Below are 52,493 nucleotides of genomic sequence, written 5' to 3' on the forward strand. Positions count from 1 at the left end.
ACGTTTGAAATTCAATATAATCACCATAACACGACTGGCCCAAGGAGGGCGACTAAAGTCGCTCGTGTCGTCTTTCATCCCCGCAATAAATTGACGTTGCTCTAAGACTCCCGCACTATTTTCGTAACTGTCCCTTATGCTGTTGGTGATTGTCCAAAATGATTCCTACTTGACGATTAAACACCTGCATATACCGTTGATCACTAGCATCAAACCCCGTTTTGAGATAGGGGGGGATATCATCGGTGATCTCCAAGTGATGAGCTTGGGGTCGAATTTTATTCACCAATTGTGTTACTCCCAATAGTTTGCCCTGGGGACTCCACACCGGTAAACAGAGGAGGCTAAAGGTGCGATAGCCGGTTTTGGCATCGATCATTTTGGCGGTGGCGGATTGGCCATGATCATAGAGATCGTAGGGGACATTAATGGGAACGGCGGTTGCTGCCACCTGGCCCGCATAGCCTTGACCCAGTTTTAACCGTAGGGGGCGACGTTGGCCGTTGAAATCTGCCATCTGTGTCCAGAGTTCGCCGCGATCGCGATCCACCAACCAGAGGGTACTGCGATCAGCCTGCATCAGATTTTTCGCCGCCTCCATCACCTGTTCCAACACCACATCTAAAGAACAAGAATGCTGATTCATTTGGTGCATCACTGCCATCAGGGCCGCCGCTACCCGTTGGCTTTGGGCGGTGCGGTGGTAGGCCCGGAAGCTATCGAGAATCATCCGGATCAAGGGGGCATTTTCCCCAAAGCGCTGTTCATCGGTGGCGGTGAACCCTTGGGGATCGATGCGTTCCGCGAGGGGGGCGCTGGGATGGGCGGAGGGTTTGAGCTTATTCAGGCATTGAACCACGGCAATCAGTTGGTCTTGATCATCCCGGAGGGGAAAGGCAATCAGGGTATAGGTGCGATAGTTGTTCTGATGGTCTTGGCTTTGGGCCACCGTCGAGCGGGGATCATCATAGACATCGTAGGGCAGGTTGATCACCTCACCCCTGCGGGCCGCTTCCCCCACAAAACCCTGATGGGCGGGAATCCGTAGCTCTAAGAGTTCCCCCGCTTCCCCTTGGGCAATCATCGACCAAAATTCTTGGCGCTCTTCATCAAGGAGAAAAATGGTGGTGCGATCGGCATGGAGCGATCGCCCGGTGCGCAGCGTAATGGAGCGCAGCGTTGTATCTAAAATTTCATCAAACCCCTGGCCATCCATGACCTGATTTAACACCCCCAGGGTTTGCGTCACCATATTGCCCGACTGGGCCGCCACCTGCTGCTTAAACGTCGCTAACTCCCGCGCATTGTGCAAAGCCATCCCCACCTGAGTATTGAAAATCTTCATGTATTGCTGACTATTGGCATCAAAGCTGGCATGGAAACAGGGGGGAGCGGTGGGCCAATCCGAGGGGTGATAGGTATCGGTTTGATGGGAGCGCCGCTTGTTCACTAACTGCGTCACCCCCAATAAATCCCCGTTGGGACTCCAGACCGGCATACACAACAGGCTACAGGTGCGGTAGCCGGTCTGTTGATCCGTTTGTTGGGCGGTGAGGGAATCGGGATGATTATAGATATCGTAGGGAATATTCAGGGGTTCCCCTGTGGCCGCCACTTGACCGGCAAACCCCTGACCGACGGCGATACGAATTTCCCCCATCGTGCCATCTTCAAAGGGGATCACCGTCCAGAGTTGATCATGGAGGTCATCGAGGAGCCAGAGGGTGCTGCGATCGGCGTTCATCAGTTGTTTGGCGGCGGTCATCACCCGGTTGATAATCGCCTTGGCATCGAGATCACTATGGGCGATCGCCCTGGTGGCCTCCGTCAATGCTTCGGAGGTTTGTAACCGTTGGGTGAGGTGGTAATAATCTTGGCAGCGGCTTAAGACCCGTTGGAGGGCGGGGGCATAGGCCGCCAAGGTACGGCGATCGCCCTCCGTAAAGCCGGCCAAGTCAATGCGCTCCACCAAGGGCAAGGCCGGGTTATCGGGGATTTTTAACTTATTCACCAGTTGCACAAAGGCCACCACCTCATCCTCCCCATTACAGAGGGGCAACGTTAGTTCATTGCGAAACGTCGTATCCTGGCCCTGGGCATCGGCGACAATGGCCGGCCAATCATGAACCGTCATCTTCGAGACATTCACCGCCTTTTTATAAATCGTGACCCGTTCTTCGGTTGTCCGCTGGGCAAAGATTTGAACTTTGGTGTGGTGGCTCGCGGTGGGGCAGGCGAGAATGGACCAGAGTTCTTGATTGGTGGGGTCGATGAAAAATAAATTAACGCGATCGGCGGCCAATAATTCCCCCAATTTGAGCGTTAATGTGCCGAGAATGGAGGAGAGTAAATCATCATAATCGCGGCGATCGACATTGCCCAACAGGGCTAAAAGTTTTTGCTCTTGGGCCGTGACCAATTCCCCAAAATCCGGCTGGACAGTGGCGATCGCCCGCTGCACCCACACACCATTAAACACCTCCTGATAAATGCGGTTATACACCTGCAACCGTTCGGGATGGGGGATCAAGCCGGTGAGATATAGCTCAGTTTGGGCGGGGTTATGATCAAGGGTAGTAAATTGCAGCGCACCCGTCGGCTTGAGCGCACCGATCACGCCCCCCTGAATTACCATTTGATAGAGTTTGAGCATTGCCAATCGGCTTGGGGCCCGGAGGCGATCGCCGATCAGCGTTAAATGGGCCGGTTGTTCCCGAACGTCCCAATGGTGTAAAATCCGCTGCCGGATCAAATTGCCCAACCACAACGCCTCATAACTGGGCAAGGGGCAATCCGGCTCCATCACCACCAATCGACAGACCTTTTGGGTTAAAAAAGGCTGTCCCCCCGTCCATTCCAGGATTAACCCCATCATCATGGTTGGATCCGGCACTTGGGTGATCAACCCCTGAATTAACGGCGGCGTTTCGGAGAGCGTAAAACCCGTCAACAGGATCGAACGACTCACCGCCACAGGGGGATGATCCCGATTGCGCAACAGTGCTTGCAGCGTGACAGTACCAAAGAGGGCAAAGGTGAGCAACTCCGGATCTAAACTGGCCCGCAACACCCCGAAAAAATCATCCACACCAAAGGGCAAGCGCAACAGCCGCTCTAATTCATCAATGAAAATGACCATCCGTGGGCCGAGGCGATCGCGCCGCATTTGCTCCAGGAGTTCGCTGAACTGCTGAACCGGGGATAAAAATTGGCGCTCCGCTAACCAAGCTGGTAAATGGATCTGCCATTGGGGTAAACCCATCACCAACCGCTGCATTAACCCCCCATACCACTGTTGCGGGGAAATATCTTGGCTGCCGATTTGGGCTAAATCAATGGCTACACAGGTATAGCCTTCCTTTTGCAATTGCTCCATTACCCGCACCCGCAGGCTCGTCTTGCCGGTTTGATGAGGGGCTAACACATGGCAAAATTCCCCAGATTTCAAGGCTGTATAGAGCGCATGATCCTCCGGGCGCACGACATAGGTTTGGGCATTGGGTCGGAGATGTTCCCCGACGGTATAGATGTGAGATGCAGCGGAGAAGAAAGCCATAACTTCGGGAATAAAGCCAAAGGGATCAAGACGACCAAAACTTTGATCTCCCCTGATTTTAGTCAATTCGTGGGCATCCTGAGGTTGAATGACCCGCAGGCGATGGTGCTGAACTGTAACAGTTTGCTCAATTTCTGTGATGGAGGATCACGAAGGCGAAACCACCGTCCTACAATAAATCAAGTTCCCTGCCCCCAAGATTAACCTTACCTCGGTTGCCACGGCCATGACTGTCTCCTCCTCCTCTCCCTATCCCTCCACCCCCGTAGGGGCGAAAAATCTTTCTCTCCAAACGCCCCCCCCATCGGATCCAGAACTCCGGCAAATGCGCCAACAGTTGACCCAAGTGCGGGCGGCCATTCGCGCCGCCATGGATAGCGATACCCTGCTGGCCATTGCCGTTGAGCAAATTCGCGTCCAAACCCAAGCATCACGGGCGATCGCCTATCGCTTCCTCAACAGCAATCAAGGGGAGGTGATGGCGGAAAGCATTGAACGGGGTTGGACTCCCACCCAAGGGGAAACCCTGCCCGCGACGTTTTTCGGGGTGGATACCCAAACGGAATACGATCAGCGGGAAGTGGTGACGATTGAATATGTGGCGAGCAACGATGTCACCCCCTATCAATTGCAACTGCTGGAAAAATATCAGGTGCGCTCCAGTTTGGCCGTCGTGGTGCGGTTGGGCCATCAGGTTTGGGGGCTGCTGGTGGTGCAGCAATGCAAGGAGGCCCGGCAATGGTCGCCCTGGGAAATGACGTTTATTGAGCAGGTGGGCCTGCTGATGGCGGTGCAGTTGGCCAGCGAGGAGGGCCATCAGGAATTGCAACAGCAACGGCAACGGGATGAGGCCTTAGAGCGGGTGGGCGATCGCCTCCGTCGCGCCGCCGATCTCCACACCATCGCCCAAACCGCCACCCAAGAACTCCGTCAACTCCTCAAGGCGGATCGGGTGGCACTCTATCAATTTAATCCTGATTGGTCGGGGCAGTTTATCGCCGAATCCGTGGGGGCGGGTTGGGTTTCCCTCCTGCAAAATCCCCCAGATCCGGAATTGTTGCGGGATAACAGTGCCAATTGCAATCTCAATCGCATGGCCGGCGGTCGGGGGGGATCCGTGGGGGAGGTGGTGGATACTTACCTGGAGCGTACCCAAGGGGGACTGTATAACCGGGGGGAAAAACTGCGGGTAGTGGCGGATGTCTATCGCCAGGATTTCCCCGGTTGTTATTTGGAATTGCTGGAACGGATGCAGGCAAAGGCCTATGTGACGGTTGGCGTGTACCAAGGCGGGCAACTGTGGGGCCTGTTGGCCAGCTATCAATGTGTGGGGGCGCGGCAATGGCAGGATTGGGAGGTGCGTCTAGCGACTCAGGTGGCGGAGCAGTTGGGGGCATCCCTGGAACGTGCTTTAACCCACCGTCAACAGACGGCGACGACGACGGAGTTAAAGCAGGCCATTGGGCGGGAAAAGGCGATCGCCCGTGTTGCCGAAAAGATCCAACAATCCCAGGATGCGGCGAGTATTTTCCGCACGGCGGTTGAGGAGGCGCGGCAGTTGTTGAAGAGCGATCGCGTTGGCATTTATCGCTTTAATGCCGATTGGAGTGGTGAATTCATTGCCGAATCTGTCGATCCCCAATGGAAATCCCTCCTCAATGCCCAAGTCACTGATGAGCGGGTGTTAGCGGGGACGGATCGCAATATCAATACTGCCGGTTGCACGATTAAAGATATGAAGGTGCGGGAACTGGCCAGTTTAGATACTTATTTGAAAGATACCCAAGGGGGGGCCTATCGCAAGGGGGTGCAGTTCCGGGTCAGTAATGACATTTATAATTCCGGTTTCCCGGATTGTTATCTCCAACTGCTAGAAACGTTTCAGGCCAAAGCCTATATCAACGTGCCGATTTTCCTCAAAGATAAGCTCTGGGGGTTGATGCCCTGTTACCAATGCTCTGGGCCGCGACTCTGGACCGATGCAGAAATTACGCTGATGGTGAGTTTAAGTAATCAGTTGGGGATTGCACTGCAACGGGCCGCCGATCTCGAAGCTGTGAAGGCCCAGGCGGAGAAGTTGACGGCGGCGGTCAAGCGGGAGCGAACCTTAGCATTGGTGAGCGATCGCATTAAGCAAACCCAAGACACCGCTGCGATTTTTAAAATTGCCACCAGTGAGGTACGGGAGTTACTCCAAGCGGATCGGGTGGGGGTTTATCGCTTTAACCCGGATTGGAGCGGCGAATTCGTTGCCGAGGCAGTGGTGGGGCAATGGAAATCGTTGTTACGGGAGCAGATTGCCGATGATAGTTTGCTGGAGGCCACGAAGATCAACATCGATAGCGATGGTTGCACGATCAAGCAAATGACGACGCAGGATTTGGTGAGCAAGGATACTTATCTAGAACGCACCCAGGGGGGAAGCTATGCCCAAGGGGATCCGGTGCGGGTTTGCCATGATGTCTATCAGGCGGGGTTTCCCCGTTGTTATGTGGAGTTGTTGGAGCGGTTCCAGGCCCGGGCCTATGTCACCGTGCCAATTTTCCTCGGTCGGAAACTGTGGGGCTTGATGGCCAGCTATCAATGCGCCCAGCCCCGGACTTGGACGAAGGAGGAAATTAGCCTTGTGGTGCAGTTGGGTTCTCAGTTGGGGATTGCACTGCAACGGGCTTCGGATTTGGATGCGGTGAAACAGCAGGCGGCGAAGTTGGAGAAGGCCGTTGAACGGGAGCGGGCGATCGCCTCCATCAGCGATAAAATCCGTCAATCCCAAAACGTCACGAGTATTTTCCAAAGTACGACGCGGGAGGCGCGGCAACTTTTCGAGAGCGATCGCGTTGGCATTTATCGCTTTAACCCCGATTGGAGCGGGGAGTTTGTGGCGGAATCCGTGGGGAGTAACTGGCTCAGTCTATTGAATTACCAAGTGGAAGATCCCAACCTTTTGGAGCAAACCAAGGTCAACATCGACACGGAAGGCTGCACGATTAAACAAATGCAGGTGCGCCAGATGGCCAGCAAAGATACTTATCTGCAAAGCACTGAAGGGGGAACCTATCGCAAGGGCAACCCGGCCCGGGTGTGCCATGATATCTACGCCGCCGGGTTTCCCCCCTGCTATATCGAATTACTGGAAGCCTTCCAAGCGCGGGCCTATATTACCGTACCGATCTTTTTAGGCGATCGCCTCTGGGGTTTAATGGCCAATTATCAATGCTCTGGCCCCCGCCAATGGCAAAACGAGGATGTGCAATTGATGGTGCAGTTGGGTTCACAGTTGGGGATTGCCCTACAACGGGCGGCGGATTTGGAAAAACTGCGGCAACAGGCTCAGGAGTTGGAATCAGCGGCAATTCGCGAAAAGGCGGAACGCCAAGAGTTGCAACGGCGGGCCTTGGATCTACTCACCGCAGTACGCCCCGCCCTAGAGGGGGATCTAACGGTACGCGCCCCCCTCTCGGAGGATGAATTGGGAACGATCGCCGATGTCTACAACAACACGCTGCAAAGCTTGCGGGGCATTGTGATTCAGGTGCAGGATGTGACGGCGCGGGTGGCAGAAACCTCCAAGGGGAGTGATCTGCAAATTCGCAAGTTGGCGGATCAAGCCCAACAGCAGGCCCTAGAGTTGAACCAAGCCCTCATGGAAGTGCAGGCCATGGTCAGTTCTACCCAAGCGGTGGGGGCCAATGCCGTCGCCATTGAGCAGGCGGTACAGAATGCGAACCAGACGGTGACATCTGGGGATGCGGCGATGAATCGGACGGTGGAGGGGATTTTAGCGATTCGCGATACCGTGTCGGCGGCGAGTCAGAAGATCCGGGAATTGAGCGAATCTTCCCAAAAGATTGACCGGGTGGTGAATCTGATTAGTGATTTTGCGACCCAAACCCAACTGCTTTCCCTCAATGCGGCCATTGAAGCCACTCGTGCCGGGGAATATGGTAAGGGGTTTGCGGTGGTTGCCGATGAGGTGCGATCGCTCGCCCGTCAGTCCGCCAGTGCCACATTGGAGATTTCTAATCTGGTGGCAGAAATTCGCCAACAAACCAGCGAGGTGATCAAAGTAACCGAGGCAGCGATTACGCAGGTGAGCGCGGGGACGAGTTTGGTGGAGGAAACAAAGGGGAATTTGAATGCGATCGCCGCTGCCACGGCGCAAATCTCGGAACTGGTGGCCAGCATCAGCACAGCAACGACAGCACAGTTGGAGCAATCCAAATCTGTGACGCAAACCATGCGCGAAGTAGCGGAAATTTCCAACAGTACCTCCGCAGAATCGGCGCAACTTTCCAACACTTTCCAAGATACGTTAGACACGGCTCAACGTTTGCAGGAGGTGGTGAAGCAGTTTAAGGTGAATTAGGGAATGGGGAACGGGGAATGGGAAGGGAGGGCGAAAGATTTTTCGCCCCTACATGGTAAAGGTTCGTAGTGCGGACTTTAGTCCGCTCCGGCTTGGTTTCAATGATTGCCTTAACCCCCTTGGCCACCGCAATAAAAGTGGTAGTTTTGATCAAAACGGTAAACTATTGAAGAGCGCAACCAGACCGAGGGCAACCATGATCGTCCCTGCAATGCGATTAACCCATTGTGAATATTTACCCTGAAAACGCTCACCCCATAAACCGACAACCGTCACCAATAATCCCCACCACAACATTGAACCTAGGAAAACCCCCAACACTAACAGGGCGGCTGTTCCATAATTGCCGCCGGTTTGGGCTAAACCTAAGCCCGCAAAAATGGCGGTAAAGGCAAGAATTGTGATCGGGTTGGTGAGGGTTAATAAAAATGTGGAAAGATAGGCATTGATCAAATTTGCTTCAGGGTTAACCGTTTTTTGTGCAGTGGGTTTTTCTGTAAATGTTTTAATGCCTAAATAACAAATAAATAAGCTACCTATCAAGCCGAAGATGATTTTCTGATTCACTAAAAAATCCGCAATCAACGTCAACCCAAACCCCGCAATACAACCATAAACCCCATCAGCGGTAGCAGCCCCTAAACCGGAGATCAATCCAGAGATTTTTCCTTCGTTTAAAGTGCGTCGAATACAAAGAATTCCAATCGGCCCAATGGGGGCGGCAATGGAAAACCCGAACAGAAGACCTCGATAAAAGAGCAGTTCATGCTGCATTTTAGATAGAAAAAAAATAATTTAGGATAACCCTTGGTTGAGGGAGCGGACTGAAAGTTCGCACTCCGAACAATTATCCATAGGGGTTTTTAGTCTTTGGATTGGGAGCGACGACCTAATTCAAAGATGCCACAGCCGATCGCTCCTAAAATGCCGGTGCTGATCCCCCAACTGCGCCCTAGGCTCCATTCCACCCCCCAATAACAACAAACCCCCGCAATTAAAAAGGGAACGATCGCCACAATCACCGCATAGAAACTATTGAGGGATTCCCGGGCTGGCCGGGATTTTTCAAATTCTTTGGGGGAAATATAGAGGGAGCGATCGGCAAAGTTTAACCAACGGAAGAGTTGGGTTTCAATCCAATCGCGCAGGGAGGCGAGGCTGAGATAGAGGGCTAATGCCCATAGGGATGCACCGGCCAGGAATGTAGTATCAATGGAAATGGGAAATGGTAAAAGATCGCGCAACATGGGCAAGGACTGAGGATAATGGCAGAGATTTTAACAAAGGACAGCGCAGAACGGGAGGCGGAGGGATGGCGGGGGGAATTGACGCTTCACTATGGGCGACAGGGGGAAAAGACGATTTTAACCCGTGCTTACCACCGCGCCCCCCTGAAGGTACAGCGGCCCTTTTATCCGGAAGGGCCAGGATGCTGCCATACGGTTTTGCTCCATACGGCGGGGGGGATTGTGGGGGGCGATCGCCTTTCCACCACTATCACCCTTGACCCCCACAGCCATGCCCTGCTCACCACCGCCGCCGCCACCAAAATCTACCGCAGCAATGGCCCCGAATCCCTTCAGGAGATCACGATCCGCCTTGGGGCGGGGGCCTGTTTGGAATGGCTGCCCCAAGGGGCGATCGCCTTTCAGGGGGCGCAGTATCGTCAGCAGATGCGGGTGGAATTGGAGCCGGAAGCCTGTTTTATTGGGTGGGAGGTGACGCGCTTTGGGCGAACAGCACGGGGGGAGCAGTTTTTAACGGGGCAATGGCGATCGCATTTAACGGTATACCAAGGGGGAAAATTATTATGGGGCGATCGCGCCGGCCTCAGGGGTTGCCGGGAAACCGTAGACCATCCCCATAGTTTAGGGGGACAGCCCATCCTCGCCAGTTTCATCGCCATCGGTCGGCTTGGCTCATCGGATCGACTGCCAACCTTACGGGCGATCCCTTCAGCAGGAGCAAGCGGCTTAACCCTCACCCCAGGGGAGGGCATCCTCGGCCGCTACCGAGGCCCCACCCGTGCCGGAGCGCAGGCCTGGTTGATGGCATTATGGAACCAATTGCGTTCCCATTCTGGCGATCGCCCCCCTCTCAAAATGCGCATTTGGGCGTAAACAAATCCCCCCATATTGCATCAGCGATCAGTAAGAAGGTGCAATTATTGGTCTAGCGGTAGCCAAGGGGGTTTTCATCGCGAGATGCATCCTTGAAAACAAGTTAAAGATTAAAAGATGCGATCGCCTCTCCCCCTTTTGCCAAAACCAAGGCTACCCTAGCAAACAACTCTCTTGAGGCTTCCCGAGGCAATATGGCAACAGTTGTGGAACGGACAGATAGCTACGCCGATGCAGAGCGATGCATCATTCCTGTGGTCAAGGGGCCCCAAGATTATCAAGCCTATCGCATCAGTCCTCAGGATACCAATCGGCTGGCGATCGTCTTCGATCCCGAAATTGCCTCCACCTCCCTCACCTTTTGCGTCGAAATCTTCGATCCCGGCGGCAAAACTCCCCCCAATCGCCACAGTATCGCCCTCGAAATGTTTTTCGTCCTCAAAGGGGAAGGTATTGCCATTTGTGATGGTAAATCTGTACCAATTCGTGCGGGGGATAGCCTCCTGGTTCCTCCCACTGGCATCCATGAAGTCCACAACACTGGCCCGGGTCGCCTCTATGCCCTCTGTTTCATGGTTCCCAATGAAGATTTTGCCGAATTGATCCGCAGCGGTTTGCCGGTGGACTTGGATGCGGAGGATCTAGATGTGCTACGCCGCTTTGATGTCTAATCCCCAAGGGTAGGCTGCGGTGCGAGGTGGAGGTTTCCACAAGGAGTTTTTGATGAAAATCGCATCGGTTCAGCTTAAGATTTGGAAAGTGCGGGCTTTGCCTGCGCCCACCCCTCTTTTTCCTCAAACCTTGCCACAATGGACAATCAACAAAACCTTTGGAAAATGGTGCTCTCCCTGGGAATGGTGGTTGCCTTGCCGGTGGGGATGGTGGTGACAGCCCTGATGGGTGTGATCGCGGTGGGGGATCCCACCAGTGCGGCTCTGCTGTTTGTGATGTCGGTGGTTTGTACGTTGGGCGTGAGCTTGGTGATTTGGTTGCCCCTCTGTTGGTTGGTGGGGATTTTAACCCTCTTGCTGTTGGTGGGGATTTATGGGGTGGGGAAAAAAGCGATCGGTTGGCATTGGCCCGCCTTGGAAAGACGGTTACAACAACAGCCTCAGGATACTGCTGGCCAGTCCCCCACAACTCAAGCCCTCCATCGCTACATCAGCCAAGCTGCTGCGAAAGGTTACAGTGAGGATCAAATCCAACGCCGCCTACTGAAACAGGGTTGGACGGCGGCGGAGATCGCGGCGGCCCAAACCCTGACTCAGTGCGATGGATAACAGGTTGAAGACATCGAATCCATGAGCGCAGCATTACAGGTGAAACGGTGGTGGATCTACCAAAAAGAGCGGTTTCCATTGGTGGCCAATGGTTTACTGATTGGGGTGTTTAGTCTGGCGATGGTGGGCTATCCGGTGGTGTTGGCGGATATGGGTGGGCAGGGCAGAGCGTCCCTGGTTGCGTTTCTGAGCTTTTTCTGCACGTTTCTCCAGTTGCGGATTGCTGATGAGTTTAAAGATTATGACGAAGATTGCCGCTATCGCCCGGAGCGGCCCGTTCCCCGTGGCTTGGTGCAATTGCAGGAGTTGAAAGTTCTCGATGGGGTGAGCCGGGGGCTACAGGTGATTTTGGCATTGTTGATTAGCCCCTATCTGTTGGTGGCGCTGGCGTTGCTTTGGGGCTATCAGGGGTTGATGGGGGCGGAGTTTTTTTGCCCCCAATGGTTGAAACAGCAGACGGTTTTATACTTGCTGAGTCATAATCTGATTTTGCCGATTCTGGGGGGCTATGGTTTGGCGATCGCCGCCCTCACCCTCAATCAACCCATCCCCCTCGCGGCTATCTGGCTCCTCCCTTTAAGCAGTTGCCATGGGTTCGTGATTGAAATTGGCCGCAAAATTCTTCCCCCGAAATTGGAGCGGCGGGGGGTGGCTACCTATAGCCGGGATTGGGGGCGGCGCAATGCTCTGGTGGTGTGGTTGCTCTGCCTCACGGCAGGCGGAGTCTGTACGGCGATCGCCGCCCAACCCCTCGGTTTAACCCTGGGGATCACCACGGTGCTCTTTGGCTTGGGGGCGGTGGTCTGTGGTTTGGCCTATCTCTTTCTCAACTATCCTTCGCGACGGGGGGCGCAGTTGATCTATGGAATGTCGGCCCTCTGGGTTGTGGTCAGTTATGGTTGTTTGGGCGGGTTGCCCCTGGTGTTGGTGCGATGAAATATATTGTTTACCTGCGGGATAAGTATCGTGAATCCCATCCCGGGATGATCACCCCCATCGGCCGGAAAGCACGGGCGATCGCCGATCTTTTCCATCGCGGTTGGCTGGTTCCCCCCGGTTTTGTGATCACGCCGGCCGCTTTTTGGGATAGCCTCACCCAAAGTGAGGCCGCCGCCCTCCAACTGTTGATGCAAACCCCCCGCCCTCCCCTTAACGCTGCCCATATCCTTTTAGAAGACCTCACCCCCAGTGAGGCAGTTCAGGGGGAATTACTCGCAGCTTTGGCGGATCTCTTTCCCTATGGGGGACAGTTTGCGGTGCGGTCTTCGGCGTTGGATGAGGATGGCGTAGAGCGATCGCTCGCGGGCCAATTAACCACCGTTTTAAGTGTTGCCCCTCCGGATTTAGGGGCGAAAATTGCGGCAGTGTGGCGATCGGCCTATCAAGAAAGCCTCTTGCTCTATCGCCAACGCCACGGCCAGCCCGGCCTCCCCCAACCGCCAGCGGTGCTGATTCAGCAGATGGTGCAGCCGGTAGCAGCGGGGGTAGCCTTTGGGGCGGATCCGGTGACGGGGCGACGGAATTTGATCGTGATTAATGCCCTCTATGGTTTGGGGACGCGATTGGTCTCTGGGGAAAGTGAGGCAGATACGTTTTACCTTAACCGTCACGGGGAAATTTTACAGCGGCAAATTGCCCGCAAGGCCGTTGCCGACCGTCCCAACCCCATGGGCAAATCCGGCATTTTTCCCACCCCGGTTCCCGATGCTTTGATGTTGACTCCGGCCATTAATGATCAGCAGGCCAAGGCGATCGCCCAACTGGTAAGGCGAGCCGGGCAACATTTCGGCATTCCCCAAGATATTGAATGGGCCATTACCGAAACCGGCCAAATCTACCTGTTGCAATCCCGCCCGATCACCGCCCTCCCCACCCCCCAATCCCCCACCGGCCGCTATCAACTCTGGGATAACAGCAACATTGCCGAAAGTTATAGCGGCGTAACCACGCCCCTAACGTTCTCCTTTGCCCGCCAAGCCTACCGGGAAGTGTACCGCCAATTTTGCCGCCTGATGGGGGTGAGCCAAGGCCGGATCCTGCGCCATGAAACGACGTTTGCAGCCATGATTGGCCTGATCCAGGGGCGAATCTATTACAACCTGCTCAACTGGTATCGCGTCCTAACGCTTTTGCCCGGCTTCCAACTGAATCGTCAGTTTATGGAGCAGATGATGGGGGTGAAGGAAACGCTCCCGGCGGCGCTGCTAGAGCAACTCACCGCCGAGGATGCCCCCAATGGCCTTACAAAGGTACAGGATGGTTTAGAACTCCTGCGCACGGTGATGGGTTTAGGCGTGAATGGGCTGTTTTTACCTTGGCGAATCCGCCGGTTTTATCGGCGGGTGGATTGGGCCTTGGGCAATGCCCAACCTAGCCACCTCGATCGCCTCTTGGGGATCACACCGCCACCGCCCCCAGTGCTAGAGCAACTCCCCGCTGATGAATTGGTGGCCCATTATCAAGACCTGGCCAGCCAACTCCTGCCCCGCTGGGATGCCCCGATTATTAATGATTTTTTGGCGATGATTTTCTATGGCCTGTTGGGGCGGTTAACGCAAGCCTGGTGTGGGGATCAGGAGGGAACGCTGCAAAATAGTCTCCTTACCCAGGGGGCGAGTCCGGGGATGATCAGCACCGAACCGGCGCGACAATTGCAGTGGATGGGGGCATTGGCGGCAAATAATCAGGATTTAGTCGATCTCCTCTGTCGGGGGGAGCGGGAGAGAATTTTAGCTGCTCTGCCGGAGTTTACCGATCTTTACACTGCTTATCAAAACTATTTAGTGCAATTTAGCGATCGCTGTCTGGATGAACTAAAACTAGAAAGCCCCACGCTTGCAGATGATCCCCTTCCCCTCCTACGGGCGATTGGGGCCATGGCCCATCAACCCCAAACCCCTCCAGGGGCGCGAGGAAAAATCGGCGAAAAAGCCCATTCACCCCTCACCCCTCCAAAGGCTGACAGTCACCAGCGGGAGCTATTGCCCCTCCGCCGTTACCTACGCCGCAACCCCCTCAAGGCTTGGATTTTAACGTTTGTGCTCCATCAAGCACGGGCGCGATTGTGCGATCGCGAAAATCTCCGCTTTGAGCGGACGCGGGTGTTTGGCCGGGCGCGGCGAATTTTTCTCGAACTGGGGAAACGGTTCTTTATCCTTGATGTGATCAACCATCCCGAAGATATTTTTTATCTCACCGTTGAAGAAATTCTCGGCTTTGTCCAGGGAACAGCCGTCACCCATCGCCTTAAAGGGTTGGTAGCGTTGCGGCGCAGTGAGTTTGAGGACGATCGCGACAGTCCTCCCCCACCGGATCGCTTTGCTACCTATGGCATGGTGGGGAATAGAAGTGAGGGGAGAGCAGAGCGGCGTGATCCCATCAAATCCTCACCAATCACGACTGATGATGAGGCCCGCCAAGGTCGGGGCTGTTCCCCTGGCATTGTCCGGGGGGTGGTGCGGGTGGTGCGGGATCCCCATCGGGAACCGCCCTTAGCACCGGGGACGATCCTAGTGGCGGAACGTACCGATCCGGGGTGGATTTTGCTGTTTCCAGCGGCGGCGGGGTTATTGGTGGAGCGGGGCAGTTTGCTGTCCCATGCGGCGATTGTGACGCGGGAGTTAGGGATTCCTGCCATTGTCTCGATTCCGGGGTTAACTCAATGGTTGCAGGATGGCGATCGCATTGAATTTGATGGCAGTACCGGCTGGATTCAACGCTTATCGGATCATCCTTAAGTTTTGTGAATAAAGATTCCAAAATAAGGATATTAATTTAAGTCAAGCTCAGGAAAAAAATCCAGTTTTCTGTACCCATTCCGCCTAGGATCAACACAGAGGGAAAAGTTCAAACTCGCCATTGCTCATTTAAGTAAAAATACTGTAGTTTGGCTCCTCTTTAACCATTGCCATTATTTATCTGGAGGTTTGCGTCATGGATGCAGCCGCTTTACTCAAACGCTATGCCCAAGGCGATCGCGATTTTCGCGGTTCTAACTTACCCTTTGCCAATTTAATTGGGGCCCAACTCACCCACGCCAATCTTTCCGGCTCAATGTTGCAAGAAGCGACCCTCGCCCGGGCTTTTTTAGAGCGGTGTTTTTTGCAAAGTAGCAATCTCAATGGTGCATTCCTCTACAGCACCAATCTCAGTTTTGCAAAACTCGCCAGTTGCCAACTCTGTGAAGCAGATTTAACCAAAGCCGATCTCAAAGGGGCGCATTTGGCCAAGGCTGATCTGCAAGGGGCCAAACTCAGCGGCGCGGTGTTGAAATGGGTGACACTCTTTCGGGCTAATCTGTCGGGGGTGAATCTCTGCGGGGCAAATTTGAATGGGATTAATTTGCGATCGGCTAACCTGAGCGGTGCAAATTTAAACTGGACAAACCTAAGTGGGGCGCGGCTCAGTGGGGCCAACTTGCAAGGGGCGCAATTAAATGGCGTGAAACTCGAAGGGGCCTGGATGAATGGCTTAAAACTGACGGGGGTCAATTTCAGTGGTTTGGAATTGGGCAGTGTCAAGTTAAGCGGTGGCCAGTTGGTGGATGTCAACCTCACGGGGGCCAATTTAAGTGAAAGCCAAATGCGGCGGATTTCTCTAGAGGATACAACCCTGAAGCAGGCGGATCTCCACAATAGTGATCTGCGGGGCGGTCAACTCTGTGAAGCGGATTTTATGAAGGCGAATCTCCAAGAGGCGATTTTGACCCAAGCGAATCTACAAAGGACAAATTTAAATCTGGTCAATTTGCGCGGTGCTGATTTATCGGGGGCCAATTTGCAGGGGGCCTATCTCTGGGGTGCAAATTTGGATGGGACTTGTTTGCGGGGTGCGGATCTGCGCGGAGCCAGTTTGCGGGATGCAAAACTGAAAGGTGCAGATCTCCAAGATGCGCTACTCACCGGAGCGATGATGCCCGATGGTTCAATCCACGGATAACGCCGTTGGGGTTGGCCGGGGAGCGATGGTAGCCCCCGGTTCACCCTCACCCTTGTAAAGAGGGGGGGACTTCGAGACGGTTGGCGGTGAGGAGGGATTGATCGCCGAGAATTTGGGCCGTGGGGCCGTCGGCGAGGATGCGATGGTGGTTCAAGAGGAGGGTGCGATCGCACACTTCCGCAATCATCTCTAAATCATGGGAGGAAATCAACAAGGTTTCCGGCGCACGGTGAAAAAATTCAATCAGGCTGCGACGGCCCGCGAGATCTAAATGGGCGGTGGGTTCATCGTAGAGCATTAACCGGGGTTGGAGAACGAGGACGGCGGCGATCGCCACCATACATTTTTCCCCCCCCGATAACTGATGGGGGGCGCGTTGAGCCAAGGATGCGATCCCCGTTGTGGCTAAGGCCGTCTCCACCCGTTCCCGCACCTCCAGCGGCGATAACCCCAAATTTTCCGCCCCAAAGGCCAACTCATCCCACACCGTCGGGCAAAACAGTTGGTCATCGGGGTTTTGAAACACTAAGCCCACATCGGGCAAAAATTGCCCCCGCCGCACCCGTTGGCCATAGATGCAAATTTCCCCCCCTTGGGGCGCTAATACGCCAGCAATGAGCAGAAATAGTGAAGTTTTTCCCGCCCCATTGGGGCCGATTAAACCCACCTTTTCCCCTGGTTGAATGTGGAGGGTGAGATCCTTGAGTAGGGGTTGCCCTGGGCCATAGTGGAACTGTAAATGGTCAAGGGTTAAAGCCGCCATTATTGGCCCTTTTCCTGAAGATAGTGATCGACGATCGCCAAAATTTGCGCCGCCGCTGTGCCATCCCCAAAGGGGTTGATGGCGTTGGCCATGGTGGCATAGGTGGCGCTGTTGGTGAGGAGTTCCGTGGTGGCTTGGGCGATCGCCCCCCCATCCGTACCAATTAGCCGCGCTGTCCCCGCCTGTAACGCTTCGGGGCGCTCCGTCGTTTCCCGCAACACCAGCACCGGCTTACCCAAGCTCGGAGCCTCCTCCTGTAACCCGCCGGAATCCGTCAATACCAAATGACATCGCTGAATTGCCCCCACCAACTCCCCATAATCCAGGGGTTCAGTGAGGAAAACGCGGGGATGGTTCCCCAGGGCCGCCTGAATGGGTTCGCGCACCGTGGGGTTCCGGTGCATGGGCAACAGGAAGGCAGTATCGGGGAATTGGTCGAGGAGCATTGTGATCCCGGCCAAAATATCCCGCAGGGGTGCGCCCCAATTTTCCCGGCGGTGAACGGTGGTGAGGATGACGCGGTATTGTTGCCAATCCAGGCCGGGAATATTGCAGGCCGGTTCAGTGGCCGCCACCCGCAAGAGGGCATCAATCACCGTGTTGCCGGTGTGGTGAACGGCCCCGGTTACGCCGGATTTCCGCAAATTCTCCACCGCAACGGTAGTGGGGGCAAAGTGGAGTTGAGCAATTTGGGAAATGAGGCGGCGGTTGGCTTCTTCAGGATAGGGGTTAAACAGTTCATCAGTTCGTAAACCTGCCTCCACATGGCCGATAGGAATTTGGCGATAGAAGGCAGCGAGGGCAGCGGCAAAGGCGGTAGTCGTATCCCCTTGGACTAACACACAATCGGGAGGATCTTGATCAAACCATTGGGATAACCCCTCTAGGGTGCGGCAGGTGATATCCGTGAGGCTTTGGCGGGGCTGCATGATGGCGAGATCCTGATCCGGGGCGATCGCAAATAACCCCATCACCTGATCCACCATTTCCCGATGTTGCCCTGTGAGGATCACCCGCGTCGTCAGGTGGGAGCAGGCGCGAAACTGTTGAATCACCGGAGCAAGTTTAATGGCTTCCGGTCGAGTGCCGAGGATGATATCAATACAGGGGGCCATGGCAGCAGGGAGGGGGCAAAAATGTTCCAAAGTCACTTTAACAGAGGAGAGGATGGGAATTGATCGCCGTAGGGGTGGAAAGATCAACGTGGGGCCGAAAAGATCGGCGTGGGGGCGAAAAATTTTTCGCCCCTACATTCCTATTCCCTATTCCCCGTTCCCCTAACTAATCTAATCGAGCCATCGGAGCGTGTTGCGGATCAATCACCTTCTTCCCAATGCCGGGGAACTGTACCCCTAAATGCACCTTTTTTTTCGTGCCGAAAACATGGGTGACTTCCCCCTCACCAAAATGATCGTGATGAATGCGATCGCCCACTGTCCAATTGTTGGGATTATTGTCAATTTTGGGGGGGGAATCATCAGGGGTGGGGGGTTTGCGGCGACGGTGGGAGCGGTCGGGTTGGGTGACTAGATCTTCGGGTAATTCTTGTAAAAATTGGGAAGGGATACAGGGTTCAGAATTCCCCCACAGGCGGCGCATTTGGGCATGGGTCATAAATAACTGCTCCTGAGCGCGGGTAATCCCCACATAACAGAGGCGGCGTTCCTCCTCAATGGCGGCGGGGTCATTGAGCGCCCGCGCACTGGGAAATAAACCCTGCTCCATGCCCACCATAAACACCACCGGAAACTCTAAACCCTTCGCCGCATGGAGCGTCATCAGCGTGACCGCTTCCTCCCCCGGTTCTAAGTTATCCAAATCCGAAGCCAGGGACGCATTGGCGAGGAAATCATCCAACCGCTCCGTTTCATTTTCTTCTTGAAATTGCGCCACAGCGTTGATCAATTCGCTTAAGTTTTCGAGGCGATTATCCGCTTCATCATTGCCCTGTTCTGCGAGATCGGCACGGTAGCCCGAATCTTCAATAATGCCCGTAACAATTGCCAAAGCTGGAATATCTGCCGCTAACTTATCCTGATAGGTTTGAATTAAACTGACGAATTCTCCCACCCGCTTTGCAGCCCGCCCGGATAGGGTTTGCATGGAGGTTTGATCACTTAACAATTCCCAGAGGGGAATGCCCAATTCTTGGGCAGCATTTTGAAGATTATCGAGGGTAGATTTACCAATACCTCGGCGGGGGGTGTTAATAATCCGGAGCAGGCTAACGGTATCAGCGGGGTTGGCGATCGCCCGCAAATAGGCCAAGGCATCTTTAATTTCCTTGCGATCGTAAAACTTCAACCCCCCCACCAATTGATAGGGAACTTTCCCCCGCAGCACATCCTCCAGGGGGCGAGACTGGATATTCGTGCGGTATAAAATCGCAAAACTGCCCCAATTCAATTCCGGGTTTTCCTCCATTAACCCCCGCATTTGATCCAACACAAACCGGGCTTCAGTTTGCTCATTATCGGTTTTGGCAATATAGATCGGCTCCCCTTCCCCACGGGTAGCCCGCAGCACCTTATCAATGCGTTGGGTGTTGTGGTCGATGAGATCATTGGCGGCATGGAGGATTGTCTCCCGTGAACGGTAGTTTTCCTCTAACTTCACCATCGTTGCCGTTTCCTCATCAGGTAAACCATCGCCAAAATCCGCTTGGAAACCCAAAAGAATGCGAAAATCTGCCATCCGGAAGGAATAGATCGATTGATCTGCATCCCCGACCACGAAAACAGAGCGATCGCCCCAATCCCAAACGACCCGATCCATTTCGCCATTGGTGGTGAGGAGGCGAATAAAATCGTACTGAATCCGGTTCGTATCCTGATATTCATCCACCAAAATATGATGAAACTGCCGATGCCAATAATCTAAAACCTGGGCATTTTGCTCAAATAACCGCACCGGAATCAAGAGTAAATCATCAAAATCTAAGCCATTATTCCCCGCCAACTCATCCTGATACCGTTCATAAACATCGGCAATCACCTGCCCTTGATAACTAGGGTTCTCTTGACTATATTCGGCGGGGGAGAGTCCTAAATTTTTGGCGTTACTAATTGCATAGCGAATTTTACGCGGATCAAACTTTTTACTATCTAAATTAAGTTGCTTCGTGGTGATATTTTTCACCACCCCATTCACATCGCTATCATCAAAAATTGTAAAATTCCGTTGCCAAGTCCGCCCCCGTTCATCCTGATATTTATTGACATCAAAGCGAAGAATCCGGGCCGCTAAACTATGAAACGTACCAATCCATAGCGGTTTAATCACCGTTTTATAAACTTGAGAACTCAGTTGGGTTTGCTGATGAGGTTCCAAGCTATCGAAGGGTTGGCCGTACTTTTCGAGGGCGAGGCGTTGGGCAAAGAGGCGATCGATACGCTCTTTCATTTCCCGGGCGGCTTTGTTGGTGAATGTCACCGCGAGGATATTTTCGGGATGAACCCCATGTTCCGTAATCAGGTTAAAGATGCGATAGGTGAGGGCGCGGGTTTTCCCTGAACCGGCTCCCGCCACCACCAACAGGGGGCCACAATGATGTTCAACGGCGCGGCGTTGAGCGGGGTTGAGATGGGCAAGGAAGTCGGTACTCATGGGCAAGGATGCGATCGCATAAACAGAAGGGCCAAGGTTAGCCCTGATGCCATTGTATCGATTCTCGACCCCCTCACCCCGATTGCCATCGGATCCTGTTGGGGATCTCGACGGTAGGACGGGCATTTTTTCCAGTTCCCAGAGCCGATCCTTAACCCGTCATCCCTTGGGCTTGGCTGAGGGATACCTCTACAATGGTCAAAATTTGCTCAAAATGGTACTCATGGATCAAAGCCTGGAGCTTTTGACGCAAAGGGGTGTGATCCGGGGGGATTTCCGCCAGGAGTTCTTTGCACATCGTATCGTTGCATTGGGACGCAAATTCATGAAGTTGTTGTTGCCAATCCGTAGACATCGGGGCAAAATCTGCCGCCGTTAAGGCTGCATCTGAGTAGGAATCCGCTGCCGGTTCTGGATCATCAGCGATCTGCTGATATTCAACCCCCAAATACTCGGCTAATACCATCAGCACCTCTTCCCGCTGAAACGGTTTACTGATAAAAGTATCACAGCCTGCATCTAAGCACTGTTGGCGATTTTCTGTAAAAGCACTGGCGGTAATGGCCACAATAATCGGACAGGGAAGATCAGACTCCTGCTGGTTTGCCGTTTTAATCTCGCGGGTGGCGGTGTAGCCATCCATAATGGGCATTTGCATATCCATAAAGATGAGATGGGGTTGCCAACTGCGCCAAAGATTTAGGGCGATCTGACCATTTTCTGCTTCCTGAACCATAAAGCCCAATTCTGTCAGTAGCGTCACGAGCAGGAGCCGATTCACGGGGCGATCTTCAACGATTAAAATGCGATATTTTGGTTGTCCTGGGGCAAGATGGGTGACATTGTGGAAATGTTCCATGGCCATTGGCCCCGCTGGGATGGCGGCGGGCTGATCCGCTACGGTAACGGCAACAGTAAACGTGAAACAACTGCCCTGATTGACAACACTTTTGACGGTGATATCTCCCCCCATTAATTGGGCAAACTTTTGGGAAATCCGTAACCCTAAGCCAGTGCCTTCTAAGGCTGCTTTGCCGACGGCGGTTTGTTGGAAGGCTTGGAAAAGTTGGCTTAATTCTTCCGGGGCAATGCCGGGGCCGGTGTCTGCGACGGCAAATTGGAGGATTAAGGGGGTGCTGTCGGCTCGAACAGTGGCGGTAAGCGTGACTGCACCAGTTTGGGTGAATTTCATCGCATTCCCTAAAAGGTTGATCAACACTTGCCGGATTTTATTTTGGTCAGCAATGATCAAATCTGGTAAGTGGGGCGATCGCTCCACCCGCCAAGTTAACCCCTTCGATTGGGCTTTGAGGGCAAACATCGTTTCAATATTATTGAGCAGTTGAGCGAGATGAAATTCTGTGGTATTGAGGGTAATGCGCCCCGCTTCAATTTTCGACATTTCCAACACGTCGTTAATTAACCCCAGAAGATGCTCGCCGCTTTGGTTAATGATTTGGATGTAGCCTTGATTGTGGGTTTCAAGGGTGCGATCGCGCTGCATTAATTGCGTAAACCCTAGAATTGCATTTAAGGGGGTGCGGAGTTCGTGGCTCATATTAGCCAGAAACTCACTTTTTGCCCGATTGGCCGCATCAGCCTTTTCCTTGGCTTCCTGTAACGCCGCCGCTTGGTCTTGGGTTTGGGCGAACAGTTCCGCCTGCTGCACCGCTACGCCAAATTGATTACTAATTTGGGTGATGATTTGCACATCCGCCTCTTGCCATTGGCGTGGCCCTCGGTTGTGATAGGCACAGACCAAACCCCAAAGTTGACTCCCGGCGAAAATGGGCGCAATCACATAGGCCCGGGCCTGGAGTTGCTCCAAAAGCTCCAGATAACAGGGGGGAAATTCGGCGGCGTAAATATCGGGAATCGCGCAGTAGCTCCCCCGATGGCGATATTTGCCCCCTTGATTTTCCAGGAAGTAGGTATCTTGGCTGAGGTTGTCCAGTTGCCGCAGTTGGGTCAGGGTGCAGTCAGGATTGTTCACGGTGTCCGCACCGATGGGATGATTCGGGTCTTCCGGGAGGAGGAATTTCCAAGGAGAAAGCACCGATTCCGCAACGATTTTCCCTGTCCAATCGGGGTTAAAGCGATAGATGAGGACGCGATCGCACCCTACAGCCTGTAATAATTCTGCGGTGGTGGCCTGAAAAATTGCCGTCAGATCGAGGCTTTGGCGCATTCGCAGAATCACACGATTGATGGCCTGTTCCCGCTCCGCCATGAGGGTGATGGCCGCTTGAGCGGTGGCCCGTTGGCGGATTTCTGTTTCAAGGGCCACATTGGCATGGCTGAGGGCGGCGGTGCGCTCCTCAACGCGAAACTCTAATTCTTCGTAGGCTTGGCGTTTTTCATCTTCGGCCCATTTCCGTTGCAATTCGGCGGCGGCGCGGGCTGCAAAGATATTCATAATCGCCTTGGCGTAGTAGTCACTGGCAAAGGGTTTGGTGTCGAGAATGCAGAGATTGCCGATAATTTCCTGGTCTTCGTTCACCAAAGGCACACCCAGATAACTTTCCGCTTGGATCGCTTCGAGGATGGGATTTTCGGGGAACAGCGCCCGCAGTTGATCGGGGTAATAGCACATTTCCATCCCCGTGAGGACGCGATCGCAGGGGGTTCCCGCCAAATCTCGATCAAAATTTTTCTCCAGGCCATCCTGAGACCAAAAGGCTAAACTCCGCAACAGATCTACTTTTGCCCCAGGGGTATGGTCGATTACCTCTGAAACAATCACATAGGGAACATCCAAGGTTTGGGCGAGATTTTGCACCAAGGCAGCAAAGAAATTTTCTCCGGTGGTGGCGGCAGTGCCGGTAACGATCGCCTTGAGAATATCCTCCATCCGTTGCCGTTCGTGAATCTGGGCTTCTAACTCTTGATTAATCGCTTCCAATTGCTCCGGGGTGCGTAAAGCGAGGAATTGCGGCAACAATTCCACCAGTTGTAATGCGGTGTAGCAGGAAACGAGGGCGGTCAGCGCCCGCTCGATGCCTGCCACCCAATAGTTAGGATGCCACAATGTCCAAATATCAAGCAGATGCCCCACTCCACAGAGGATAATAAAGGCCCCAAACATTTGAAATACAAAGGAAAAGGGGATATCGCCGCGTTTTTTAATAAAGTACAGCAACATCGCCGGAATCGAGAAATAGGCGATCGCAATTAAGGCATCACTAATCACGTGCAAGCTAACTAAATGCGTTTGCCAAAGATAGCAATGCCCATGGGGGATATAGGCAGGAGATCTAACAAAGAGATTCCAAAAATGTTGCATTTTAATCAAATTCCTTCATAACAACAATGGCATCGTGGTGATGCCATCGGCTCATCGATCACGGTTTATAAACCGCACATTCCCAATCATAACCAACGCCTTTCGCCTTTCGCTATGTTTCTAGGCTAAAAATGCCCCCCCACGACGGCGATCGCCTCCCCCGAACAATTGCCCCTGAGTATCCCGCGCTACACCATGAACGCCGCCAAAAAACATATTTTCCGCCTGCCATTGCAATCGTTGGGCGGGGGGGGATAGGGCTAATCCGGCTTCTAACCCCGGTTCTAAGTTGAGAAAATCCGCTTCCCAATGGAGGCGAGGGCGGGCGATCGCCTCTTCCATCCCCATGCCAAAATCCAATAAGTTGGCAATCACCTGGGTTAAGACGGTGCGAATCCGGTTCGATCCCCCGGATCCTAAAACCTGGATCGGCGTTTCCCCCTCCAAAATTATCGTTGGGGCCATCATCGAAGAAAGGCGGCGATCGCGCTGCCATTGATGGAATCCTTGGGGGTTTAAATCCGCTTCGCCGAGCATATTGTTAACCATAATCCCCGTGTTGGGGATGACATAGCCCGATCCCTCGCCGTTAGATGTGGTGGCGCTGGCGGCATTGCCCCATTGATCCATCACACTGATATGGGTGGTGCTGCCCCATTTATTCAAGCCGTTGGCCATGGCGGCTAGGTAGGGGGCGAGATGATCAGCCCCTAAAAATTGAGCGGCAATATCGGGGTCGTGAATATGGGCATCGTAGCCATCGCTCCTGGCTTGGTTGGTTAACTGCATGGCGGTGATCAGGGCTTCAAGATGGCCGACGCTCCCCCAAGGCATCGCCCCTAAATCCGTTTGGGCCAACAACTGGAGCGTAAAGGCGAGCAATGCGCCGCCGGAACTGGGGGGGGGATTGGTGAGCAGGGTATGGCCGCGATAGTTAAAGCGCAGGGGAGCGCGGCGGATCACTTGATAATCGGCTAAATCCGCCATTGTTAGATAACCGCCCCCTGTGGCACAGTCTGCTACTAATTGCGCCCCTATATCGCCCCGATAGAAGAGATCAATGCCTTGATGGGTAATGGCTTCTAAGGTATTGGCAAAGTCTTTTTGTAAAAATAATTCGCCTGCTCGCAACAGCCGCCCTTGGGGGGCATAGATCTGGCGGCATTCGGCCCGGGCCTGCAAGATGGGGGCGAGGACGGTATTAATACAAAAGTCCTGAAATGGACTAACAGGAACGCCATTGCGGGCGGCTTCGATGGCGGGCTGGGCGACTTCGGCAAAGGGTAAGCAGCCTAATTCCTGCTGGACTGTCCAGACTCCGGCTAAGTTGCCCGGTGTGGCCATGGCTCCGAGGCCGACATGGAAGGCTTGGACGGCATCGCCAAAGTTGACGGCCATTTCGTAAAAATCCAAATCCGCTAGGGGTTTGGCCCCTTGGGGGGTTTGGGTGAAGAAGTCGTAGAGGATTGGCGGTTTGTCTACGGGATGGGCAAGACAGAAGCCGCCCCCAGCGGCGGAGGTGAGGGTGGGTTCGACGACGAAGGCGGTGAGGATGGCGGCGGCGATCGCATCAAAGGCGTTGCCCCCCTGATCAAAGATGGTTTGGCCGGCGGCGGCGGTGTGGGGATGGCCGGCGGCGATCGCCCCCCTGGTTTTGCCCATAGCGTTCCTTAAATTTGGCTGTTTCGATTGTGCCACAGGGGGATTAAGCTGAGATCATTGCCCCCCTTCGCTACAATACCAACGAGATACATCCCGATTTTTCTATGTCAGTCCCCGATCCTGAATTCCTTGAGCGCATTCGCCGCCAATTCGACCATTGCCCCTATCCGAGTATTCCCGTTGAAGATTCCTATCAGGACAAACCGGAAGCGCTCTATGTGCATAACATGATGACGGCTTTTTATTACTGTCGGCGGCAGGTGGTTGAAACGGCGGGAAAGCTAATTTTAGATGCGGGCTGTGGGAGTGGGTTTAAGGCGTTGGCGTTGGCCCATGCTAATCCGGGGGCGAAAATTGTTGGGGTGGATATTTCGAGCGAATCGGTAGAGTTTGCGAAAAAGCGGTTGCAATACCATGGCATTGAGGATGCAGAATTTCATGTGTTGCCGCTGGAGGAAATTGAACAGTTAGGGATGCAGTTTGATTATATTAACTGTGATGAGGTTTTATATTTATTGCCGGATCAGGTGGGTGGCCTGAATGCGATGCGCTCGGTTTTAAAGCCGGAGGGAATTTTACGGTTTAACCTCCATAGCCTTTATGGTCGTAGTATGATGCTCCGTTCTCAGAAGATTTTTCAATTTATGGGGTTAATGGAGGGGAATCCTGAAGATGATGAGGTGAATATTGTTAAGGATACCTTTGATGCGATGCATGATCATGTCATGTTGAAGCAACTGACCAATTGGGACAAGGTTAAGGTATCCAAGGAGGCGATTTTAGCGAATCACTTATTGGTAGGCGATCGCGGTTTTTCTGTGCCTGAGGTTTTTGAATTTCTCCGCCAAGCGCAGTTAGAATTTTTTAGTATGGTCGAATGGCGGAAATGGGATATTTTCAGCTTGTTTAAGGATCCCGATAATTTACCCGTATTTTGGGAATTGGCTCTCCCTGAATCGACGCTTGAGGATCAACTGACGCTGATTGAATTATTCCATCCGATGAACCGGCTTTTGGATATTTGGTGCGGCCATCCCCAGGCGGAACCCGCCGGGCCAGGAATTGAGGACTGGACGGAGGATGATTGGGCGGGTGCAACGGTGTATCTTCAGCCGCAACTGAATACAGCAGCGTTCCGGGCAGAGTTGGAGCGGTGTTTGGCGGTTTTGAACCCTTTTGAAGTCAGTCGTTTTTTGCCGGGGGTGGGAATCTCGGCGTTGGTGGATGCGACCATTGCCGGGACGTTGTTTTTGCCGTTGTTAGAAAAACCGCAGCCGGTGCAGGCGTTAGTGGAGCGTTGGCAACAACTCCACCCCATTGAGCCAACCACTCTAGAACCGATCCCCTTTGAGAGTGCATTTGCATTAGTACAATCGGCCCTCACAAACCTAGAAGCCGGGAGTTATCTGTTTTTGGCCCGCTGAGGATAAAAAAATGGCGGGTGATGATAGAGTAGGCTGTGGATCTGGGTATGTTACACACAGAACCCCCAGAAGCGTTAAAGGAAGAGGACTTATGAAGCCTGAATTTCAAGCCAAATTTTTACAGTATCTCAACAGCACTCGCAAGGAAGATGAGGGTTTCACCCTGATCGAACTGCTCGTTGTAATCATCATCATCGGGATTTTGGCAGCTATTGCCCTTCCCTCCCTCCTCGGTCAAGCCAACAAAGCCAAGCAATCTGAAGCCCGGAACAACATCGGCGCTCTGATGCGTGGTCAACAAGCTGCATTCCTGGAAACTCAAGGGTTTACCAGTGATATTCAAGCGCTTGGTTTAGGGATTCAAAGCCAGACGGTTAACTATCAATACAAGATGGTTACAGGGGGAACTGTCCAAATTGCTGGTGCAACCATTGGTTCCCAAGCAATTCGTATTTACGCAACTCCCATTAAGCCTGCTCTGAAATCCTATGTAGGGATTGTTGCTACTCTCTTCGCTGGTACTGGTAACCAGGATGGAGAATCAACGACATCCGCCAAACTTTGTGAATCGATCAAGGTGGGTGCTCCCGCTTCTCAGGATGCTCCTGGTAGTACTGGACCAGCAGAACTGGATTGTACCAAGTTACCCGCAGTTGGTGGGGCAAGTTGGAAAGATCTGGGGACATAAGTCTTGCTTAGGATTAGCCTAATTATTAACCTCAGAGGAGCAGTGTTGTTAAATGTAGCATTGCTCTTGTTGGGTTAAACGGCAAGATTCGAGGTGAGTTGTAAATGCAACTCACCTTTGTTTTTTTAGTAAAAACTGTTGTGTTAATTTGCTATGGCTTCGCTCAATGCTCAAGCGTTATATCAAACTGGCCAATATAGTGAGGCTATTTCAGCCTATGAATCTGCAATTCAAGCTAATCCAGATATAAAAAGGAATTATTGGTATTTAGGTTTAGTTTTACTACTTATTGGTCAAAGTGAGCAAGCGGAAGCAACCTGGTTAATGGGAATGTGGGGGGGAGAGTCTGAAGAAGTTGAAGAATGGCAAAATGAACTCATTACCGTACTGAAAGAAGAAGCATTTTATCAAGAAATTAAATTAGAAGCTAGTGAAAAAAGTTTAAAGATTCGCGAAAAGATTCAAGAGCTTTTCCCCAATTCTCTCGAAAACAATTTACAAATTTTGCGCCTCCATTTACAGGCAAAAACCTATGCCAGTGAAAAACTAAATCAAGCCAATCTTTTAACCCTAATTGAACAAAATCAAACCTCTTTTGATCATTTTTTATTCATGGCAGTGATTCAAGAAATCCTTAACATTGATCCTACCCATGAACAACTTTTAGAGCTTGTTGCCTTAAGTATTCCTTGTTTTAAGCAATCTAGTTATCAAACAGAATATGCAAACCTTCTAGGACAATCTGCTAAAAATATTGGCTATATTCAATATCAACCCGAAATTGCCGCAGCATTATGTGAAGAAGCCCTAAAGTTAGATCCTAATAATACAGAATTAACCGCATCGCGGGCTGAATTTTATCAAAATGGGGATCAATACCATAAAGGAATTGAAGCAGCAAAACAGCACCTTGAATTAGTGACCACTCTAGCGGATCGCATTGATGGACTCAAAACACTGTTAAAAGCTTTGGTCATTACTGGAGGGAGGTGGGAGGAAAGTACAAAAGTTTTTCAAGAGCAAATAACATTATTGCATGAATTTGTACAGGTGCGGCCCCAAGATCTTACCCTAGAGCAAATTGCGCGTCTATTTAACAGTTATTTTTTTGCGCCGTATTTTGCGGATCAGCCTGCTCAAACCCATCGCCTCCTCCAGCAAATTAATCAAGTCTGTGCAGAAAACACAGCCCATCATGCTGCCGAACGTCAAACGCGGTATTACCAAGGGTATCAGGAACGTTTAAAGGGTCGTGATCCTCATCGCAAGCTGAGAATTGGCTATCTTTCTTTTTGTTTGCGTCGCCATTCTGTGGGGTGGTTGGCCCGTGGTTTATTTGAACATCATGATCCAGAAAAGTATGATCTTTATGCCTATTTAGTGACAATGCCAACCCATCAGGAATCTTTGCAAGATTGGTATATTAGTCGTGTAAAAACGGCATTTAAATCGACAAATGTTAAGGATTTAGCCGATGCAATTTTTGAGGATGAAATTGATATTTTAATTGAACTGGATAGCATTACCGTTGATACGACCTGTAGTGTGGTGATGCTCAAACCTGCTCCGATTCAGGTTACTTGGTTGGGTTGGGATGCGTCCGGGATTCCCACCATTGATTATTTTATTGCCGATGATCATGTCTTACCCGCCAATGCTCAAGATTATTACCATGAAAAAATTGTGCGGTTGCCCCAGAGTTATATTGCCTGCGATGGCTTTGAAGTCGGCTTGCCCACCTTACGCCGCGAGGATTTAGAGATTCCACCAGAGGCGATCGCCTACTACAGCGTCCAAAAGGGCTACAAACGCCACCCCGATACGATGCGCCTCCAATTGGAAATTATCAAAGCTGTACCGGGGAGCTATTTCTTAATCAAAGGCTCCAACGACACCGAAGACATGGAACGCGCCTTCTTAAACCTTGCCGATGAAGTAGGCGTAGAGCGCGATCGCCTCAAATTCCTCGCCGTAGACTACAGCGAACCCACCCACCGCGCCAATATGCTCATCGCTGATATTGTCCTCGATACCTACCCCTACAACGGCGCAACCACAACCATGGAAACCCTCTGGATGGGGATTCCCCTGGTAACGAGAGTGGGCGAACAATTCGCCGCCCGCAACAGCTACACCATGCTGATCAACGCCGGAGTCACCGAAGGCATCGCCCACAACGCCCAAGAATATGTTCAATGGGGCATCCGCTACGGCACAGATCCCGAATTGCGCCAGAGCGTCCACCAAAAACTCCAAACCGCCCGCCGCACCGCCCCCCTCTGGAATGGGCGACAATTTGCCAGCCATATGGAAGCCGCCTATGAACAAATGTGGGCGGACTATCTAGCCGGTCAGCCAGTGGAAGAACTGGATGGAAAAGCATCTTTTTAAAGACATTTTCCGTCATCATCAAAGGCAGCCCAAGGCAATCCCCTGCCCTCAACTACCCCCTATTTCTCTACCCACAGATGATCATGATCAATTTTTCCACGGTGCGATCGCTCGCCCTCGCTAGCCTCATCACCACCGCCCTCTTGCTCCCCACCGCCGCCCAAGCCGCCGAAGAAGTCGTGATTACCTATGGCTTTCTCCGCCACTCCATCCCCGTTGCCGACTTAGCCGAATTTGCCGAAACCGGCAAACAATCCCCCGCCTTGGGGCTATTGGTGGGGTTAAGCCAGCAAAGCCCCGCCACGCTCCAAACCGCCCTCAAACGCACTGTTCCCGTGAATAGCCTCGTCATTCAAGGGGCCTTGCAAACCAGCCAAGGCGAAAACGCCTTAACCGAACTGGGGCAAATTATTCACCCCAATAACGAAGCTGAACGAGTCCCCGCTCTGCGTACCACCTTGGGGAATTCTGCCCTGGATGGTGAGCTTTCCCTGCTGGAGGTGATGGAAAATTATCCCCATGACCAGATGTATGTAGATGGGATGAAGTTGGTTGAAGCAGTACAGAAGGCCCGCCCCTTGCTTGAATCCGTGGGCGATCGCCTCGAAACCGTTCAATCTATCCTCAGTGCTTTAGGCTTTTAAGCCATCGGTTTTCCAGAAAAAAGTGATCCAGGGCGGCAATTGTGTCAAAATGTAAAGCGTGTGGATTACTTCTTCGACCCAACAAGCCCTAACCCCAACTGCCCTAGCCCTCGGTAACTTTGACGGCCTCCACCGAGGGCATCAAACCGTCATGGCTCCGATCACGCGGGGGGCCTTGGGGGAAAATTCCCCACTGATCTCTACCGTTGTCACCTTCGACCCCCATCCGCGAGAATTCTTCTCCGGCCAACGTCGCCCCCTGCTCACGCCATTAGATGAAAAAGTGCAGCAGTTGGAGGCCTTTGGCATTGAGCAGTTAGTTTTACTCCCCTTCACCCAAGCACTCGCTCACCTCAGCCCCCAAGCCTTTGTCGAAGATATTTTAATCGCCCAATTGCAAGCGAGACGGGTGGCGGTGGGGGCAGATTTTTGTTTTGGGCGCGATCGCTCCGGTACAGCGGCGGAATTAAGGGCGATCGCCTCCCCCCACGGTTGCGAAGTCCTGATCACCCCCCTCCATTGCCAAGGCTCAGAACGGGTCAGCAGTTCCGCCATTCGCCAGGCCCTCGCCCAGGGGGATATTGCCAGCGCCACCGCTGGATTGGGCCGCCCCTATGCCCTCCAAGGGGTCGTCGTTCAGGGGCAACAATTGGGCCGTACCCTCGGCTTCCCCACCGCTAACTTACAAGTCCCCGATCATAAGCTCTTGCCCTGCCATGGGGTTTATCGCGTTGAGGTGGTGGGGGATTGCTTAGGAAAATCCCCGCTCTTGGGCGTGATGAACATTGGCCGCCGGCCTACCGTAGGGGGAGAATTACAGCGCACGATAGAAGTGCATTTGCTCGACTGGACTGGCGATCTCTATGGTCAAAAACTGACGGTGTACCTCGATAAATTCCTCCGTCCCGAACAAAAATTTCCCTCCCTCGCTGCCCTCAAAGCCCAAATTGCCGCCGACTGCCAAGGGGCGCGGGTTTAACCCCCCCTGTAGGGGCGAAAAATTTTTCGCCCTAAATTTTTCGCCCCGACGCGCTTATCCGCAAACCTGACCATTAACCTTGTAGTCGTGGCAAGATCAGCAACAACGCAAACCGCGCAATTTCTATGAGTAGTGACCTGATGTTTGATGCTTCTACCGCGATGAGCGATCGCATTGCCCGTTTAAAAGCCAATTTAGCCAAGGCGATCGTCGGTAAAGATGAAGCGATTCGCCTCGTCTTGGTGGCCCTGATCAGTGGTGGCCATGCCTTGCTCGAAGATGTCCCCGGCGTGGGTAAAACCCTCTTGGCGAAATCTTTGGCCCGCTCCATTAACGGCAAATTTCAGCGCATCCAATGCACCCCCGACCTTTTACCCACCGATATTACCGGCACAAATATTTGGAACCCCAGTAGCGGCGAATTTGAATTTCTCCCCGGCCCCGCCTTTGCTAACATCCTCCTAGCCGATGAAATCAACCGCGCCACCCCCCGCACCCAATCCGCCCTCTTAGAGGTGATGGAGGAGCAACAAGTCACCATCGACGGCAACGCCCGCGCCGTCCCTCATCCCTTTTTCGTGATTGCCACCCAAAACCCCATCGAATATCAAGGCACATTCCCCCTCCCTGAAGCCCAAATGGATCGCTTCACCCTGGCCTTATCCCTCGGCTACCCCACGGAAGCGGAAGAATTGCAAATGCTCCAACGTCACCAATTTTTAGGGGTGGATCAATTGCAGCCCTGCATTAGCCCGGAGGAAGTCCTTGAACTGCAAGCCGCAGCGCGTCAAATCACCATCAAGTTAGAACTGCAACAATATATCCTCAGGATAGTCCGGGCCTCGCGGGCTGATGCGGAGATTACCCTAGGAGTCAGTCCAAGGGGAACCGTTGCCCTCCAACGGGCTGCCCAAGCCTATGCCTTAATTGAACAGCGGGATTACGTTGACCCTCAGGATATTAAAGATTTAGCGCCCTACGTTTTAGCCCATCGGATTATTCCAGCGGGGGGGAAACAAGGCCGGGCCATTATTGAACGGTTGATCAATTCAGATAAAGTGCCAGTGGATGATGCTTAACTTTTTACAAAAATTACAACAATGGGGCCGCCGTTTTTCCCCCTGGAAAACGGTGGGGTTGCTCTTGCTGGGGGGGATGGCGATCGGATTTGGGTTGGCGATCGCCCTCCAAACCGCCCCCGCCCTTGCCCAAGGCGTGAAAGCCCTCGACCCCGTACCCCCGGAATTTACCCTCCGGCAACAGGTTTATGTGGAGCGTTGCGGCAGTTGCCATGTGGCCATTCCCCCCGCCCTCTTGCCCCGGGAACGGTGGGAAGAGTTAATCCAACGGCCAGAGCAGCATTTTGGCGTGAATCTGCGCCAAAGCCACGGCGATATTCGCGCCCTTTCCAATATTGATATTCGCCTGATGTGGGATTACATCCGAGCCACATCCCGCAACGCCCAAATTCGCGAAACCCTGCCCACTCAAGTCAGTAGCTCCCGGTTTTTCCGCGCCCTCCATCCCAAAGTTGCCGAAAGTTGCCGCACCCTAGCGGGAATAAATTGCCCCGATCGCATCACGGTACAAACCTGTAGCGTTTGTCATCCCCAAGCCAGTGATTATGATTACCGCACCCTCGCCCCCGGCTGGGAGTTGGGGCTTTAAACAGGGTCGCGGAAGACGTAAAAGCGGGGGCCCGATGGGGGTAAATTGGCCGCCGTGAGCGTCAGGGTTTGACCGCTAATGCGGGTGACTTGCTCCCCAGGCACAAGGCTGAGAAACCGATCTAAACCGTCAATCTCGCAGGCATTGCCATCGGCAGCGGCGGTGCGGTAATGGGTGGGGACGACAATTTTGGGGTTGAGGGCATTAATGGCGGCCAGGGCCTCTTCCGCGTTATAGGCCTTGGGGCCACCCCCCACAGGCACAAAGGCCAGATCCGGCCGTCCCATCAGAATCCGTTGCTCTAAACCAATGGGGCCAGCGGCTCCCCCCATGTGGAGGATGTTAATACCCCCCTGTTGCCATTTCCACACCACATTCATACCAAAGCGACGACCTTCAAGGCGGTCATGGGGGACGGCAATGCCCTCATAGCGCCGGGAATTGAGGGTATAGGCCCCTGCTTGAAAGAGAATGCGAGGATTGCCCGGCAAATTGGGGGAAGGCGCACCTTCATCCAACAGGCGACTACTCATCAAGACAAAATCCACCGCAGGCACGGGTTCACGAAATCCAGCGGTACAGCCCAAGGCCCGAAAGGGATTGACTAAAATCCGTTGGCCATTGCCCGTGAAGAGGGCTGAGGTGTGGCCAAACCATTGGATGGCTAGGCCAGCCCCTTGGGCTTCGGCGGCGGGGGCGGTGAGGCTATGGTGGAGGCCGAAAGTGCCTAGGGCAGTGGCTCCGAGATAGCGGAGAAAGGTGCTTCGCTTCATGAATTTGAGAGAGTTTTAAGGGGCAATGAGCTTAAAAAATTACGCAGGAGTGTCTTACCCATAGGGGTGAGGACACTTTCTGGATGGAATTGTACGCCTTCGAGGTGGGGGTAGTCCCGATGGCGTAGGCCCATGATCGTGCCATCTTCCACCCAGGCGGTAATTTCCAAGCTGCTGGGGAGACTGGAGCGCTCCACCACTAAGCTATGGTAGCGAGTGGCGGCGATGGGGTTGGGTAAGCCCGCAAAAATGCCGAGGCCGTTGTGATGGATGTCGGAGGTTTTGCCATGCATCAGGCGGGGGGCAGAAATGACGTTGCCGCCAAAGACTTGCCCTAAGCTTTGATGGCCTAAACAGACTCCAAGAATGGGAATTTTTGGCCCTAACTCCCGAATCACCGCCAAGGAAACGCCCGCATCATCGGGGCGGCCAGGGCCGGGTGAAATGACGATGCCATCGGGGGCGATCGCCCCAATCCCCGCCACATCAATTTGATCATTGCGCACAACCCGGATCTGTTGAGCCACGGGAAACTCGCGCCCCAGTTCCCCTAAATACTGCACTAGGTTGTAGGTAAAGCTGTCGTAATTGTCAATAACCAGCAGCAAAAACGGTTCTCCTTCTGTTTAACGTGAAAATAGGGTGAGGGTGAGGGCCAATAAGGGCGGCACAAGAATCAGACCCGCGACCAAGATTGAGGCGATCGCCGCCACCAACACCGCCCCCGCTGCACAATCCTTCGCGATTTTCGCCAATTCATGATAATTCTGTTGCACCGTCAAGTCCACCACCGATTCTAAGGCGGTATTCAATAATTCCAGCACCATCACCAAAGCACAGGTTAGGGCCACAATGGCAAGCTCAATGGAACTCACCCCCAAGCCCACCCCCAAAATTACCGCTAAACTGGCAATCACCGTATGAATCCGAAAATTGCGCTGGGTTTTAAAGGCGTAGTGAATGCCTGCCCAGGCATAGCGAAAACTGAGCCACAGGTTAGGGGCAATTTGCCAAGCAAACTGACGGGGTTTAGAACTACGGGGAGGCATAGCAATATAGAGCGACGGAACAGGGGTTACATCGCATTGGGGCGGACGATGGGAATTAAGGGTCATGACCTTCACTCAAGGAGGACAATCAGCAGAGGAATGGAGCCAGTCAAGGGCGTAATCGTCAATAAAAGGATTGCTGTTGAACTCAAGGGTGGTTGCCTGCTCATTCCCCTACCGTCCACTGTTCTAACATCAATTGTCCCCCCTTCGATGTTTTCATTGGACAAATAGCGTCTTGGGGGCTTCTTGGCGAGGGGGGTGATGCCCCTCGCCCCCCAATGTAGAGGGGGGCAATCCTAGGCAAATCAAGGCTTGGCGTGATTTTCGACATCGGCATTGCCGGCGCATTCCCCGCCGAGAAGGGTTTTAGGGGGCGATCAGGGCGATCAGGGCAGTTTGTTGGGCCAACATGGCGGTCAATTGTTCCTCATCGGGGTGATCCCAGCCGAGGAGATGTAAAACGCCGTGACTGGTGAGCCAGATTAATTCTTGACTGAGGGAATGGCCTTGGGCGATCGCCTGCCGTTGGGCCGTTTCCACGGAAATGATCACATCCCCCAAATCTAAAGGCTCTCCCGGCGGCAACGGGGGGATAAAACCCTGCTCTAACGCCGCAAAGGCCAGTACATCGGTGGGGCGATCGACCCCCCGATACTGGGCATTATATTGGTGAATTTCCCGATCATCGGTAAATCCGAGGCTCAACTCATAGGCCGATGCCAGGGGCAAGCTTCCCCCCAAAGCCTCAAACCAGAGCCGCAACCAAGGTTCCCATTGTTCCGGGTCAATGGGACTCAAACCCTGGGGGTCTTGGAGATTAACCGTAACATCCATCAGCGCGTCAGGTAGGCCAAGCCAATCAATAACCCCAACAGGCCCATGGTGGAAAGGAAAAAATGTTTCAAGGATGTACCCCGTTTTTTGACCATATTGCGCATGGCTAACTTAACGTAGCTCGCCTGCTCTTCTGGGGGTGCTTCAGGGGTTTCAACCGTTTCGGGGGCTTGGGGTTCTGCCATGGGAAAAAAGGGCGGATTTTTGATCAATGGCAAAATCCCCCAAGGTTTTGGAGGATTGTGCGAAGGAGTGGAGCAGAGTTAAAACTTGTTGAGGTTGAGGCCGGCTTCCTTGGCCACGGCCTGTAAACCGTGTTTTTGAACGGTTTTGAGGGCTTTGGTGGAGAGTTTCACTCTCACCCAGCGATTACCTTCGGGCCACCAGATCCGTTTCCATTGCAGGTTAGCTTCCTGGAGTTTTTTGGTGCGGCGGTGGGAGTGGGAGACGGCGTAGGCGTTATTGGCCTTTTTGCCGGTGAGTTGACAGCGACGAGACATGGGAACCTCCTGAGCTTGGGTTGAGTTCTAAGCAGCAACTTCCCAGTTTAACACTCTCGCCATCTGATGCCTAGTCAAAATCCCGCCACACCTTTCGCTAAAAACCTGGATACAGTGCCGCAGATCATGAAAACCTTTGGATCTAATCAAAAAAATTTACCAATATGGTAAATTTTTTTACTAATATGCTAAAGTTTTACTAGAACACTTGTATGGAAATTAGCTTTAAAGATAAAAAGCTAAAAGCCCTGTGTGAACAGTCAAGCCTAGCGCAAAAGAAGCTGGGAACCCAGATGGCCAAAAAGTTGCGCTCTCGACTAGCGGATCTTAAGGCTGCCTCAGTGGTAACAGACTTATGTGCCGGGCGGCCCCACCCTCTATTAGGGGATCGAGAAGGAGAGTTTGCGTTAGATCTGGCGCATCCACAGCGGTTAGTTTTTGTCGCTGATCACAAACCCATCCCTAAACAGGATGATGGCAGCATTGACTGGAGCCAGGTAACACAGGTTTGCATTGTAGCGATCGAGGATTATCACAAAAGAGGGCAATCATGATGAATACATTGCAGGCTTTTTCCCCAGATTGGGTTTCACCACCTGGGGAGACCATTGCCGACCTCCTCGAAGAGCGGGACTGGACTCAGGCGCAACTTGCAGAGCGTTTGGGCTACACCACTAAGCACATTAGTCAACTGATCAATGGCAAGGCCCCCATCACTGAGGATACTGCTTTGAAACTGGAGCGAGTCTTGGGCAGCAACGCTGTGTTTTGGCTCAATCGTGAAGCTCAATACCGGGCTGAGGTTGCCAAGATTGAAGAACAAAGTCTGCTTCTATCTTGGGTAGATTGGTTGGATCAGTTACCCGTTAAGGATCTGATGGATCAAGGCGTTATTCCCAAGTGCCGATTGGATGCGAAGCATAAACCCACGGTGGTTAAAGATCTCCTCACTTTTTTTGGTGTTGCTTCTCCCGATGATTGGCAAAAACATTATGTCGGGATGCAAGCGTTGTTTCGGAAAACTCGCCATGATCAATGTGATGTCGGGGCGATATCAGCTTGGCTAAGGCAGGGAGAAATTGCGGCTGAAGAGCTACAGATCCCTAAATATCAAAAGGCTAAGTTTGAAAAAGCGGTGCAGGAACTCCGAAAACTAACGGTTTTAGAGCCAGTGGAGTTTTTGCCAACAATCAAGCAACTTTGCTGGAGTGCTGGGGTTGTTTTGGTTTTTGTTCCCTCTGTTCCCCGCGCCCGTACCAGTGGGGTTGCTCGCTGGCTAAATCTTCATAAGCCTTTAATTCAGCTCTCATTTTATGGAAAAACCAATGATAAATTTTGGTTTAACTTTTTCCATGAAGTGGCTCATATTTTACTCCATGCTGATCAGAAAAAAGACATTTTTTTAGATGATTGGGAGCAAGGTGAGAAGCTTGAATCTCAACAAGAGAGAGAAGCAAATCAATGGGCTAAGACGTTTCTGATTCCATCTGAGTATGATGCAGAACTTCTTGACTTAAAAACCAAAGATGCTGTTACAAAGTTTGCAGCAATGTTGGGGATTCATCCGGCAATTGTGGTGGGTCGATTACAGCATGATAAAAGAATTTCCATGACATGGATGAATGAATTTAAGCAGAAGATTGAGATTCCGACAGAGGTTGATCGGTTTGGCGATCGCCAGCGATCTTGATAGCTGTTTGCTCATCTCAGCGGGGCTGTATCTCATCATCAAGATCACTGGGCATGATCGGGACGATCTCCCCCATATACAGGACTGCGGTGATCGCCATTGTCAACCCTTGGGAAAGATCGGTTAAGATCTAGAGTTAACCCCCCTGTTGTCAAAATTTGGTGAAGTCCTATGAAAACCCGTGCGCCCTTAGGCTATGCGCCACCGACGATCCGACCGCTGCAAATGCGGGATATAGAGGCGATCGCCACCCTGGCGCAACGGGTTTGGGATGAATCCCGCCTTGAAGATTGGCAAAAAATTCACGGTAAACTCACTCAATTTCAACAGTGGTTTGGCCTGCTCAACGTCCTGCGCCTCTTCCCCAACCTGATTCGCCATCAATTTTGCTTCTATGTGGCGGAGCAGGATAACCAACTGCGGGGCATGATCCATGTTTCCCCCTTTAATCGCAGCCGCACCACTTGGCGTGTGGAGCAGGTGATGGTGGATGCTGCCACCCAAGCGATTCATTCAGGACTGAACCTGAAAGATACCGGCTCCCAACTGTTGCGCCATTGCTTCGAGGCGATTTGGGAGGCCCGGACTTGGGTGCTGGAGGTGAATATTCAGGATAAATCCACCCTGGCCCTCTATCGCCAAAATGGGTTTCAACCCCTGGCTCAGGTGACATCCTGGTCAATTCCCCCCGCTGCCCTAGAGCGGATCGCCCACCATGAACCCTCTTTCCCCAATCTGTTGCCGGTGGGGAATGCCGATGCTCAATTGCTCTACCAATTGGATACCGTATCAATGCCGCCGCTGTTGCGGCAGGTGTTCGATCGCCATGTGGAGGATTTTAAAACCCCCGTTTGGCGGGCGATCGCCAATAAAATTCACCGCGCCGTTCAGCAAACGGAAGTGGTCAGCGGCTATGTGTTTGAACCCCAACGTAAAGCCGCCATTGGCCATTTCGCCCTCACATTGCATCGGGGAGGTGACAAGCCCCATACCGCCGACCTCACCGTTCATCCCGCCTACACCTGGCTCTACCCGGAACTGATGGCCCAAATGGCCAAAGTCGCCCAAACCGTCCCCGGCCAACCCCTGCACATCACCTCAGCGGACTACCAAACCGAACGGGAAGAATATTTTGAAAACCTCGGTGCGGAACGCTGCCACCATACGCTGTTAATGTCCCGCTCCGTTTGGCACAAACTCCGGGAAACCAAACCCCTCGAAGGGTTACAACTCCAGGATATGCTCGGGCTACAGCCCGCCCGCACCCCGATCCCGACGCGGATGTCCTGGACAAAATTCCTGAAACGGGAAACTCCCCCCAAACCCCCGAAAAATCATCCCCCCGAAACCCAAGTCTAGGATGGAAAGGCTTTCGGTTTTAGGGTTGGATGTGGGGCGCAAGCGCATCGGCGTGGCCGGTTGTGATGGCTTGGGGTTGATTGCCACGGGCCTAACGACGATTGTGCGCCAATCCTTTGCGGCGGATGTGGCTGAGTTTAAGGCGTTGGTGGAGGAGCGGCAGGTGCAGCGGTTGGTGGTGGGGTTGCCCTATACGATGGATGGGGCGATCGGCAAGCAGGCGCAACAGGTGCAGCACTATGCCCAACGCCTGGCCCGGGCCTTGGATTTACCCCTCGACTATATGGATGAGCGGCTCACCTCCCTAGAAGCAGAGGCGCAAATGCAGCAACAACGACTCTCGCTGCGGGACAATAAAGGTTTAATTGATCGCAAAGCCGCTGCGATTATCCTCCAACAGTGGCTCGATCAACGCCGCTATACCCTGGCTCATCCCCGTTCGTAGTACCCGACGGCACAAATCACCTGACCATGCCTGCAAGGCAGAACCCCTAGGCTAAAAGAGATTTCCATTTCTGCCTTCTGCCTTCATCCTTCATCCTTCTCTTAACTGCCCATGTTCCCTAAAGCTGACCTCCTCAAAGGTGTTGAACACCGCGAAGCCGTAACCCGTGTTTTAGATCAAGCCGACCAAGCGGTACGGACTTGGGAGGTGGTGGTGACGGATTTTTTGCCGCCGCCGGTTTTGGCTGAGGCCACAGGGGTTTTAGGTCGCCTCACGGAAGTAGCGGGTTTGGCTTGGGGGGGATATCCCCAGGCGGAAAGGCAACGGCTGGCGATCGCCCGCTCCGAGTTACCCCTTGATACTGAACAAGTGGCTTTAGCGGCTTTGGAGGTGGCGGGAAATTTTCTCTTTGACCCCGCTGATCATCGGGATTTCCTCGGCTCGATTTTGGGAACGGGGATTACGCGGGAGAAGGTGGGGGATATTGTTGTCTTGGGGGAACGAGGGGCGCAGATCGTTGTAGTGCCGGAGTTGGTGGATTTTTTCTGTGCCAGTTTGGTGCAGGTGCGGTCTGTGCCGGTGAAAACGCAACCGATGGCGTTGAGTGAGTTAAAGATTCGCCCCCCCAAACGGAAAGAATTAACGACGGTGGAGGCTTCTTTACGGTTAGATGCGATCGCCTCTGCCGGGTTTGGCATGTCCCGCAGTAAGATGGCCGATGCCATTGCTGCCGGGGATGTGCGGGTGAATTGGAAAGATATTAGCCAACCGAGCTATAACGTCCAAGCTGGGGATCTGATTGCGATGCGGGGCAAGGGCCGGCTAGAGGTGGGGGAGGTGGCGATCACGAAAAAGGAACGCTATCGGGTGCAGTTGACGCGGTTGGTGTAGATCCCCCCGGCTACGCCGACCCCCTTAACAAGGGGGTGTACTCTTGAACCCCCCTTTTTAAGGGGGGCAGGGGGGATCCTGCTTCGCCTAAGCTGAGGATCCCCCCGGCTACGCCGACCCCCTTAACAAGGGGGTGTACTTTTGAACCCCCCTTTTTAAGGGGGGCAGGGGGGATCCTGCTTCGCCTAAGCCTATGAACCCACAAACCCCAAAGTGAGGCTATCGGCGGCTAGGAAATGATCGAGGTGATAGGCGCGTTCTTCGGTCTCTAGCAAAATTTGCTCGTAGACGTAGCGGGTGGCGCGATCGCCTAAACTTTCCGCCTGGGCGGCTTGGCGGCGTAGCACTTGGATGATTGCCTGTTCAGCGGCGAGGTCATGCTCCACCATAGCGCGGCAGTTAAACACCCCATCCACTTCCGGCGTAAAGCAACAGAGTTCCGCCAACTTGCCAAAACTGGCGGCGGGAATGCCTCCCAAACCATTGAGCCTTTCCCCCAAGCTATGAACATGGCCCTGTACCGCCTCATAGCTCTCATTGAAGAAGGCATGGAGGGAGTAAAACTCCGCACCATTGACGACAAAATGATGCTTTTGGTATTGCAGATATAGCCCTTGGAAGCTAGACAAGAGGATATTCAGCCCTTCACAGACCGGCGTTGTGACGCTGGGATCCAGGAGGACAGGATTTTCCCCGACGGTGCCGAAGGACTGAACGAGATTGTTAGTGGTCATTTGAAAAGTATTCTCCCAGAATAAAATCCGATGAGCGCCGGATCAGCATTGGAATTTCATGATGAAAATCAGTGAAACCCTAGGCGTATCGGCACTTAAGGGATTATAACCTAGACTTCGATTAGAAATCTGCCTAGATTTTATTGCTAATAGTTCTCATTTGTCTAGTTTTATGGCTATACTGACTTTAAAGTTCCTTGCAATTGTCCAGGGCAGTGGCACTGCCCATTGACCTTACTTTTAAGATCGCCCTATGCCTCCCCGTCATCGTCTTGCCCCCCATCCCACCACAGTTCTGACCTTGGCCATTAATCCCAGCGATCGCTGGCAAGTGTACGCTCGCCTCCGAGAACTGGAAATCGACTGTTGGTGTAGCCATCACCATCCCCTCCAGGTCGCCCTTAGTAGTCCGGGGGCCGCCATGCAATGCTGGAGTGTGCTCCAACAGTTCACGGCTTCCCGCCAGGCGTTGATTGATTACCTTAAAACCTGCTGGCAGTTGCCCTAGATCACTGCTTTTTCGCTCTGTCGTTTAATTTGTCGTTATTTTTTCTCATTTACAACCAATGTCGCAAACCACGAAAACCCCGATTCAATGCACAGGTACGTTATTGGGCTTTATTTATCACGAAGGGACAAAACTGAAGTATTTACGGGTGACGGTGGAAGGCCGAGAATATTGGTTCAAAGTGGCCAAAGATCTCCGCAAGACCCTTGATTCCCAAATTCAGCCGGGGGCAATGGTGTTGATTACGGGCCAGCAAGGGCGATCGCTTCAAACCGGGATCCTCAAGCTGAAGGCGGAAACCGTCACCCTTGCGGGGGCGAATGCCACAACCCACCCAGCCCCCACGGCTAAATCGACGGCTAAAACAAAGCCTGCGACAATTCTGGTCTGCCAAAAATCCAGTTGTCGGAAACGGGGGGCGGATCAGGTGTGCCAGGTGTTGGCGGCGGAAATGCGCGATCGCCAACTGGATCACATCACGATCAAGCCCACGGGTTGCTTAAAACAGTGCAAACAGGGGCCAAATTTGGTATTTCTGCCAGAACGGGCCAAATATAGCAAGGTCAAGCACCATGAAATTCCGGATCTAGTGGATAAACATCTAGCTCCGACGGCATCAAGAAAATAGCAAGATAGAAAAAACCCCAGGAAAACCTGGGGTTTTTTGGGGTTATGTTGGTTGATGGTGATGGATCGGAGCGGCGGGATTCGAACCCACGACCCCCACTACCCCAAAGTGGTGCGCTACCAAGCTGCGCTACGCCCCGTTATTGTGCTTATCCACCATAGCATAGGCTTTTGAAAATTGGCAAATTTTTTAAACTGAAATTTTGCTATACCAGAGGGGTTCGTTGTTTTGCCTGTGGTTGCTGCTGCTGTGGATTTCCCCCCTCCCTTTGCTGAGATCACCCCTAGCCCTGAGGCCATGGAGCGCGATCGCTCCTCCCTCCTTGCGGGTTTTCGGGCCTTGGGCGATCGCCACCTGCTCACGCTGCGCCTTTCCCCCCCATGGGGCGGCCAAGGATTGAGTCAGGGGGCCTTTTTTGATTATCAATTGGCGTTGGCCCGTCATTCGGGAACCCTCGCTTTTTTGCAAACCCAGCACCAAACGGCGGCGGCTTTCATTGCCCAAGGGGAGCAGGAGGCGCTCAAAACTGCCTACCTCCCAGCGATGGGTGAGGGAAAAATCGGCGTGGGGGTGGGCTATTCTCACCTACGACGGTCTGAACCGGCCTTGCAAGCGTTGCCTCTCTCTGAAGGCTATCGTTTAACAGGGGGGATTCCTTGGTTGACGGGTTGGGGCATTTTTGAGGCGGTGGTGATTGGGGCGACGTTGCCCGATGGTCGGCTGTTGTTTGGGTTGATTCCCTTTGAGACGGGTGGGGGTTTAACGCTGAGTGAGCCGCTGGCGATGGTGGCAATGGCGAGTACGCAGACGGTGAGTGGGCGGTTTGATGATTATCTTTTGGGGGGCGATCGCCTCCTAGCGATCCATCCCCCCCAATGGATGGCGCAAAAGGATCGGGAAAATGTTTTGAAGGGTACAGCTTTTCCCTTGGGGATAGCGGGGGGGGCGTTGGATTTGATGGGGGGTTGTCCGGGGGTGGAGGTTTTAGAAGGGCAATGGCGGGATTGTTGGGGGGCGATTCGGGGCGGTGATGTTGGTGATCCCCATCGGTTACGGGGGGAGGTGATCGCTTTGGCGGGTCGTTGTACGTTGGGGGCGATCGCTTTTGCACGGGGGGCGGCGATTGATCCGAATCATCCCGCCCAGCGGCTTTATCGGGAGTTAATGATATTCACAATTTCGGGGCAAACGCCGCTGATTTTAGGGGGAATTCTGGGGGCGATCACCGAGGATAATTCTACTTTAACTCACATTCCGTAGGGTGTGATACGATGGTAAACAAAGAAGATTTTTTTATATTGCTTATCAAAATCATGAAAATAAAAAAAGTATAAACCTGCAACCAAAACAAATGTTCATCATTAAAAATAAGCTTACAAGTTATGAGTCCCAGGATGTCAAACATTCATCATTCCTCTGATACTCAGTCTAATTCTCAGAAGATAGAAGGAGATATTGAGGAAAATGTATCACCAAGTTCCTATTCCATTACGAGTTACAATGCTGACTATCCAGTGGATGGGTTAGTCAAAAGAATTCAACGGCAAGATATTCATATACCAGAATTTCAGCGTTCCTACGTATGGAAAAAGGAACAAGCGTCCCGGTTCATCGAATCATTGTTACTGGGTTTGCCTGTTCCGGGCATTTTTTTAGCAAAAGAACCTAAATCAAATAGGCTCATTGTTATTGATGGTCAGCAAAGGCTCAAGACACTTCAGTATTTTTATGAAGGGAAATTTCCTATTAAAAGTAATGAAGATCAATATCAAGATTTTTTCTTGGTAGATGTTGCCGAACAGTTTGATGGAAAAAGCTATGCAACTTTACTTGCCAATGATCAAAGGCAACTAGATGATTCTATTTTGCCCGCAACAATTGTGCGCCAAGAAGAACCCAAAGAAGAATTTAGTACAAGTATGTATTACATCTTTGAGCGCCTTAATACTGGAGGAACGCAACTGTTATCACAAGAAATTAGAGCATCTATTTATTATGGAGAATTTAATCAGCTTTTGAATGAGTTAAATAAATATGAAGTTTGGCAAAAAATATTCCAGGGAAAAGAAAATTCTCGAAAACCCGATCCTAGCAAAAGGATGAAAGATCGTGAACTCATTCTTCGATTTACTGCATTATATTTTGCAATGAGTTCATACAAAAACTCGATGAAAGATTTTTTGAATGATTTCATGATGAGCAATCGAAATTTACAGAAATATTCAGCACTTGAAATCACACAGGTCTTTCAAAAGACAATTAACACGATCTACCAAGCCATTGGGATAAAAGCTTTTCGTCCTCGTCGTGGGCTTCATGCTGCTGTATTTGATGCTGTCATGGTGGGTGTTGCCCATCGTCTTGAAAATGGAGAAATAGAACAAAAGTCTCGTCTTAATCATGCCTATGATGAGTTGCTACAAAGTGAAGACTTTTTAGCTTCTAGTATTAACTCTCGGCAGATGACTAATATCAAAAATGTTCAAGCAAGAATTTATCTCGCTACTAAAAAGTTTCAGTCTATTCCTTAGCATAGTATGCCTCTTCAGAGCTTTCATCAAGGGAAAACAAAAATTGATTCTCTCATTAATAAGGCCAAAAGAATTGATGATCTGGAAATCAAGAATGATTTTGCTCGTTACATTACAGTGCGAATTTCAGGGTTTATTGAAATCACAGTTCGTGAATGTTATGACCAATATACAAGCAAGAAAGCATCCCCTGATGTTCATAGATATGTGACTAGAAAATTGAAGAGATTTCAAAATCCAAGGGTTAAAGATATTATTGAATTAGCAAGAGACTTTAATGAAGGTTGGGCAGCGGAACTAGAAAGCGTTGATATGGAAATGAGTGATGCCGTTGACAGTATAGTTACGATTCGTCATAGTGTTGCTCATGGTGGAAATCAAGGTATTACCTTGGCAAATGTAGAACAATATTACAAGCAGGTCTTAAAATTTTTAGAATTGATTCAGAAGCAGTGCGAAATTATCTGAATTAAATAAATCTCACATTCTGTAAGTTAACAATAAAATACCGCTTACATTTTTGAAGGTCAGGTATTTAACCCATTTGGAGGGCGATCGCCTCGTTTTCCAGTTAAGTCAGGATCAGATTTATTTGCTTGACCCCCATGAGCGCAAAATTGCGTTGGTGGCACGGGGGTCTTCTCCCTTGGTGGTTCTACCTCGATAAATATTCTCAGCCTAGAAACCGGGTTGATTTTATCTTCTCATTTTTCCATAACATCCTCTCAAAAACCCGGTTTCTTAAAACTGGATCAACGCCTTGACTTCCATCGCTGCGGCTTCGTCTAAATATAAATGGCTTTGGGGATGGTGGCGGAGAAAACTGGCGGGGCAGGTGGCGCTCATGGGGCCGGTGAGCAGTTTTGCAACAATGGCCGCCTTATGCTCCCCTTGGGCTAAACACAACAACTCCCCACAGCGAAAAATCGCCGGTAACGTCAACGTAAACGCATAATCCGGCACAGCCGCCAAACTCGAAAAATGCCCCTGGCCATACTGCTGCGCCCGATTCTCAGCATCCAACCGCACCAACTTAACTGCATAAGGGTCAGCAAAATTTGCCACCGTCGGCTCATTAAACCCCAAATGTCCATTATTCCCCACCCCCAAACAACAGAGATCAATGGGAGCAGATTCGAGGAGTTGAGCATAGCGATCGCACTCCCCCACTGGCTCCAAACAATCCCCCTGGAGATAATGAAAGGCTTGGGGATGAACAAGATCCGCAATCCGGGTTTTTAAATAATGGTGAAAACTGGCGGGGTGATCCGGGGCAATGCCTAAATATTCATCCAAATGAAAACACACCACCCGCTCCCAAGGAATCCCCCGATCCGCCACCAACAACGCCAAACAATCCCGCTGGGAATTCCCCGTCGCCCAAATAATCCGCGCCTCCCCCCGCGCCGCCACCGCTGCCAAAATCACCCCCTTAATCCGCGCCGCCGCCGCCACTGCCACCGCCGCCGCATCGGAATAAAGAGTAACGGTGAGGGCATCCACAGCACGGGTTAACATAACATTAAAAATCAAAACTATCCTGAGCTTCTTCCCATCATGCCACGGATCAACCCCTACACCCTCCAAATGCAAATCACCCGGATGTTTGAGCAAAATCAAACCTTCTTCGTTGAAACCAAAGTGCAAGATTGGCTCCGGGAACGCAACGAAGACCCCGACGCATACGAGATCATCTTCCACAAACACCCCGCCCCCCCCGGCTCTGATCAAATCATTGCCATTGAAATTGAACTGAAACGCAAAGATGGCGAACCCGTCGATGAATGGTTGCAAGCGGAAGCCAACCGCCACGCCTAGGGTAGCGTTAGGGGTGGGGGCGGTGGACAGTGAAACGTGAGCGGCTCCCCTGTGCGGGGATGGTGAAAGCTTAAGTGGTGGGCATGGAGCCAATAGCCACAATCCCCAGGAACGGGATAAGTGCCGTTTACTGGCTCAAGCTTCAAACCGCCGCCAACCCCATAAAGCGGATCACCCAACAGCGGATGACCTGCCGCTGCTAAATGGATGCGGATTTGATGGGGGCGGCCGGTGGGAATCATCACCGCCAAAATTACCCCCGCCTTTTCCCCCAACCGCTCTACCCGACTTTCCGCTGCCATCCCCTCCGTTGCCCCGTAAACCTTTCCCAGGGTGGGATGGGGCAGTTTACCGATGGGTTGGGTAATGATCAGCCGTTCCCCATGGCTCCAATCCGCCACCAAAGCGCGGTAAACCTTCACCATCTGCCGTTCCCGGATTTGGCGGCTCAATTCCTGCCGTGCTAAGGGGGTGCGGGCCCAGAGCATGATCCCCGATGTGCCGCGACCGAGGCGATGGATGGGGGCAATGTCGGGGTATTGCTGTTTGAGTTGAAATAAAAGCGTGTGTTCTAAAAAGCCGCCTCCGGGGAGGACGGGGAGGCCGCTGGGTTTGACGATGAGTAGGAAATCTGGATCATGGTGAAGCACTGTAAAATCTAGCGGGGCAGGGGGTTCACACCAGGGGGGACGGTGATAGGTGAGGGTTTGCCCTGGGGCTAAAACTGTGGTGGCGGTGGTGGGTTGGCCGTTGAGGTGGATTTGCCCTTGGTGGAGGCGATCGCCCCAATCCCCCCGACTCAAATGGGGATACCGTTCACTGTAATAGTCCAAAACCATCCAACCCTGATAACGGGCGCTAATCCGATCCCGATAAATCCAACCCTGATTCAAGGTCATGAGCATTTCCTCAATGTGGGGACGCAAAATTTTTCGCCCTCCTGATCTTTGGCCCCTCCCCTTCCCCAGAACCCGCCTTGACGGGGGAGGGGCGTTGGCGTAAGCCTGCCGGAGGCACATCGCTGGCATAATGGGGAAGACTTTTTGAGCAATTCTTTTAGTTATGCGTTGTGCGATTATCAGCCGAGCGGGTCAAGTCCTCGCTAGAGGGGCGCTCATTCTGCGGGAAACCGAAGGAGGGGCTTGGCGATTGGACTTAGAAACCGATGGCGGCCGGCAAGTCCAGGGGGGGCTGGTGGGTTCCGATGGCAACCTCACCGAAGCCAGTCAAGTCCTGTTTGATCAGTTTTTTGACGTGTGGGGCATGAGTAATCTGACCCTAACTGTAACCCTCCGTTAATGTTTGTGATTGGCCATGGACATCCAGTTTAGAATGAGTGGCTATCCCCTCCATTGAGGGAAAGATTGGCTGTGGTAGGAAAAGGCAGGCGGGTATGACCAAGATTCTCGATGAGATTAAAAGCCGTGAAGTCACGGGGGTAAGCGATCGCCTCAATATGTTGGTGGCCCAAGGCTCCTACCGTGCCTTTAGTTTTTTGCCCGCCCGCTACCGCTGGATTGTCCCTAGCTTAATTGAAAGTGTGTCTCTGCCGATTCCCGAATTTCCGCAAGTCAAGGCGGAAATTTTAGCAACGCTGACGGGCCAGGGAGAGGAGGCGGTGGCGGTGGAGGCGGAAATTGTCGCGCCGCCGACATTACTCTATCCCGCCTATCGTTGTGTGCGGGGCAACCCGTTTGCCTGTGAATGGCCCGGCCAAACTTTAGTAGAAGATCCCACCGCCACGGCTTGCCTCCGCTGCACATTTCCAACGCTGATCCCCCCTGAAACCCGCCTGCAAGGACGCAAAGGCCAGTATCAGATTAATGAATTTTTTAAGGTGCGCAATTGGGGGCGACTGTACCATGGCATTGATCTGAGCGATCGCACCCCCGTTGTGATTACGGAATTTCTCCTTCCCGATCGCTACTTCAACCCCAATGAAACCCAAAAACGCCGAGATCTCTACAACCAAGTCACTGGCATTCACCTCGCCGATGGTCGGGAGCAAGAACTGCGTTTGGTATCCCCCGATGATGCGATCGCCCCCTTGGGGGAACAGCGAGCCTACCTGATCACCCAATCCAGCCTAGACACCTTCCCCACCCTCGCTGAATATCTCTCCGCCACCGGGGCCATGTCCCCCTTTCAGGTGCGCACCGTCCTCCTCCAACTCCTGCAAACCCTCGAAGGTCTCCACGGTCAAAAATATCGCCTCCCCTCCGGCGTGATTCAACTGGGCATTTACCACGGCAACCTTTCCATTCAGAGCGTGCTGATCGTCCCCACGTTCCAAGGGTTTTACGTCTACCTGGCTGACCCAGCCCTCTGGCAACATCTGTTCACCCCCCCCTTACTCGAACCCGCACAACCCTCAGCCTTAGGGGATTTGGAGGCCTTGGGGAAAGTGGCCTTTTACCTGCTAGCGGGGCGACAATTTGACCCCGCCACCCGCGCCCCCCTCGATCCCGCCTTTGGCGATAATTGGCCCGCCGATCTTCCCCTTCCTTTTCGTCAGTTTATTGAATCGCTCCTGGGATTAAATGCCCTGCCCTTTGCCAATGCCAGCATTGCCCGCCAAACATTGTTGAAGATTCAACTCCCGGAGGATATTCCCCAGGCGGTGAAACCGGAGGGAGAAGTGGTGGTCAAACCCTTGAAAAAACAGCGGCCCTGGTTGTTAATCTTTGGGGGATTGTTGGGGCTAATCCTCATTGCGCTGTTGATTTGGTGGTTTAACCGTCGCCCCCGTTCTGAAGCACCGGAACGGCCAGTTTCCTGTTGCATTGAGCAAATTAATGGCTTCCCCAAAGGTGAATTTGTGTTTACCGGCGAACAGGAGGGGATTTGGACCTACATTTGGCAGCAGGCGAATTTAATCCTGAAAGATGAAACCCTCGCGGCCATTGTCGAAGCACGGATGAACCCCGATGCGGAGGAACCGGCCCCAGAAGAACCCCCAGCGCCGGTCACAACACCGACGGCAGAAACAACGACAGAAACAACGACAGAAACAACGACAGAAACAACGACAGAAACAACGGCGGCGGATGGTTTAAGTGATGAACTGGTGGAGGTTGATCAGTTTTTATTGGATTATCGCCCCCAACCTTCTGCCACGGCAGCCATTGCCCAGGTGCAGGAACAGCAAGCGGAATTTGCCCTCAGTAGTTTAATTGAGAATCTCCCGGCGGATTTATGGTTTTCGCGGGTGGCCTACGATGGCATTGCGGTGTATGTGGCCTTTAGCTACGCAACCCGCGATCGCAACCTCCCCAACCAACTTCAGGGTACGATCACCCTCTCCCAATTGCGCCAACTCTACACCGGGGAAATCGTCAACTGGCGGGAATTGGGGGGGCCGGATCTGCCGGTGAAGTTGTATATTCCCGCCGACGAGGAGGCGGTGCAGATTTTTGAAACGCGGGTGTTGCAAGATCCAGAGGCGATCGCCACCTTCCGCCGCCTTGCTACCCAACGCACCCGCGCCAGTGCCGTTAGTACTGAAATTACCCGTCTCTCGACGTTCCGCACCCTTAATGCTGTCATTCAGGATTTTGAAGAGCGTAATGTGGGGGCGATCGCCTTTGGCAGTTTGAGCCGTATTTTTGGCCAATGCTCCGTCTATCCCCTCGCCCTCCAAACGGGTCTCAATGCCCCCGTTGCCCCCCTGATTGAAGAGAACGGACGACCCATTTCCCCCGCAACCGATCTCTGCAATAACAAAGGCAGCTATCGCACCAATATCGCCGCCATCCGCAGCGGTCGTTATCCCCTCGCCTACCCGATCACGCTGATCTACCCCCGGGATAACCGCCGCGCCCCCATTGGGGAAGCCTTCGCCGATGTCCTGCGCACCGATGAGGGGCAATTGCTCCTGCAACAGGCCGGCTTAGTCCCCCTCCGGGAAATTCCCCCACCGGAGCCTTAAGTCTCCGATGTCCGACGCACCGTTTTAGCTCAATCAATGGTGCGTCAGCCGTGACGCTGCTCTTGGGCATCATCAATTAACCCCTCTGACGCACCCTACTCTTCCTACTTGCGCTATGAGCCAGGGATATCCCTGGCGATTTTAGGAAATTGGGATAACCCTCACTCATGCTGAACAGATGAGGGTTTGGGGATCATGGAGTGAGTCCTCAAGGAAACGTTAATTTTTATGAATTTTATGAGTTTTCTTCAGCCAAGATTAACGACAACCTGCCAAAAATTCCTGACATTTTTACCCAATTCCCCGAATTAATACGGATAATCTGTGAAAGCTGATGAACTATTTGCGGATCCCCATTGGGTATTTACGGATTTTTACATTTATGGTTGGTTTTTACAAATGTTAACAAGATGAGTTTATGCAGTCAATGCAGGCCCTCTACAGTGGCAAAATCGAAGAAATATTATAAAATTCAACAAATCAAGGTAAAACTGGACAAACGGTCAAACTGTTAACAATAAATTCACAAGTTTTTCACGATGATTTGATTATGTTAGAGCATTCGCTAAATTGTGATTGAGGTAGAGCAATGGATAGTGTTAGATTGACCACGGGAACGATCGCTAATCTCCCCATGGATGGCCTAAGCGTTGATTTCTCGATCACCACCATTCAAGAAGTGAGCATCTTGCTCTTAGCCCTGGTGTTTGCTTTAGTGCCGGCTTCAGTGGTGTATAGCGTTCTCCGTCGTCGCCATGTCCCTTGTAATCGCTTCACGCTCCTCATTGTTGGTTTTGCCTTGATGCTCAGTGTGAGTTGGGTGGGTCAAAGCTGGCAACTGATCCATCCCGATGCCATCTGGGTGGTTTTTGCCCATTTGCTCACCGTGGCCTTCGGAATCACCCTCACCCTCCATCTTTTACCCCGCCTCCATCAAATTTTTTCCCTGCCCAGTGCTAACCAGTTGATGTTAGTTAACCAAGTGATGCAACGGGAAATTAATGAACGCAAACAGGCGGAAGCCACGTTAAAGCAACTCAATGAAGAATTGGAGATGCGGGTGGAGCAGCGTACCATTGCCCTCCAAAGTGCGCTGCTCCAACTCCAAGGGGAGATGGTTGAGCGTTCAGAAGCAGAGCAAGCCTTGCGGGAGTCTGAAGCCCAATTGATTGATCGGAACCAAAAATTGGAAACAACCCTCAATGAATTGCGCCTCGCTCAATCGCAACTTGTCCAAAGTGAAAAAATGTCCAGTTTGGGGCAAATGGTGGCGGGGATTGCCCATGAAATTAATAATCCGATTAACTTTAGGGAACCTCGAAAAAAAGATTGTGTTTGCAAAGTACTCGTTCAAAACCCTTTGTCAGAAGTAAATCAGTTCTATTTTTGTGACTTATCCTCTCTTCACACCATCCGTTTCTCTCCAATCTCCCA

Annotated in this window: 44 protein-coding genes, 1 tRNA gene and 1 pseudogene; 28 read left to right on the forward strand and 18 right to left on the reverse strand. The window is 52.5% G+C overall.

The window, feature by feature from the left end; translation table 11 throughout:
- Window positions 1-115: 115 nt before the first annotated feature.
- The gene (locus VB712_RS05350) at window positions 116-3,622 is read right to left on the reverse strand and encodes a GAF domain-containing protein (protein WP_323252887.1); all 3,507 of its coding nucleotides are present in this window, start codon (window positions 3,620-3,622) and stop codon (window positions 116-118) included.
- A gap of 160 nt (window positions 3,623-3,782) precedes the next feature.
- Here VB712_RS05350 and VB712_RS05355 point away from each other — a divergent pair, with 160 nt between their 5' ends.
- Complete coding sequence (locus VB712_RS05355; protein ID WP_323252889.1) at window positions 3,783-7,922, forward strand: GAF domain-containing protein; 4,140 nt, start codon at window positions 3,783-3,785, stop codon at window positions 7,920-7,922.
- Between the two features lie 150 nt (window positions 7,923-8,072).
- Here the strand turns inward: VB712_RS05355 and VB712_RS05360 are convergent, their stop codons facing one another.
- The gene (locus tag VB712_RS05360; RefSeq protein ID WP_323252892.1) at window positions 8,073-8,696 is read right to left on the reverse strand and encodes a LysE family translocator; all 624 of its coding nucleotides are present in this window, start codon (window positions 8,694-8,696) and stop codon (window positions 8,073-8,075) included.
- Window positions 8,697-8,785: 89 nt separating this feature from the next.
- Window positions 8,786-9,169: a hypothetical protein gene (locus tag VB712_RS05365; protein WP_323252894.1), complete on the reverse strand. Its 384-nt coding sequence runs from the start codon at window positions 9,167-9,169 to the stop codon at window positions 8,786-8,788.
- Window positions 9,170-9,187: 18 nt separating this feature from the next.
- Here VB712_RS05365 and VB712_RS05370 point away from each other — a divergent pair, with 18 nt between their 5' ends.
- From VB712_RS05370 to VB712_RS05395, 6 genes are all read left to right on the forward strand, one after another.
- Window positions 9,188-10,042 carry an urease accessory protein UreD gene (locus tag VB712_RS05370; RefSeq protein ID WP_323252896.1) on the forward strand — a complete coding sequence of 285 codons (855 nt, stop codon included), beginning with the start codon at window positions 9,188-9,190 and terminating at the stop codon, window positions 10,040-10,042.
- A gap of 194 nt (window positions 10,043-10,236) precedes the next feature.
- Window positions 10,237-10,713, forward strand: a complete 477-nt coding sequence (locus tag VB712_RS05375; RefSeq protein WP_323252898.1) for a cupin domain-containing protein — start codon at window positions 10,237-10,239, stop codon at window positions 10,711-10,713.
- A 138-nt stretch (window positions 10,714-10,851) separates the two neighbouring features.
- Complete coding sequence (locus tag VB712_RS05380) at window positions 10,852-11,322, forward strand: hypothetical protein (RefSeq protein WP_323252900.1); 471 nt, start codon at window positions 10,852-10,854, stop codon at window positions 11,320-11,322.
- A 21-nt stretch (window positions 11,323-11,343) separates the two neighbouring features.
- Window positions 11,344-12,258, forward strand: a complete 915-nt coding sequence (locus tag VB712_RS05385; protein ID WP_323252902.1) for a UbiA family prenyltransferase — start codon at window positions 11,344-11,346, stop codon at window positions 12,256-12,258.
- On the forward strand, window positions 12,255-15,059 hold the full coding sequence (locus VB712_RS05390; RefSeq protein ID WP_323252904.1) for a PEP/pyruvate-binding domain-containing protein: 2,805 nt from the start codon (window positions 12,255-12,257) through the stop codon (window positions 15,057-15,059). The genes VB712_RS05385 and VB712_RS05390 overlap by 4 nt, the downstream gene beginning before the upstream one ends.
- 196 nt (window positions 15,060-15,255) lie before the next feature.
- On the forward strand, window positions 15,256-16,260 hold the full coding sequence (locus VB712_RS05395) for a pentapeptide repeat-containing protein (RefSeq protein ID WP_323252906.1): 1,005 nt from the start codon (window positions 15,256-15,258) through the stop codon (window positions 16,258-16,260).
- Between the two features lie 46 nt (window positions 16,261-16,306).
- Here VB712_RS05395 and VB712_RS05400 read toward each other — a convergent pair whose 3' ends face one another.
- From VB712_RS05400 to ggt, 5 genes are all read right to left on the reverse strand, one after another.
- Window positions 16,307-17,023 (reverse strand): ABC transporter ATP-binding protein, encoded by a 717-nt coding sequence (locus tag VB712_RS05400; protein ID WP_323252908.1) that lies wholly within the window; start codon window positions 17,021-17,023, stop codon window positions 16,307-16,309.
- On the reverse strand, window positions 17,023-18,138 hold the full coding sequence (wecB, locus tag VB712_RS05405) for a non-hydrolyzing UDP-N-acetylglucosamine 2-epimerase (RefSeq protein ID WP_323252910.1): 1,116 nt from the start codon (window positions 18,136-18,138) through the stop codon (window positions 17,023-17,025). Before wecB ends, VB712_RS05400 begins: the two co-directional genes overlap by 1 nt.
- Window positions 18,139-18,304: 166 nt before the next feature.
- Window positions 18,305-20,629, reverse strand: coding sequence for a DNA helicase PcrA (gene pcrA, locus VB712_RS05410; protein ID WP_323252912.1), 2,325 nt, complete (start codon window positions 20,627-20,629; stop codon window positions 18,305-18,307).
- Window positions 20,630-20,780: 151 nt separating this feature from the next.
- Window positions 20,781-23,912: a GAF domain-containing protein gene (locus VB712_RS05415; RefSeq protein WP_416236258.1), complete on the reverse strand. Its 3,132-nt coding sequence runs from the start codon at window positions 23,910-23,912 to the stop codon at window positions 20,781-20,783.
- A gap of 120 nt (window positions 23,913-24,032) precedes the next feature.
- A complete protein-coding gene (ggt, locus tag VB712_RS05420; RefSeq protein ID WP_323252914.1) occupies window positions 24,033-25,574 on the reverse strand; it encodes a gamma-glutamyltransferase in 1,542 nt (513 codons plus the stop codon).
- Window positions 25,575-25,678: 104 nt separating this feature from the next.
- Here ggt and VB712_RS05425 point away from each other — a divergent pair, with 104 nt between their 5' ends.
- The 7 genes from VB712_RS05425 to VB712_RS05455 all read left to right on the forward strand — a co-directional run bounded on the left by VB712_RS05425 (window position 25,679) and on the right by VB712_RS05455 (window position 33,368).
- Window positions 25,679-26,998, forward strand: a complete 1,320-nt coding sequence (locus tag VB712_RS05425; protein WP_323252916.1) for a class I SAM-dependent methyltransferase — start codon at window positions 25,679-25,681, stop codon at window positions 26,996-26,998.
- A gap of 91 nt (window positions 26,999-27,089) precedes the next feature.
- Window positions 27,090-27,686, forward strand: a complete 597-nt coding sequence (locus VB712_RS05430; protein ID WP_323252918.1) for a type IV pilin-like G/H family protein — start codon at window positions 27,090-27,092, stop codon at window positions 27,684-27,686.
- Between the two features lie 153 nt (window positions 27,687-27,839).
- Window positions 27,840-30,077 (forward strand): O-linked N-acetylglucosamine transferase, SPINDLY family protein, encoded by a 2,238-nt coding sequence (locus VB712_RS05435; RefSeq protein ID WP_323252920.1) that lies wholly within the window; start codon window positions 27,840-27,842, stop codon window positions 30,075-30,077.
- Between the two features lie 83 nt (window positions 30,078-30,160).
- A complete protein-coding gene (locus tag VB712_RS05440; RefSeq protein WP_323252921.1) occupies window positions 30,161-30,721 on the forward strand; it encodes an alpha/beta hydrolase in 561 nt (186 codons plus the stop codon).
- A gap of 58 nt (window positions 30,722-30,779) precedes the next feature.
- Entirely contained in the window at window positions 30,780-31,700 is a 921-nt protein-coding gene (locus VB712_RS05445; RefSeq protein ID WP_323252923.1) for a bifunctional riboflavin kinase/FAD synthetase, read from the forward strand.
- A 161-nt stretch (window positions 31,701-31,861) separates the two neighbouring features.
- Window positions 31,862-32,779 (forward strand): AAA family ATPase, encoded by a 918-nt coding sequence (locus VB712_RS05450; RefSeq protein ID WP_416236260.1) that lies wholly within the window; start codon window positions 31,862-31,864, stop codon window positions 32,777-32,779.
- A complete protein-coding gene (locus VB712_RS05455; RefSeq protein ID WP_323252927.1) occupies window positions 32,772-33,368 on the forward strand; it encodes a hypothetical protein in 597 nt (198 codons plus the stop codon). Before VB712_RS05450 ends, VB712_RS05455 begins: the two co-directional genes overlap by 8 nt.
- Here VB712_RS05455 and VB712_RS05460 read toward each other — a convergent pair.
- The 6 genes from VB712_RS05460 to rpmB all read right to left on the reverse strand — a co-directional run bounded on the left by VB712_RS05460 (window position 33,365) and on the right by rpmB (window position 36,527).
- Window positions 33,365-34,141, reverse strand: a complete 777-nt coding sequence (locus tag VB712_RS05460) for an MBL fold metallo-hydrolase (protein ID WP_323252929.1) — start codon at window positions 34,139-34,141, stop codon at window positions 33,365-33,367. The genes VB712_RS05455 and VB712_RS05460 overlap by 4 nt on opposite strands.
- Window positions 34,138-34,749, reverse strand: coding sequence for an aminodeoxychorismate/anthranilate synthase component II (locus VB712_RS05465; protein ID WP_323252931.1), 612 nt, complete (start codon window positions 34,747-34,749; stop codon window positions 34,138-34,140). Before VB712_RS05465 ends, VB712_RS05460 begins: the two co-directional genes overlap by 4 nt.
- Before the next feature lie 18 nt (window positions 34,750-34,767).
- Complete coding sequence (locus VB712_RS05470; RefSeq protein WP_323252933.1) at window positions 34,768-35,256, reverse strand: diacylglycerol kinase family protein; 489 nt, start codon at window positions 35,254-35,256, stop codon at window positions 34,768-34,770.
- A gap of 303 nt (window positions 35,257-35,559) precedes the next feature.
- Window positions 35,560-36,027, reverse strand: coding sequence for an rRNA maturation RNase YbeY (gene ybeY, locus VB712_RS05475; RefSeq protein WP_323252935.1), 468 nt, complete (start codon window positions 36,025-36,027; stop codon window positions 35,560-35,562).
- On the reverse strand, window positions 36,027-36,212 hold the full coding sequence (locus VB712_RS05480; protein WP_323252937.1) for a DUF3285 domain-containing protein: 186 nt from the start codon (window positions 36,210-36,212) through the stop codon (window positions 36,027-36,029). Before VB712_RS05480 ends, ybeY begins: the two co-directional genes overlap by 1 nt.
- Window positions 36,213-36,290: 78 nt before the next feature.
- The gene (rpmB, locus tag VB712_RS05485) at window positions 36,291-36,527 is read right to left on the reverse strand and encodes a 50S ribosomal protein L28 (protein WP_323252939.1); all 237 of its coding nucleotides are present in this window, start codon (window positions 36,525-36,527) and stop codon (window positions 36,291-36,293) included.
- A 212-nt stretch (window positions 36,528-36,739) separates the two neighbouring features.
- Here rpmB and VB712_RS05490 point away from each other — a divergent pair, with 212 nt between their 5' ends.
- The 5 genes from VB712_RS05490 (at window position 36,740) to VB712_RS05510 (ending at window position 40,912) form a co-directional block, all read left to right on the forward strand.
- Entirely contained in the window at window positions 36,740-37,081 is a 342-nt protein-coding gene (locus VB712_RS05490) for a hypothetical protein (RefSeq protein ID WP_323252941.1), read from the forward strand.
- On the forward strand, window positions 37,078-38,217 hold the full coding sequence (locus VB712_RS05495) for a HigA family addiction module antitoxin (protein ID WP_416236259.1): 1,140 nt from the start codon (window positions 37,078-37,080) through the stop codon (window positions 38,215-38,217). The genes VB712_RS05490 and VB712_RS05495 overlap by 4 nt, the downstream gene beginning before the upstream one ends.
- Window positions 38,218-38,388: 171 nt before the next feature.
- Entirely contained in the window at window positions 38,389-39,576 is a 1,188-nt protein-coding gene (locus VB712_RS05500; RefSeq protein WP_323252944.1) for a GNAT family N-acetyltransferase, read from the forward strand.
- A 1-nt stretch (window position 39,577) separates the two neighbouring features.
- A complete protein-coding gene (ruvX, locus tag VB712_RS05505; RefSeq protein ID WP_323252946.1) occupies window positions 39,578-40,021 on the forward strand; it encodes a Holliday junction resolvase RuvX in 444 nt (147 codons plus the stop codon).
- 111 nt (window positions 40,022-40,132) lie between these two features.
- A complete protein-coding gene (locus VB712_RS05510; RefSeq protein ID WP_323252948.1) occupies window positions 40,133-40,912 on the forward strand; it encodes a photosystem II S4 domain protein in 780 nt (259 codons plus the stop codon).
- Window positions 40,913-41,103: 191 nt separating this feature from the next.
- Here the strand turns inward: VB712_RS05510 and VB712_RS05515 are convergent, their stop codons facing one another.
- Window positions 41,104-41,646, reverse strand: coding sequence for a Dps family protein (locus tag VB712_RS05515; RefSeq protein WP_323252949.1), 543 nt, complete (start codon window positions 41,644-41,646; stop codon window positions 41,104-41,106).
- A gap of 253 nt (window positions 41,647-41,899) precedes the next feature.
- Here VB712_RS05515 and VB712_RS05520 point away from each other — a divergent pair, with 253 nt between their 5' ends.
- Window positions 41,900-42,154: an Asr1405/Asl0597 family protein gene (locus tag VB712_RS05520; RefSeq protein ID WP_323252951.1), complete on the forward strand. Its 255-nt coding sequence runs from the start codon at window positions 41,900-41,902 to the stop codon at window positions 42,152-42,154.
- A gap of 58 nt (window positions 42,155-42,212) precedes the next feature.
- Complete coding sequence (locus VB712_RS05525; RefSeq protein WP_323252953.1) at window positions 42,213-42,782, forward strand: (2Fe-2S) ferredoxin domain-containing protein; 570 nt, start codon at window positions 42,213-42,215, stop codon at window positions 42,780-42,782.
- 65 nt (window positions 42,783-42,847) lie between these two features.
- On the opposite strand, the gene VB712_RS05530 is transcribed toward VB712_RS05525, so the two are convergent.
- Window positions 42,848-42,921, reverse strand: a tRNA-Pro gene (locus VB712_RS05530).
- Between the two features lie 95 nt (window positions 42,922-43,016).
- On the opposite strand from VB712_RS05530, the gene VB712_RS05535 reads away from it, so the two are divergent.
- From VB712_RS05535 to VB712_RS05545, 3 genes are all read left to right on the forward strand, one after another.
- On the forward strand, window positions 43,017-44,042 hold the full coding sequence (locus VB712_RS05535) for an acyl-CoA dehydrogenase family protein (RefSeq protein WP_323252955.1): 1,026 nt from the start codon (window positions 43,017-43,019) through the stop codon (window positions 44,040-44,042).
- Window positions 44,043-44,176: 134 nt separating this feature from the next.
- A complete protein-coding gene (locus VB712_RS05540) occupies window positions 44,177-45,313 on the forward strand; it encodes a DUF262 domain-containing protein (RefSeq protein ID WP_323252957.1) in 1,137 nt (378 codons plus the stop codon).
- Window positions 45,314-45,319: 6 nt separating this feature from the next.
- Entirely contained in the window at window positions 45,320-45,781 is a 462-nt protein-coding gene (locus VB712_RS05545) for a HEPN domain-containing protein (RefSeq protein ID WP_323252959.1), read from the forward strand.
- Window positions 45,782-46,054: 273 nt separating this feature from the next.
- On the opposite strand, the gene VB712_RS05550 is transcribed toward VB712_RS05545, so the two are convergent.
- Complete coding sequence (locus tag VB712_RS05550; protein WP_323252961.1) at window positions 46,055-46,831, reverse strand: glucosamine-6-phosphate deaminase; 777 nt, start codon at window positions 46,829-46,831, stop codon at window positions 46,055-46,057.
- A 39-nt stretch (window positions 46,832-46,870) separates the two neighbouring features.
- Here VB712_RS05550 and VB712_RS05555 point away from each other — a divergent pair, with 39 nt between their 5' ends.
- Window positions 46,871-47,131: a hypothetical protein gene (locus VB712_RS05555; RefSeq protein ID WP_323252963.1), complete on the forward strand. Its 261-nt coding sequence runs from the start codon at window positions 46,871-46,873 to the stop codon at window positions 47,129-47,131.
- On the opposite strand, the gene VB712_RS05560 is transcribed toward VB712_RS05555, so the two are convergent.
- Window positions 47,128-48,030, reverse strand: a complete 903-nt coding sequence (locus tag VB712_RS05560) for a pseudouridine synthase (protein WP_323252965.1) — start codon at window positions 48,028-48,030, stop codon at window positions 47,128-47,130. The genes VB712_RS05555 and VB712_RS05560 overlap by 4 nt on opposite strands.
- A gap of 163 nt (window positions 48,031-48,193) precedes the next feature.
- On the opposite strand from VB712_RS05560, the gene VB712_RS05565 reads away from it, so the two are divergent.
- From VB712_RS05565 to VB712_RS05575, 3 genes and pseudogenes are all read left to right on the forward strand, one after another.
- Window positions 48,194-48,430, forward strand: coding sequence for a hypothetical protein (locus VB712_RS05565; protein WP_323252968.1), 237 nt, complete (start codon window positions 48,194-48,196; stop codon window positions 48,428-48,430).
- Window positions 48,431-48,524: 94 nt separating this feature from the next.
- Complete coding sequence (locus tag VB712_RS05570) at window positions 48,525-51,059, forward strand: PstS family phosphate ABC transporter substrate-binding protein (protein ID WP_323252970.1); 2,535 nt, start codon at window positions 48,525-48,527, stop codon at window positions 51,057-51,059.
- A 589-nt stretch (window positions 51,060-51,648) separates the two neighbouring features.
- Window positions 51,649-52,493, forward strand: a pseudogene (locus VB712_RS05575) (hypothetical protein); the annotation flags it as partial.

The organism is Spirulina sp. CCNP1310 (assembly GCF_034932185.1).
Lineage (GTDB): Bacteria > Cyanobacteriota > Cyanobacteriia > Cyanobacteriales > Spirulinaceae > Spirulina.

Coding starts and splice junctions, on each gene's coding strand:
- VB712_RS05355 (WP_323252889.1), top strand. CDS start 3,783: ATGACTGTCTCCTCCTCCTCTCCCTATCCCTCCACCCCCGTAGGGGCG.
- VB712_RS05360 (WP_323252892.1), bottom strand. CDS start 8,696: ATGCAGCATGAACTGCTCTTTTATCGAGGTCTTCTGTTCGGGTTTTCC.
- VB712_RS05365 (WP_323252894.1), bottom strand. CDS start 9,169: ATGTTGCGCGATCTTTTACCATTTCCCATTTCCATTGATACTACATTC.
- VB712_RS05370 (WP_323252896.1), top strand. CDS start 9,188: ATGGCAGAGATTTTAACAAAGGACAGCGCAGAACGGGAGGCGGAGGGA.
- VB712_RS05375 (WP_323252898.1), top strand. CDS start 10,237: ATGGCAACAGTTGTGGAACGGACAGATAGCTACGCCGATGCAGAGCGA.
- VB712_RS05380 (WP_323252900.1), top strand. CDS start 10,852: ATGGACAATCAACAAAACCTTTGGAAAATGGTGCTCTCCCTGGGAATG.
- VB712_RS05385 (WP_323252902.1), top strand. CDS start 11,344: ATGAGCGCAGCATTACAGGTGAAACGGTGGTGGATCTACCAAAAAGAG.
- VB712_RS05390 (WP_323252904.1), top strand. CDS start 12,255: ATGAAATATATTGTTTACCTGCGGGATAAGTATCGTGAATCCCATCCC.
- VB712_RS05395 (WP_323252906.1), top strand. CDS start 15,256: ATGGATGCAGCCGCTTTACTCAAACGCTATGCCCAAGGCGATCGCGAT.
- VB712_RS05400 (WP_323252908.1), bottom strand. CDS start 17,023: ATGGCGGCTTTAACCCTTGACCATTTACAGTTCCACTATGGCCCAGGG.
- wecB (WP_323252910.1), bottom strand. CDS start 18,138: ATGGCCCCCTGTATTGATATCATCCTCGGCACTCGACCGGAAGCCATT.
- pcrA (WP_323252912.1), bottom strand. CDS start 20,629: ATGAGTACCGACTTCCTTGCCCATCTCAACCCCGCTCAACGCCGCGCC.
- VB712_RS05415 (WP_416236258.1), bottom strand. CDS start 23,912: ATGCAACATTTTTGGAATCTCTTTGTTAGATCTCCTGCCTATATCCCC.
- ggt (WP_323252914.1), bottom strand. CDS start 25,574: ATGGGCAAAACCAGGGGGGCGATCGCCGCCGGCCATCCCCACACCGCC.
- VB712_RS05425 (WP_323252916.1), top strand. CDS start 25,679: ATGTCAGTCCCCGATCCTGAATTCCTTGAGCGCATTCGCCGCCAATTC.
- VB712_RS05430 (WP_323252918.1), top strand. CDS start 27,090: ATGAAGCCTGAATTTCAAGCCAAATTTTTACAGTATCTCAACAGCACT.
- VB712_RS05435 (WP_323252920.1), top strand. CDS start 27,840: ATGGCTTCGCTCAATGCTCAAGCGTTATATCAAACTGGCCAATATAGT.
- VB712_RS05440 (WP_323252921.1), top strand. CDS start 30,161: ATGATCAATTTTTCCACGGTGCGATCGCTCGCCCTCGCTAGCCTCATC.
- VB712_RS05450 (WP_416236260.1), top strand. CDS start 31,862: ATGAGCGATCGCATTGCCCGTTTAAAAGCCAATTTAGCCAAGGCGATC.
- VB712_RS05455 (WP_323252927.1), top strand. CDS start 32,772: ATGCTTAACTTTTTACAAAAATTACAACAATGGGGCCGCCGTTTTTCC.
- VB712_RS05460 (WP_323252929.1), bottom strand. CDS start 34,141: ATGAAGCGAAGCACCTTTCTCCGCTATCTCGGAGCCACTGCCCTAGGC.
- VB712_RS05470 (WP_323252933.1), bottom strand. CDS start 35,256: ATGACCCTTAATTCCCATCGTCCGCCCCAATGCGATGTAACCCCTGTT.
- ybeY (WP_323252935.1), bottom strand. CDS start 36,027: ATGGATGTTACGGTTAATCTCCAAGACCCCCAGGGTTTGAGTCCCATT.
- VB712_RS05480 (WP_323252937.1), bottom strand. CDS start 36,212: ATGGCAGAACCCCAAGCCCCCGAAACGGTTGAAACCCCTGAAGCACCC.
- rpmB (WP_323252939.1), bottom strand. CDS start 36,527: ATGTCTCGTCGCTGTCAACTCACCGGCAAAAAGGCCAATAACGCCTAC.
- VB712_RS05490 (WP_323252941.1), top strand. CDS start 36,740: ATGGAAATTAGCTTTAAAGATAAAAAGCTAAAAGCCCTGTGTGAACAG.
- VB712_RS05495 (WP_416236259.1), top strand. CDS start 37,078: ATGATGAATACATTGCAGGCTTTTTCCCCAGATTGGGTTTCACCACCT.
- VB712_RS05500 (WP_323252944.1), top strand. CDS start 38,389: ATGAAAACCCGTGCGCCCTTAGGCTATGCGCCACCGACGATCCGACCG.
- ruvX (WP_323252946.1), top strand. CDS start 39,578: ATGGAAAGGCTTTCGGTTTTAGGGTTGGATGTGGGGCGCAAGCGCATC.
- VB712_RS05510 (WP_323252948.1), top strand. CDS start 40,133: ATGTTCCCTAAAGCTGACCTCCTCAAAGGTGTTGAACACCGCGAAGCC.
- VB712_RS05515 (WP_323252949.1), bottom strand. CDS start 41,646: ATGACCACTAACAATCTCGTTCAGTCCTTCGGCACCGTCGGGGAAAAT.
- VB712_RS05520 (WP_323252951.1), top strand. CDS start 41,900: ATGCCTCCCCGTCATCGTCTTGCCCCCCATCCCACCACAGTTCTGACC.
- VB712_RS05525 (WP_323252953.1), top strand. CDS start 42,213: ATGTCGCAAACCACGAAAACCCCGATTCAATGCACAGGTACGTTATTG.
- VB712_RS05540 (WP_323252957.1), top strand. CDS start 44,177: ATGTCAAACATTCATCATTCCTCTGATACTCAGTCTAATTCTCAGAAG.
- VB712_RS05545 (WP_323252959.1), top strand. CDS start 45,320: ATGCCTCTTCAGAGCTTTCATCAAGGGAAAACAAAAATTGATTCTCTC.
- VB712_RS05550 (WP_323252961.1), bottom strand. CDS start 46,831: ATGTTAACCCGTGCTGTGGATGCCCTCACCGTTACTCTTTATTCCGAT.
- VB712_RS05555 (WP_323252963.1), top strand. CDS start 46,871: ATGCCACGGATCAACCCCTACACCCTCCAAATGCAAATCACCCGGATG.
- VB712_RS05560 (WP_323252965.1), bottom strand. CDS start 48,030: ATGACCTTGAATCAGGGTTGGATTTATCGGGATCGGATTAGCGCCCGT.
- VB712_RS05565 (WP_323252968.1), top strand. CDS start 48,194: ATGCGTTGTGCGATTATCAGCCGAGCGGGTCAAGTCCTCGCTAGAGGG.
- VB712_RS05570 (WP_323252970.1), top strand. CDS start 48,525: ATGACCAAGATTCTCGATGAGATTAAAAGCCGTGAAGTCACGGGGGTA.